This window comes from Variovorax jilinensis (assembly GCF_030316885.1).
Classification (GTDB): Bacteria; Pseudomonadota; Gammaproteobacteria; order Burkholderiales; family Burkholderiaceae_C; genus Variovorax; species Variovorax jilinensis.
The window spans coordinates 1-56,058 of sequence record NZ_JASZYQ010000003.1; the positions used below are offsets into that span (position 1 = coordinate 1).

50 protein-coding genes and 1 riboswitch (1 of these 51 only partly in view) are annotated in these 56,058 nt (G+C 69.6%); of the genes, 29 read left to right on the forward strand and 21 right to left on the reverse strand.

What is annotated here, in order from left to right; all coding sequences use genetic code 11:
* Positions 1-1,573: YadA family autotransporter adhesin (locus QTH87_RS11535; protein WP_286609076.1), on the forward strand; the 1,573-nt coding region annotated here is incomplete at its 5' end.
* 111 nt (positions 1,574-1,684) lie between these two features.
* Here QTH87_RS11535 and QTH87_RS11540 read toward each other — a convergent pair.
* From QTH87_RS11540 to proV, 6 genes are all read right to left on the reverse strand, one after another.
* On the reverse strand, positions 1,685-2,476 hold the full coding sequence (locus tag QTH87_RS11540) for a PA3715 family protein (RefSeq protein WP_286609078.1): 792 nt from the start codon (positions 2,474-2,476) through the stop codon (positions 1,685-1,687).
* A complete protein-coding gene (gene murI / locus QTH87_RS11545) occupies positions 2,476-3,327 on the reverse strand; it encodes a glutamate racemase (RefSeq protein ID WP_286609080.1) in 852 nt (283 codons plus the stop codon). Before murI ends, QTH87_RS11540 begins: the two co-directional genes overlap by 1 nt.
* A complete protein-coding gene (locus QTH87_RS11550) occupies positions 3,324-4,877 on the reverse strand; it encodes a fumarate hydratase (protein WP_286609081.1) in 1,554 nt (517 codons plus the stop codon). Before QTH87_RS11550 ends, murI begins: the two co-directional genes overlap by 4 nt.
* Positions 4,878-4,918: 41 nt before the next feature.
* The gene (proX, locus tag QTH87_RS11555; RefSeq protein ID WP_286610355.1) at positions 4,919-5,932 is read right to left on the reverse strand and encodes a glycine betaine/L-proline ABC transporter substrate-binding protein ProX; all 1,014 of its coding nucleotides are present in this window, start codon (positions 5,930-5,932) and stop codon (positions 4,919-4,921) included.
* Between the two features lie 76 nt (positions 5,933-6,008).
* Entirely contained in the window at positions 6,009-7,226 is a 1,218-nt protein-coding gene (gene proW, locus QTH87_RS11560) for a glycine betaine/L-proline ABC transporter permease ProW (protein WP_444812781.1), read from the reverse strand.
* 16 nt (positions 7,227-7,242) lie between these two features.
* Positions 7,243-8,541, reverse strand: a complete 1,299-nt coding sequence (proV, locus tag QTH87_RS11565; protein ID WP_286609083.1) for a glycine betaine/L-proline ABC transporter ATP-binding protein ProV — start codon at positions 8,539-8,541, stop codon at positions 7,243-7,245.
* Positions 8,542-8,971: 430 nt separating this feature from the next.
* Between proV and fumC the strand changes: the two genes are divergently transcribed.
* Positions 8,972-10,369 (forward strand): class II fumarate hydratase, encoded by a 1,398-nt coding sequence (gene fumC / locus QTH87_RS11570; protein WP_286609085.1) that lies wholly within the window; start codon positions 8,972-8,974, stop codon positions 10,367-10,369.
* A gap of 30 nt (positions 10,370-10,399) precedes the next feature.
* Here the strand turns inward: fumC and QTH87_RS11575 are convergent, their stop codons facing one another.
* Positions 10,400-11,971 (reverse strand): TerC family protein, encoded by a 1,572-nt coding sequence (locus QTH87_RS11575; protein ID WP_286610359.1) that lies wholly within the window; start codon positions 11,969-11,971, stop codon positions 10,400-10,402.
* A gap of 191 nt (positions 11,972-12,162) precedes the next feature.
* A complete protein-coding gene (locus QTH87_RS11580; RefSeq protein WP_286609087.1) occupies positions 12,163-12,777 on the reverse strand; it encodes a YqhA family protein in 615 nt (204 codons plus the stop codon).
* A 163-nt stretch (positions 12,778-12,940) separates the two neighbouring features.
* Between QTH87_RS11580 and acs the strand changes: the two genes are divergently transcribed.
* Positions 12,941-14,938 carry an acetate--CoA ligase gene (acs, locus tag QTH87_RS11585; protein ID WP_286609088.1) on the forward strand — a complete coding sequence of 666 codons (1,998 nt, stop codon included), beginning with the start codon at positions 12,941-12,943 and terminating at the stop codon, positions 14,936-14,938.
* Positions 14,939-14,991: 53 nt separating this feature from the next.
* Positions 14,992-15,528 (forward strand): LapA family protein, encoded by a 537-nt coding sequence (locus QTH87_RS11590; RefSeq protein WP_286609090.1) that lies wholly within the window; start codon positions 14,992-14,994, stop codon positions 15,526-15,528.
* 39 nt (positions 15,529-15,567) lie between these two features.
* On the opposite strand, the gene QTH87_RS11595 is transcribed toward QTH87_RS11590, so the two are convergent.
* The gene (locus tag QTH87_RS11595) at positions 15,568-15,873 is read right to left on the reverse strand and encodes a c-type cytochrome (protein WP_286609091.1); all 306 of its coding nucleotides are present in this window, start codon (positions 15,871-15,873) and stop codon (positions 15,568-15,570) included.
* A 105-nt stretch (positions 15,874-15,978) separates the two neighbouring features.
* On the opposite strand from QTH87_RS11595, the gene QTH87_RS11600 reads away from it, so the two are divergent.
* On the forward strand, positions 15,979-16,227 hold the full coding sequence (locus tag QTH87_RS11600) for a TIGR04438 family Trp-rich protein (RefSeq protein ID WP_286609093.1): 249 nt from the start codon (positions 15,979-15,981) through the stop codon (positions 16,225-16,227).
* A 152-nt stretch (positions 16,228-16,379) separates the two neighbouring features.
* Here QTH87_RS11600 and ilvD read toward each other — a convergent pair whose 3' ends face one another.
* Positions 16,380-18,074 (reverse strand): dihydroxy-acid dehydratase, encoded by a 1,695-nt coding sequence (gene ilvD / locus QTH87_RS11605; RefSeq protein ID WP_286609095.1) that lies wholly within the window; start codon positions 18,072-18,074, stop codon positions 16,380-16,382.
* A 98-nt stretch (positions 18,075-18,172) separates the two neighbouring features.
* Between ilvD and QTH87_RS11610 the strand changes: the two genes are divergently transcribed.
* The gene (locus QTH87_RS11610) at positions 18,173-19,132 is read left to right on the forward strand and encodes a LysR family transcriptional regulator (RefSeq protein ID WP_286609097.1); all 960 of its coding nucleotides are present in this window, start codon (positions 18,173-18,175) and stop codon (positions 19,130-19,132) included.
* 15 nt (positions 19,133-19,147) lie between these two features.
* Here QTH87_RS11610 and bfr read toward each other — a convergent pair whose 3' ends face one another.
* On the reverse strand, positions 19,148-19,615 hold the full coding sequence (gene bfr, locus QTH87_RS11615) for a bacterioferritin (RefSeq protein ID WP_286609098.1): 468 nt from the start codon (positions 19,613-19,615) through the stop codon (positions 19,148-19,150).
* Between the two features lie 139 nt (positions 19,616-19,754).
* Between bfr and lgt the strand changes: the two genes are divergently transcribed.
* The 6 genes from lgt (at position 19,755) to QTH87_RS11645 (ending at position 26,314) form a co-directional block, all read left to right on the forward strand.
* The gene (gene lgt / locus QTH87_RS11620; RefSeq protein WP_286609099.1) at positions 19,755-20,582 is read left to right on the forward strand and encodes a prolipoprotein diacylglyceryl transferase; all 828 of its coding nucleotides are present in this window, start codon (positions 19,755-19,757) and stop codon (positions 20,580-20,582) included.
* A gap of 203 nt (positions 20,583-20,785) precedes the next feature.
* Positions 20,786-21,454, forward strand: a complete 669-nt coding sequence (locus QTH87_RS11625) for a GntR family transcriptional regulator (RefSeq protein WP_286609101.1) — start codon at positions 20,786-20,788, stop codon at positions 21,452-21,454.
* A complete protein-coding gene (locus QTH87_RS11630; RefSeq protein ID WP_286609103.1) occupies positions 21,451-22,914 on the forward strand; it encodes a malonyl-CoA decarboxylase in 1,464 nt (487 codons plus the stop codon). The genes QTH87_RS11625 and QTH87_RS11630 overlap by 4 nt, the downstream gene beginning before the upstream one ends.
* A gap of 76 nt (positions 22,915-22,990) precedes the next feature.
* On the forward strand, positions 22,991-23,977 hold the full coding sequence (locus QTH87_RS11635) for a Bug family tripartite tricarboxylate transporter substrate binding protein (protein WP_286609105.1): 987 nt from the start codon (positions 22,991-22,993) through the stop codon (positions 23,975-23,977).
* Positions 23,974-24,750, forward strand: a complete 777-nt coding sequence (locus QTH87_RS11640; protein ID WP_286609107.1) for an enoyl-CoA hydratase/isomerase family protein — start codon at positions 23,974-23,976, stop codon at positions 24,748-24,750. The genes QTH87_RS11635 and QTH87_RS11640 overlap by 4 nt, the downstream gene beginning before the upstream one ends.
* 7 nt (positions 24,751-24,757) lie before the next feature.
* Entirely contained in the window at positions 24,758-26,314 is a 1,557-nt protein-coding gene (locus QTH87_RS11645; RefSeq protein ID WP_286609108.1) for a malonate--CoA ligase, read from the forward strand.
* A 22-nt stretch (positions 26,315-26,336) separates the two neighbouring features.
* Here QTH87_RS11645 and QTH87_RS11650 read toward each other — a convergent pair whose 3' ends face one another.
* The 4 genes from QTH87_RS11650 to QTH87_RS11665 all read right to left on the reverse strand — a co-directional run bounded on the left by QTH87_RS11650 (position 26,337) and on the right by QTH87_RS11665 (position 28,191).
* Positions 26,337-26,762 carry a universal stress protein gene (locus QTH87_RS11650; protein ID WP_286609109.1) on the reverse strand — a complete coding sequence of 142 codons (426 nt, stop codon included), beginning with the start codon at positions 26,760-26,762 and terminating at the stop codon, positions 26,337-26,339.
* Between the two features lie 73 nt (positions 26,763-26,835).
* Positions 26,836-27,279, reverse strand: a complete 444-nt coding sequence (locus tag QTH87_RS11655) for a universal stress protein (RefSeq protein ID WP_286609110.1) — start codon at positions 27,277-27,279, stop codon at positions 26,836-26,838.
* Between the two features lie 355 nt (positions 27,280-27,634).
* Positions 27,635-27,967 (reverse strand): cell division protein ZapA, encoded by a 333-nt coding sequence (locus tag QTH87_RS11660; RefSeq protein WP_286609111.1) that lies wholly within the window; start codon positions 27,965-27,967, stop codon positions 27,635-27,637.
* Entirely contained in the window at positions 27,967-28,191 is a 225-nt protein-coding gene (locus QTH87_RS11665; RefSeq protein WP_286609113.1) for a DUF904 domain-containing protein, read from the reverse strand. Before QTH87_RS11665 ends, QTH87_RS11660 begins: the two co-directional genes overlap by 1 nt.
* A gap of 69 nt (positions 28,192-28,260) precedes the next feature.
* Positions 28,261-28,497: riboswitch (cobalamin riboswitch) on the forward strand.
* A gap of 97 nt (positions 28,498-28,594) precedes the next feature.
* Between QTH87_RS11665 and QTH87_RS11670 the strand changes: the two genes are divergently transcribed.
* The 7 genes from QTH87_RS11670 to QTH87_RS11700 are packed head-to-tail and all read left to right on the forward strand — an operon-like array spanning position 28,595 to position 35,699.
* The gene (locus QTH87_RS11670; RefSeq protein ID WP_286609114.1) at positions 28,595-30,481 is read left to right on the forward strand and encodes a TonB-dependent receptor domain-containing protein; all 1,887 of its coding nucleotides are present in this window, start codon (positions 28,595-28,597) and stop codon (positions 30,479-30,481) included.
* A 2-nt stretch (positions 30,482-30,483) separates the two neighbouring features.
* Complete coding sequence (locus QTH87_RS11675) at positions 30,484-31,044, forward strand: bifunctional adenosylcobinamide kinase/adenosylcobinamide-phosphate guanylyltransferase (protein ID WP_286609115.1); 561 nt, start codon at positions 30,484-30,486, stop codon at positions 31,042-31,044.
* Positions 31,041-31,928, forward strand: a complete 888-nt coding sequence (locus tag QTH87_RS11680; RefSeq protein WP_286609117.1) for an ABC transporter substrate-binding protein — start codon at positions 31,041-31,043, stop codon at positions 31,926-31,928. Before QTH87_RS11675 ends, QTH87_RS11680 begins: the two co-directional genes overlap by 4 nt.
* A 41-nt stretch (positions 31,929-31,969) precedes the next feature.
* Positions 31,970-32,929 (forward strand): FecCD family ABC transporter permease, encoded by a 960-nt coding sequence (locus tag QTH87_RS11685; RefSeq protein ID WP_286610361.1) that lies wholly within the window; start codon positions 31,970-31,972, stop codon positions 32,927-32,929.
* On the forward strand, positions 32,926-33,702 hold the full coding sequence (locus tag QTH87_RS11690; RefSeq protein WP_286609119.1) for an ABC transporter ATP-binding protein: 777 nt from the start codon (positions 32,926-32,928) through the stop codon (positions 33,700-33,702). Before QTH87_RS11685 ends, QTH87_RS11690 begins: the two co-directional genes overlap by 4 nt.
* Before the next feature lie 42 nt (positions 33,703-33,744).
* Positions 33,745-34,707 (forward strand): adenosylcobinamide-phosphate synthase CbiB, encoded by a 963-nt coding sequence (gene cbiB, locus QTH87_RS11695; RefSeq protein WP_286610363.1) that lies wholly within the window; start codon positions 33,745-33,747, stop codon positions 34,705-34,707.
* Positions 34,704-35,699: an aminotransferase class I/II-fold pyridoxal phosphate-dependent enzyme gene (locus tag QTH87_RS11700; RefSeq protein ID WP_286609121.1), complete on the forward strand. Its 996-nt coding sequence runs from the start codon at positions 34,704-34,706 to the stop codon at positions 35,697-35,699. The genes cbiB and QTH87_RS11700 overlap by 4 nt, the downstream gene beginning before the upstream one ends.
* 37 nt (positions 35,700-35,736) lie before the next feature.
* Here the strand turns inward: QTH87_RS11700 and QTH87_RS11705 are convergent, their stop codons facing one another.
* Complete coding sequence (locus tag QTH87_RS11705) at positions 35,737-36,651, reverse strand: LysR family transcriptional regulator (protein ID WP_286609123.1); 915 nt, start codon at positions 36,649-36,651, stop codon at positions 35,737-35,739.
* A 165-nt stretch (positions 36,652-36,816) separates the two neighbouring features.
* Between QTH87_RS11705 and QTH87_RS11710 the strand changes: the two genes are divergently transcribed.
* The 4 genes from QTH87_RS11710 to QTH87_RS11725 all read left to right on the forward strand — a co-directional run bounded on the left by QTH87_RS11710 (position 36,817) and on the right by QTH87_RS11725 (position 43,979).
* The gene (locus QTH87_RS11710) at positions 36,817-37,680 is read left to right on the forward strand and encodes an alpha/beta hydrolase (protein WP_286609125.1); all 864 of its coding nucleotides are present in this window, start codon (positions 36,817-36,819) and stop codon (positions 37,678-37,680) included.
* Between the two features lie 209 nt (positions 37,681-37,889).
* Positions 37,890-39,137, forward strand: a complete 1,248-nt coding sequence (locus QTH87_RS11715) for an efflux RND transporter periplasmic adaptor subunit (RefSeq protein ID WP_286609127.1) — start codon at positions 37,890-37,892, stop codon at positions 39,135-39,137.
* 28 nt (positions 39,138-39,165) lie between these two features.
* Positions 39,166-42,441: an efflux RND transporter permease subunit gene (locus QTH87_RS11720; RefSeq protein ID WP_286609128.1), complete on the forward strand. Its 3,276-nt coding sequence runs from the start codon at positions 39,166-39,168 to the stop codon at positions 42,439-42,441.
* 32 nt (positions 42,442-42,473) lie between these two features.
* Entirely contained in the window at positions 42,474-43,979 is a 1,506-nt protein-coding gene (locus QTH87_RS11725; RefSeq protein WP_286609130.1) for an efflux transporter outer membrane subunit, read from the forward strand.
* Positions 43,980-43,984: 5 nt separating this feature from the next.
* Here the strand turns inward: QTH87_RS11725 and QTH87_RS11730 are convergent, their stop codons facing one another.
* Entirely contained in the window at positions 43,985-44,206 is a 222-nt protein-coding gene (locus QTH87_RS11730) for a hypothetical protein (RefSeq protein WP_286609132.1), read from the reverse strand.
* Between the two features lie 126 nt (positions 44,207-44,332).
* Here QTH87_RS11730 and QTH87_RS11735 point away from each other — a divergent pair, with 126 nt between their 5' ends.
* From QTH87_RS11735 to QTH87_RS11750, 4 genes are read left to right on the forward strand one after another with little or no spacing between them, the layout of a single operon-like run.
* Positions 44,333-45,802: a cobyric acid synthase gene (locus QTH87_RS11735; protein WP_286609134.1), complete on the forward strand. Its 1,470-nt coding sequence runs from the start codon at positions 44,333-44,335 to the stop codon at positions 45,800-45,802.
* Complete coding sequence (gene cobT, locus QTH87_RS11740) at positions 45,799-46,851, forward strand: nicotinate-nucleotide--dimethylbenzimidazole phosphoribosyltransferase (RefSeq protein WP_286609135.1); 1,053 nt, start codon at positions 45,799-45,801, stop codon at positions 46,849-46,851. The genes QTH87_RS11735 and cobT overlap by 4 nt, the downstream gene beginning before the upstream one ends.
* Positions 46,848-47,654: an adenosylcobinamide-GDP ribazoletransferase gene (gene cobS, locus QTH87_RS11745; RefSeq protein WP_286609136.1), complete on the forward strand. Its 807-nt coding sequence runs from the start codon at positions 46,848-46,850 to the stop codon at positions 47,652-47,654. The genes cobT and cobS overlap by 4 nt, the downstream gene beginning before the upstream one ends.
* Entirely contained in the window at positions 47,651-48,247 is a 597-nt protein-coding gene (locus QTH87_RS11750) for a histidine phosphatase family protein (protein ID WP_286609137.1), read from the forward strand. The genes cobS and QTH87_RS11750 overlap by 4 nt, the downstream gene beginning before the upstream one ends.
* Here the strand turns inward: QTH87_RS11750 and nth are convergent.
* Complete coding sequence (gene nth / locus QTH87_RS11755; protein WP_286609138.1) at positions 48,220-48,858, reverse strand: endonuclease III; 639 nt, start codon at positions 48,856-48,858, stop codon at positions 48,220-48,222. The genes QTH87_RS11750 and nth overlap by 28 nt on opposite strands.
* A gap of 66 nt (positions 48,859-48,924) precedes the next feature.
* On the opposite strand from nth, the gene QTH87_RS11760 reads away from it, so the two are divergent.
* Entirely contained in the window at positions 48,925-50,112 is a 1,188-nt protein-coding gene (locus QTH87_RS11760; protein ID WP_286609140.1) for an aminotransferase-like domain-containing protein, read from the forward strand.
* Positions 50,113-50,242: 130 nt separating this feature from the next.
* Entirely contained in the window at positions 50,243-52,501 is a 2,259-nt protein-coding gene (locus QTH87_RS11765; RefSeq protein ID WP_286609142.1) for a PhoX family protein, read from the forward strand.
* Between the two features lie 63 nt (positions 52,502-52,564).
* Here QTH87_RS11765 and QTH87_RS11770 read toward each other — a convergent pair whose 3' ends face one another.
* The 3 genes in view from QTH87_RS11770 to mfd are tightly spaced (at most 5 nt apart) and all read right to left on the reverse strand, a layout consistent with a single transcriptional unit that may run on beyond the window.
* On the reverse strand, positions 52,565-53,818 hold the full coding sequence (locus QTH87_RS11770; RefSeq protein ID WP_286609143.1) for a cystathionine gamma-synthase family protein: 1,254 nt from the start codon (positions 53,816-53,818) through the stop codon (positions 52,565-52,567).
* 5 nt (positions 53,819-53,823) lie between these two features.
* Positions 53,824-54,543 carry a phosphoserine phosphatase SerB gene (serB, locus tag QTH87_RS11775; protein WP_286609144.1) on the reverse strand — a complete coding sequence of 240 codons (720 nt, stop codon included), beginning with the start codon at positions 54,541-54,543 and terminating at the stop codon, positions 53,824-53,826.
* Positions 54,540-56,058, reverse strand: partial view of a transcription-repair coupling factor gene (gene mfd, locus QTH87_RS11780; protein WP_286609146.1) — the end only. It continues 1,967 nt past the right edge of the window; 1,519 of the gene's 3,486 nt are visible here — the last part of the coding sequence; its start codon lies beyond the right edge, outside the window; the stop codon is at positions 54,540-54,542. Before mfd ends, serB begins: the two co-directional genes overlap by 4 nt.

A 56,058-nucleotide genomic window follows, 5' to 3' on the forward strand; every position in this document is an offset into this window, starting at 1 on the left:
CGGCACGGCCGGTGCCCGCAAGCTGGTGGGCGTGGCCGAAGGCGCCCTGGCTGCCGACAGCCAGGAGGCGGTGAACGGCTCGCAGCTGTTCGCAACCAACGAGAACGTGGCTAAGAACACGACCGACATCGCTGGCAACAAGACCGCCATCGATGGTCTGGACGGCCGCGTCGGCACCGCCGAAGGCAACATCACGACCATCCAGGGCGATGTCAGCACGATCAACACCAACATCGGCGCGATCCAGGGCGACATCACGAACATCGATGGCCGCGTGACGAACGTCGAAGGCAGCGTGACCAACCTGACCAACAACCTCGACAACGGTTCGGTGGGCATGGTGAAGCAGGCTGCGGCTGGCGCAAACCTCACGGTGGGCGCGAACACCGACGGCGTGGCGGTGGACTTCGCCGACAAGAACGGCAACACCCGTACGCTCAAGAACGTGACGGCCGGCAAGGACAAGTTCGACGCGGTCAACGTCGGCCAGCTGATGCAGGCCGGTGTGATCGACGAGAACGGCCAAGTGCAGGAGATGCTCGCGTACGACGCCGGTTCGAACAAGGGCACGATCACGCTCGGCGGTGCCGGCGGCACCCAGATCAAGAACGTGGCCGACGGCACCGACGATCACGACGCAGTCAACCTGCGCCAGCTCAAGAAGACCGGCCTGATCGGCGAAGACGGCAAGACGCTCGACGCGGTCACCTACGACGCGGGCAGCGATCGCAGCAAGGTCACTTTCGGCGACCCGAGCGCGGGTGCGGTGCTGCTCTCGAACGTGGCGGCCGGTCGGGCGGACACCGATGCAGCCAACGTCGGACAGCTGCGTGGCGTGGCCAATGCGCTGGGCGGTGGTGCCGCGGTCAACCCGGATGGCAGCGTCACTGGGCCGACTTTCGTCTTGAACAACGAGAAGTACACCAATATCGGCGACGCGCTGACGGGCCTGGCGGGCGATATCGGCAAGACGGGTGATCGCATCACCGTGATCGAGAAAGTCACGAGCACGACCCAGAACAAGGGCGACATCGCGATTTCGAACAGCGGCGGACCCGAGGCGGTTGCCACGGGCAAGGACTCGGTTGCCATCGGTCCCGGAGCGACGGCTTCTTCCGACAACAGCGTGGCGCTGGGCGCCGGCTCGACCACCGGCAACCGCGACAACACCGTGTCGGTCGGTTCGGCGGGCAACGAACGGGCGATCGCCAACGTGGCCGATGCCGTGATGGGCACGGATGCCGTGAACAAGCGGCAGCTCGACTCTGTCGCCGACAGCAACCGCGCCTACACCGACATTCGTGCCAACCAGCTCGAAGCGTCGATGGACAAGGTCAAGCGCGATTCCAACGCAGCCGCTGCATCCGCGATGGCGGTGGCGACGCTGCCCCAGTCGATCATTCCGGGCCGTGGCATGGCGTCGGCGGCGCTGAGCAACATGGCGGGTGAATCCGCCCTGGCGGTCGGCGTGTCGAAGGTGGACGAGAGCGGACGCTGGGTGACCAAGGTGTCCGGCACCGTCAATACGCGCGGCAACGCCGGTGTCAGCGCCGGTATCGGCTTCCACTGGTAAGCCCTGCGCCGACTGGCAACCAGCCGGCAATGGAAAGCAAAAGGCGCCTCGTCGATCGAGGTGCCTTTTTTTTGGTTGTTCGATCTGCCGGCGAGGGAGATCGCGCGGCGATCAGTCCGCGGGCGCAGCCGCCTTGCTCGGCCGATAGCGCGAGCCGTCGAAGCGCAGCACGCGCGACTTGTAGGTCTGCGGCTGCTGCTGCGTGATGCATTCGTCGCCGAGCGGGCTCGACCGGCTGTCGGAACGGGTCTGGCGCAGCAGCAGGTCGGCCCAGCCGTCCGTGCTCGCTCGCGCCACCGACAAGGTGCCGCGCACGGTCTCGAAGCTGCCGGTGCAGTTGGTGTCCCATTCGCCCTGATCGAGCGCGATCTCGAGGCCTTCGAGTACCTGTGCGAGCTTCGGGCCCTGCGGCACGTAGAGGCTCAGGGTTTCGCTCGCGTAGGGGTTGGCGCGCGACGAGCCCTGGCGCAGCACGCGCAGGCCGAAGGCGCGCGCGTCGGGGCCCAGCAGATAGCGCGCGGTGTCGACCTTGATCTCGGCGATGCGGACCGCGTCCTCGGACAGGGCCGAATCCTCGAACGAACGGCTCACGACCCTGGCGCGTTCGGTGTTGCCGTTGTCGGCCTGCTGCACCACGAGCACGTCGAGGTCGAAGTCGGCCTGGCCGGGCTCGGAGCCTGGACGCGGCAGCGGCAGCACGACGATGAAACGCCCAGGTACGCCGCGCCAGGGCTCGCAGACTGCGCGCTCGTGGTCGAGCGTCCTGTTGGCATGCAGCTTGGCATGCATGCGTTCCGCGAGGCCGGTGTCGCAGGCGGCCCGGGCGCTGCCGGCACAGCCCGCCAGCACGAGGCCACCCAGCAGGACGCGGACGAGCAGGGTGCGGGGCGGGGCGCTGCGCATCAGGCGAGCGTCCCGTGGGCCTGCACCGCAACGGGCGGCGCGGCGCTCAACCACCGCGCGGCCGCCGCATCGAGCACGCCGCGCTCGCCGCTGGAGAGCAACTGCAGGTCGCCGACGCCATCGCCGCCGCGCAAGGCGCCGGCCTGCTCGAGCAGGCGCCGGGTCTGCAGCGCCACCGGCGCGCCGGTATCGAGGAAACGGACGGCCTCGCCCGTGTGGCGGCGCAGCCGATCGGCGATGAAGGGATAGTGGGTGCAGCCCAGCACCAGCGTGTCGAGCTCGCCGTCGCGGCTGCCGAAACGGCCTGCGGTCGCGAGGTAGCGCTCGCAGAGCGCGTCGATGCGTTCGTCGTCGGCGCGCTCGATCGCGCCGGCGAGGCCGTCGCAGGGCACGATGCTGAATTGGGCGCGGTCCGCGAGCGAGTCGTGAAGTGCCCGGAACTTGCGGCTCTCGAGCGTGAGGCGGGTGGCCAGCACCGCGATGCGGCCGGTGCGGCTGGCGGCCACCGCGGGCTTGAGGGCCGGCTCGACGCCGACCACGGGCAATGCGGGGTGCTCGGCGCGAAGCCTGTCGATCGCCGCCGCGGTGGCCGTGTTGCAGGCCACGACCAGCGCCTTGATGCCGTGCGCATCGCGCAACTCGCGCGCGACCGCGCTGCTGCGCGCGGCCACGAAGTCGTCTCCGCGCTCGCCATAGGGCGCATGGCCGGTGTCGGCGAAATAGACGAAGCGCTCGCGCGGCAACGCGGTGCGCAGCGCCTCGAGCACGCTCAGCCCGCCCAGGCCACTGTCGAAGACGCCGATCGGCGCGTCGGCGTCCGGAACCGGGGTGCCGACGCGCGCGAGGCTCAAGCTGCTTCCATCATGATGGTCTTGAACTCGCCGCTCGCAATGCGCTTCTGCCATTCGGCAGGGCCCGTAATGTGGGCGCTGGTGCCGCCGGCGTCGACCGCCACGGTCACGGGCATGTCGACCACGTCGAATTCGTAGATGGCTTCCATGCCGAGGTCGGCGAAGCCCACCACCTTCGCGGTCTTGATCGCCTTGCTCACGAGGTAGGCCGCGCCGCCGACCGCCATCAGGTAGGCGCTCTGGTGCTTCTTGATGGCCTCGATCGCGACCGGGCCGCGCTCCGCCTTGCCGATCATCGCGATCAGCCCGGTCTGGGCCAGCATCATCTCGGTGAAGCCGTCCATGCGGGTCGCGGTGGTCGGGCCGGCCGGACCGACCGCTTCATTGCCGACCGGATCGACCGGGCCGACGTAGTAGATGACCCGGTTCGTGAAGTCCACCGGCAGCTTTTCGCCCTTGGCCAGCATGTCGGCGATGCGCTTGTGGGCCGCGTCGCGGCCCGTGAGCATCCTGCCGTTGAGCAGCAGCGTCTCGCCGGGCTTCCAGCTGGCCACTTCGGCCGGCGTGAGCTGGTCGAGGTCCACGCGCCTGCTCTTGTTGTAGTCGGGCGCCCATTCGATCTTGGGCCAGAGGTCGAGCGAGGGCGCCTCGAGGTAGACCGGGCCCGAGCCGTCGAGCACGAAGTGCGCATGGCGCGTGGCGGCGCAGTTCGGGATCATCGCCACCGGCTTGCTGGCCGCGTGCGTGGGATACATCTGGATCTTGACGTCGAGCACCGTGGCCAGGCCGCCCAGGCCCTGGGCGCCGATGCCGAGCGCATTGACCTTCTCGTACAGCTCGATGCGCAGCGCCTCGACCTTCGAGAGCTCGGCGCCCGAGGCCTTCTTCGCCTGCAGTTCGTGCATGTCGAGGTCGCCCATGAGGCTTTCCTTGGCCATCAGCGCGGCCTTCTCGGCCGTGCCGCCGATGCCGATGCCGAGCATGCCGGGCGGGCACCAGCCCGCGCCCATGGTCGGCACGGTCTTGAGCACCCAGTCGACGATGCTGTCGCCGGGATTCAGCATCGCGAGCTTGCTCTTGTTCTCGCTGCCGCCGCCCTTGGCCGCCACCGTGACCTCGACCGTGTCGCCGGGAACGATCTCGGTGAAGATCACGGCCGGCGTGTTGTCCCTGGTGTTCTTGCGGTCGAACTGCGGATCGGCCACGACCGATGCGCGCAGCGTGTTGTCGGGGTGGTTGTAGCCGCGGCGCACGCCTTCGTTGATGGCGTCGTCGAGGCCGCCCGTGAACCCGCCCCAGCGCACGTCCATGCCGACCTTCAGGAACACGTTGACGATGCCGGTGTCCTGGCAGATCGGCCGGTGGCCGGTGGCGCTCATCTTGCTGTTGGTCAGGATCTGCGCCATCGCATCCTTGGCCGCCGGACTCTGCTCGCGCTCGTAGGCCTTTGCCAGGTGAGCGATGTAGTCGGCCGGGTGGTAGTAGCTGATGTACTGCAGCGCGGCGGCGACCGATTCGATCAGGTCGGCCTGCTGGATGGTGGTGGTCATGTGGGGGATGCTCTTGGAGTGGGAAACGCCCCCCGATTATCTCAGCCGCCAATGCCCCGGGGTGTCGCGGCCAGCGCCTCGCCGATCCAGCCGTCGAACAGCGCCTGGTGGGCCCGGATCCAGCCGTCGACATGGCGCTCCACGTCGGCCTGCGTGTGGGCGCCCTGGCTCATGCGCAGGTTCTGGGCGTTGATGTCGGCGATCGGCAACGCCATGACCTCGAAGAGCCTGCCGGCGGCGGGGTTCTGCTCGACGAACGCGCGGTTGGCGACGATCTGCTCGCGGTCGGCGCGAAAGCCGTAGTCGCGGCCGTTGGGCAAGCGCGTGACGCTGCCCTTGTCGGCCCCGCCCTCGGCGCTGGACGGCACCTGCAGCCAGACGACGTCGGCGCCCGGGCGCAGCACGGCGCTGACCCAGTAGGGCGTCCAGGTGTAGTAGAGGACCGGCTTGCCCTCCCGGAAGCGTGCGATGGTGTCGGCCATCAGCGCCGGGTAGCTGCCCTGTCGATGGGTGACGCTGCCCCGCAGCTGCAGGTCGCCCAGGTGCTTCTCGATCGCGAGCTCGCAGCCCCAGCCCGGGTTGCAGCCTGTCAGGTCGGCCTTGCCGTCGCCGTCGGTGTCGAACAGCTTCGCGATCTCGGGATCCCGGAGCTGCGCGATGCTGGTGATGTGGTGGCTCTCGGCCGTCTTCCGGTCGATCAGGAAGCCTTGCACCGCGCCCTCCGAATAGACGCCCTTGCGCACCAGGCGCTCATCGCCGCCGCTGTTGCGGTAGAAGTCCGCGTGCAACTGGTTCCAGTGGCTGGCCATGAAGGTGGCGTCGCCATTGGCGATCGCGAGGTGCTCGGTGGCAGGCTCGAGGTCCTTCATCGGCTGCACCGTGTAGCCCAGGCGCTCGAGGGCGCGCGACACCAGCAAGGTCTGGAAGGCCTCCTCGGCGAGCGAACTCTTGAGGGGCTGGACCGTGATGCCGCGGCCGGGGAGAGCATCGGCGGCGGTGGGCGCCTGCCCGGCCGTGGCCGCGAGGCCGCCGAGCAGCAGCAGACCGGCGGTCATCAGGCGGCGCGCGCGGAGGCGAAAGCTTGTCGTCATGTGTCGGGGTCCTTCTTCGGGGTCGAGGGGTGCGGGCCGGTCAATGGGCCTGCGCCGGCAGCGCAATGGGCGCATGGCGATCGCCGGCCATGGGCCGCGCGGTGCCGAGCAGCCGCTCCAGCAGTCGCAGCGCGAAGCCTGCCGGGCCGGTGTGCCACCAGTGGCGTCCGCCGCTGCGGCGCGAACGGCCCATGGCCTGCGTCAGGCGGTCGAGCGTGATGGCCAGCAGCACGATGCCGAGGCCGCCCACGGTGGCCAGGCCCATGTCGAGCCGGCCGATGCCGCGCAGCACCATCTGGCCCAGGCCGCCGACCGCGATCATCGAGGCGATCACCACCATCGACAGCGACAGCATCAGGGCCTGGTTGATGCCGGCCATGATCGACGGCATGGCCAGCGGCAGCTGCACCTTGACCAGCATCTGCCAGGGCGAAGCGCCGTAGGCGCGCGCGGCCTCGATCAGGTCGGGCCGCACCTGGCGAAGGCCCAGGGTGGTCAGGCGCACCAGCGGTGCGAGCGCGAAGACAATGGTCACGATCACGCCCGGCACGTTGCCGATGCCGAACAGCATCACGACCGGCACCAGGTAGACGAAGGCCGGCGTGGTCTGCATCGCATCGAGCAGCGGCCGCATGACGCGCTGCGCGCGGTCGCTGCTCGCCAGCAGCACGCCGAGAGGCAGGCCGATCACCATGCAGAAGACCAGCGAGGTCAGCACCAGCGACAGCGTGACCATGGCTTCCGGCCAGATGCCGAGCAGCGCCACCAGCAGCAGCGCCAGCGTGGTGCCGACGGCCAGCGCCCGGCCCGCGAACTGCCACGCCAGCAGGCCGATCAGCGCGATCATCGGCAACGCCGGCAGGGCGGTGAGGAAGCCCTCGACCGAGCCCAGCGTGGCATCGATCGGCAGCCGCACGGTCTGGAAGAAGGGGCGGAAATGCGTCACGACCCAGCCCAGGCCCTGGTTGATCCAGGCCTCGATCGGCAGCGAGCCGTCCATGAGCCGATGCAGCAGCGCGAGGCCGTTGTTCGCGGGCTCGGCCACGCTGCCCGCGGGTGCGTCGAGCCAGGCACTGGCGGCCGAGGGATCGGGCGCGCTTGACATGGCGGCCCATGGGTCGATCGGTGCGGTCGTTGCGGGAGCGGCGGCCGCCGATGCAGCGACGTCGGGCATGGCGGGCAGAGCGGGCGGGGCGGACGGCGGGGTCCCGGCGCTGTTCAGGTCGGCGAGTTCGGGGGGCAGTGCGGTGTCGTTCATGGCGGGTCCTGCGGTATCAGTGGATTTCGGCAACGGCAACGGCAGCGGCGTCGACCAGGAGGGCGCCGGTTGCGGCGGGGGCGGTCGGGCCGGCCGCTGCCAGGGGTGCTTCCAGCGGCGGCGTGTCGCGGTCGAGGAAGCGCAGCAGCGTGGTCTTGCTGATCGCGCCGCAGAAGCGGCCATCGGACGCCACCACCGGCACCGCGCAGGGCGCCTGCGCCACCTGGCCGAACAGCCCGGCGACCGCGGCGTCGGCCGCAATCGGCGCCAGCCCCTCGAGAAACGCGGGCTGCAGCCCCAGCGGGCCGATGCGGCCCTCGAGCGCGGTGCGCAGCGTGTCGGCCGATACCGTGCCGAGGTAGCGCCGGGCCGGACTCACGACGTAGGCGTGATCGCGGTCCTGGTCCTCCAGCATCTGGAGCGCGGCGCGGGCGCCGCGGTCGCCGTGCTCGGAGACCACCGTCAGCGACTTGCGCGCGATGTCGGCGGCCTTGAACACGGCGGCGGCATCGACGCCGCGCACGAAGCTGCGCACGTAGTCGTCGGCCGGGCTGCGCAGGATCTCGTCGGGCGTACCGACCTGGATCACCTGGCCGTCCTTCATGATCGCGATCCGGTCGCCGATTCGCATCGCTTCGTCGAGGTCGTGCGAGATGAAGACGATGGTTCGGCGCTGTGCCTGCTGCAGGCGCAGAAGTTCGGACTGCATCTCGCTGCGGATGATCGGATCGAGCGCCGAGAAGGCCTCGTCCATCAGCAGGATCGACGGGTCGGAGGCCAGCGCCCGCGCCAGTCCCACGCGCTGCTGCATGCCGCCCGAGAGCTCGTCCGGGTAGCTGTCGCCCCAGCCGGCCAGTCCGACCTGCGCCAGCGCGAGCTCGGCCTGGGCCAGGCGTTCCTTCTTGCTCGTGCCGGAAAGCTCGAGGCCGAAGGCGGTGTTCTCGCGCACCGTCATGTGCGGCATCAGCGCGAAGGACTGGAACACCATGCTGATGTCCTTGCGGCGCAGCGCGCGCAGGCGGGCGTCCGAATGGCCGTTGATGTCGGCGCCGTCGATCACGATGCGGCCCGCGGTCGGCTCGATCAGGCGGTTCAGCAGCCGCACCAGGGTCGACTTGCCGGAGCCCGAGAGGCCCATGATGACGAAGATCTCGCCGGCCTGGATCTCGAAGCTGGCGTCGAAGACACCGATGGACTGGCCCGTGCGGGCCAGGATCTCCTTCTTGCTGAATCCCTGGCGGACCAGCGCGAGCGCTTCCTCGGGCGCGTCGCCGAAGACCTTGAAGACGTGGTCGATGAGAATTCCTTTGGCCATTGCCGGGCTCCCTGGATGAAGGTTGGACGGTGGCCGCCCCGGAGGGCGACGGCGGTACGCCGGCAGCAGAACGATCGGGCCCGTGGGGCGCCGTCCGGCAAACGCGTGGCGTGGCGATGGAACCTGGAAATGCCGACCGGAAGGCCGGGCCGAGCCCATCGGAAGAACCTGGCACCGCGACGGGATTCGAGGATCCGCGAGTAGTGCAGGCCGATCGACATGACTTGTCGATCGAATTGAGGGGTAGGATTATAACTTTTGAGTCTGAGCCGGTCAAGCCGCGGGACCGAAAGGGGGAGCCTGCAGCCAGTGTTCGGTCGCCCAAATGCGAGCCATTCTCGATTGCGACGATACTCGGCGCTGCGTGCGCAGGCTGCGCCGGCGGCGCACACTCCCATCTTCCACCCCCGAAACCGGAGCCCGTTTCCAGATGACCACCACCCCCAAGACCCGCGTCGAGCGCGACACCTTCGGCCCCATCGAGGTGCCGGCCGACAAGCTCTGGGGCGCCCAGACGCAGCGCTCGCTGCAGAACTTCGACATCTCGGGCGAGCGGCAGCCCACCGAGATCATCCGCGCGCTCGCGCAGGTCAAGCGCGCGTCGGCCGTGGTCAACCATGCGCTGGGCCTGCAGGACGAGACGAAGACAGGTGCCATCGTCGCCGCCGCCGACGAGGTGGTCGCCGGCCGGCATCCGGACGAATTCCCGCTGGTGGTCTGGCAGACCGGCTCGGGCACCCAGACCAACATGAACGTCAACGAGGTGCTGGCCAATCGCGCGAGCGAACTGCTGGGCGGCGAGCGCGGCGAAGGCCGCCTGGTGCATCCGAACGACGACGTCAACCGCAGCCAGTCCTCGAACGACGTCTTCCCGACCGCGATGCACGTGGCGGCGGTCGAGTCCATCACGCACCGGCTGCTGCCGGCGATCGGAAAGCTGCGCGCCACGCTGGAACAGAAGTCGAAGGACTTCGCCGACATCGTGAAGATCGGCCGCACCCACCTGCAGGACGCCACGCCGCTCACGCTCGGCCAGGAGTTCTCGGGCTACGTGGCGCAGCTAGCCCATGGCGAGGCCCATGTACGCGCTGCGCTGCCGCACCTGTGCGAGCTGGCGCTCGGCGGCACCGCGGTCGGCACCGGCCTCAATGCGCCCAAGGGCTATGCCGAGCAGGTCGCGGCCGAACTGGCGAAGCTCACGGGCCTGCCGTTCGTGACCGCGCCGAACAAGTTCGAGGCCATGGCCAGCGTCGATGCGCTGGTGCATGCGCACGGCGCCCTCAAGACGCTGGCCGCCAGCATGATGAAGATCGCCAACGACGTGCGCTGGCTCGCGAGCGGCCCGCGCAGCGGCATCGGCGAACTGAGCATTCCCGAGAACGAGCCCGGCTCGTCGATCATGCCCGGCAAGGTCAACCCGACCCAGAGCGAGGCCGTGACGATGCTCGCGGCCCAGGTGTTCGGCAACGACGTCGCGATCAACATCGGCGGCGCCTCGGGCAACTTCGAGCTCAACGTGTTCCGACCCATGGTGGCCCACAACTTCCTGCAGAGCGTGCGCCTGCTGGCCGACGGCATGGTGAGCTTCAACGACCACTGCGCGGTCGGCATCGAGCCGAATCGCGAACGCATCACCGAACTGGTCCAGCGCTCGCTGATGCTGGTGACTGCGCTCAACACCCACATCGGCTACGACAAGGCGGCCTTCATCGCCAAGAAGGCGCACAAGGAAGGCAGCAGTCTGCGCGAGGCAGCGATCGGCTCGGGCCACCTGACGGCCGAGCAGTTCGACGTCTGGGTCGTGCCGGAGAACATGACCGGCGCCTGACCGGTGCCTGAGGCGCCGGCCTCGCCGCCCTCAGCCCCGGTGCCCGGAATCAGCCGCGGGGCGCATCCTGCGCACCGCGACGGTCCGGATGCGCTGTTCGTCGGCGTCCGTGATCTCGAACGTCAGGTCGCCATGCGACCAGCGCTCGCCGCGCGCGGGCTGGTGCCCGAGCCTGGCCTGCAGCAGGCCACCCATCGAGATGCAGCTGTCGTCCTCGCTCACCAGGTCGTCGACCTGCAGCGCCTGCTCGAGCAGCCGCAGGTCGGCGGTTCCGGCGACGGTCCAGCGGTCCGGCCCGGTGGCCTGGATCTCGAGCGTCTCGTCCTCGTCGGGAAACTCGCCGGCGATCGCCTCGAGCAGGTCGATCGGCGTGACCAGCCCGCGGAGCGCGCCGTGCTCGTCGTGGACCAGCACCAGCTGGCCGCGCGCCTTGCGCAGCACGTCGATGGTGCGGATGGCGGTCGCCGATTCGGAGACGTAGAGCGGCGGTCGCAGGCGGTCGGGATCGATCCTGCCGTGGCGCATCAGCTCGGCCAGCAGGTCCTTGGCGCGCGCCGTGCCCACGACCTCGTCGAGGGAGCCGCGGCAGACCGGGAAGATGCCGTGCGGCGTGTCCAGCAGCTGCGCCTGGATGTCGGCCGGCGCGTCGCCGAGGTCGACCCACGAGATGTCCGATCGCAGGGTCATGATCGAGCGCACGTTGCGTTCGGCCAGCGTGAGCACGCCGCTCACCATGTTGCGTTCCTCGGTCGCGAAGACCGGCGCCTGCGCGTCCGCACCGCCGGCCGCGTCGGTGGCCGCCAGCTGGCCATCGACGCTGCGCCCGCCGAGCAGGCGCATGACGGATTCGGCCGTGCGTTCGCGCAGCGGGCGGCGCGCCTGCGCCCGCAGGTCGTTGCGGTGGGCCCACTGGTTGAACGCCTCGATCAGGCTCGAGAAGGCGATCGCCGCGTAGAGATAGCCCTTCGGCAGATGGAAGCCCAGGCCTTCGGCGACCAGGCTCAATCCGATCATGAGCAGGAAGCTCAGGCACAGCACCACCACGGTCGGATGCGCGTTGACGAAGCGCGTCAGCGGCTTCGAGGCCAGCAGCATGACGCCGATGGAGATCACGACCGCGGCCATCATCACAGGCAGGTGCTGAACCATGCCGACGGCCGTGATGACCGCGTCGAGCGAGAAGACCGCGTCGAGCACCACGATCTGCGTCACCACCACCGAGAAGCTCGCGTAGGCCGCGTTCGCCGGCCGTCCGCTGGCCTGCACGCCGCCCTCGAGGCGCTCGTGCAGTTCCGTGGTGGCCTTGAAGAGCAGGAACAGGCCGCCGGCCAGCAGGATCAGGTCGCGGCCCGAGAACGAGAAGGTACCGAAGCCGAACAGCGGCGTCTTCAGCGTCACGATCCACGAAATCACCGACAGCAGCGCGAGGCGCATGAAGAGCGCGAGGCTGAGCCCGAGCACTCGGGCCTTGTCGCGCTGGTGCGGCGGCAGCTTGTCGGCCAGGATGGCGATGAAGATCAGGTTGTCGATGCCGAGGACGATCTCGAGCACGACCAGCGTCATCAGTCCCACCCATGCGGTGGGATCGGAAAGGAGTTCGATCATGGGGTGGAACGCGCGGGCCGCGGGGGCCCCGGGAAGCTGGCGCAGGCCAGCGGCGGAGCGGGAGGCTCGGAGGAGGTGGTCACCTGCACGAGTCTACGCAATGGCGCGGGGTACCCCTCGAATTGGCCTTCGCCCGGGGGTGGAACCTGCCGGGCCTGCGGCTGCAGCCGCGGCCGGTCGGTCCAGGCTCAATGCCCGTTGGCCGACTGCGACATCAGCCTGTCGGTGTAGGCGATCGCCATGGCCGACAGCAGGAAGGTGATGTGAATGCCGGTCTGCGCGATCAGCACGCGGTCGGTGTAGTTGTCGGCATTGATGAAGGTCTTGAGCAGGTGGATCGAGCTGATGCCGATGATGGCGGTCGCCAGCTTGACCTTCAGCACCGAGGCATTGACGTGGCTCAGCCATTCGGGCTGGTCGCGGTGGCCCTCGAGGTTCATGCGGCTCACGAAGGTCTCGTAGCCGCCGACGATCACCATGATCAGCAGGTTCGAGATCATCACGACGTCGATCAGCGCCAGCACCACCAGCATGATCACGGTCTCGTTGAGCGTGGTGACCGGTGCGGTCGTCTTGTAGCCGATGCTCGTGATCAGCGATTCCAGCGCCGGCTTGCTGCCGAAGGCGGCCTCGACCAGGTGCGTGAGCTCGACCAGGAAGTGCACCACGTACACGGCCTGCGCCACGATCAGGCCGAGGTACAGCGGCAGCTGCAGCCAGCGGCTGGCGAAGATCAGGTTGGGCAAGGGCCGAAGCGGGGAGACTTTGCCGGGGCGCGGAAGTTGGGGGTCGTCGTTGGACATCGTGAGCGATTCTGCAATTGCGAACAACTGTGAAATGGCGATTCTAGGGGGCGCCAACTGGGCAAAGGCCGTCAATTCACTCGTTAACATGGCCCGTCAGTCGGCCGTAAGTGCCAAACCCGACATTACCGCCGACATCCCGATTGGCACAGGAGACAACACAATGAGCAGCCCATCCACCATCGAATCCGTCCTGGTCGAGAACCGCGTCTTTCCGCCCGACGAGCGCGCCAGCCACGGCGCCCGCATCTCGAGCATGGCCGCGTACGACGCGCTCTGCAAGGAAGCCGCGGACGATTTCCAGGGCTTCTGGGCCCGCCAGGCGAAGGCCAACGTGGTGTGGACCAAGCCCTTCACCCGCACGCTCGACGAATCGAACGCTCCGTTCTACAAGTGGTTCGAGGACGGCGAGCTCAACGTCTCCGCCAACTGCCTCGATCGCCACATCGGCACGCCGGTCGAGAACAAGACCGCGATCATCTTCGAGGCCGATGACGGCACTGTGACGCCGATCACCTACAAGGAACTGCTCGCGCGCGTCTCGCAGTTCGCCAATGCGCTCAAGGCTGAGGGCATCAAGAAGGGCGACCGCGTCATCGTCTACATGCCGATGACCATCGAGGGCGTGGTCGCGATGCAGGCCTGCGCGCGCATCGGCGCCACCCACAGCGTGGTCTTCGGCGGCTTCTCGGCCAAGGCGCTGCAAGAGCGCATCATCGACGCCGGCGCCGTGGCCGTCATCACGGCCAACTACCAGTTGCGCGGCGGCAAGGAACTGCCGCTCAAGGCGATCGTCGACGACGGCATCGCGCTCGGCGGCTGCGAATCGATCAGGAGCGTGCTGGTCTACCAGCGCACCGCCACTGCCTGCAACATGGTGGCCGGCCGTGACAAGACCTTCGGCGAAGCGCTGCAGGGCCAGAGCACCGACTGCCCGCCGGTGCCGGTCGGCGCCGAGCATCCGCTCTTCATCCTCTACACCTCGGGCTCGACCGGCAAGCCCAAGGGCGTGCAGCATTCCACCGGCGGCTACCTGCTGTGGGCCCGGCTCACGATGGACTGGACCTTCGACCTGCGCCCCGACGACGTCTTCTGGTGCACCGCCGACATCGGCTGGATCACCGGCCACACCTACGTGGCCTACGGCCCGCTGGCCGCCGGTGCCACGCAGGTGGTGTTCGAGGGCATTCCGACCTTCCCGCACGCCGGGCGCTTCTGGCAGATGATCGAGAAGCACAAGGTGTCGATCTTCTACACCGCCCCGACTGCGATCCGCTCGCTGATCAAGGCGGCGGACAGCGACGAGAAGGTGCACCCGAAGAACTGGGACCTGTCCTCGCTGCGCATCCTCGGCACCGTGGGCGAGCCGATCAATCCAGAGGCCTGGATGTGGTACCACCGGAACATCGGCCACGAAAAGTGCCCGATCGTCGACACCTTCTGGCAGACCGAGACCGGCGGCCACGTGATCACGCCGCTGCCGGGCGCGACACCGCTGGTGCCTGGCTCCTGCACCCTGCCGCTGCCGGGCATCATGGCCGCGATCGTCGACGAGACAGGCAAGGACATCCCGAACGGCGCCGGCGGCATGCTGGTCATCAAGCGGCCCTGGCCTTCGATGATCCGCACCATCTGGAACGATCCCGAGCGATTCAAGAAGAGCTATTTCCCCGAGGAAATGGGCGGCACCATCTACCTGGCCGGCGACGGCGCGGTGCGCAGCGTGGACCGCGGCTACTTCCGCATCACGGGCCGCATCGACGACGTGCTCAACGTCTCGGGCCACCGCCTGGGCACGATGGAGATCGAATCCGCGCTGGTCGCCAAGACCGATCTCGTGGCCGAGGCCGCGGTGGTGGGGCGGCCCGACGACGTGACTGGCGAGGCGGTCTGCGCCTTCGTGGTGCTCAAGCGCGGCCGGCCGACCAGCGACGAGGAAGCGCGCAAGATCGCCACCGAACTGCGCAACTGGGTGGCCAAGGAGATCGGCCCGATCGCGAAGCCCAAAGACATCCGCTTCGGGGAGAATCTGCCGAAGACCCGCAGCGGTAAGATCATGCGCCGCCTGCTGCGCAGCCTCGCCAAGGGCGAAGCCATCACCCAGGACACGTCCACGCTCGAGAATCCCGCCATCCTCGAACAGCTGGGCCAGGCCTACTGAGGCCCGGCGTCCCGGTTGCGCGGCGGCTTACCAACCAACCACAGGGATAAAAAATGGGATTGAGAACTGCCGTCTTGCTCGTCGTCGTGCTGCTGATCGCGGCACTGGCCGCGCTGAACTGGGGCCTGCTCGCCACGCCGACCGTGATGTCGATCGGCTTCATGCAGGTCACGGCCCCCTTCGGCCTGATCATGCTCGGACTGACGGCGTTGCTGGGCATCTTCTTCGTCGCCTACGTGGTCTACCTGCAAAGCTCGATCCTGCTCGAGACCCGTCGCCATACCAAGGAGATGCAGGCCCAGCGCGACCTGGCCGACAAGGCCGAGGCCTCGCGCTTCACCGAACTGCGTACCTTCCTCGAGACGCAGGAAAACACCCACATGGCGCGCAATGCCGAGCGCCACGCAGCGCTGCTGGCGCGCATCGAGCAACTGGAAACGTCGGCGCGCGCGCGGGCCGAGCAGACCGACAACTCGATCGCCGCCCACATGGGCCAGCTGGAAGACCGCTTCGAGCGCCGGGCCGCGATCGTGGCCGCGCCGGTGGTCGAGACGCAGCCGCCGGCGGTGGGCTTCCCGCCCGCCGTCTGAGCGCCGCCTGCCTGCGCCGCTTCGACGTCCTCCGGCCCGCTACTTGGTCGACAGCACCCAGGCCGCGAGCTTCTTGGCGTCGGCTTCGCTGACCTGGTTGTTGGCAGGCATCGGGACCGGGCCCCACACGCCCGAGCCACCCTTCATGATCTTGGTCGCCATCAGGTCGACCGCATTCTTGTCGTCCTTGTACTTGGCAGCCACGTCCTTGAACGACGGCCCGAGGACCTTGCGGTCGACCGCATGGCAGCTCATGCAGTTCTTGGAGGTGGCGAGCGCCAGGTCGGCCATCGCGGGCGTGGCGCCGATGAGACTGACGGCGACGAGGAAGAGCGCTTTTTTCATGGAGTCCGGGGGCGTGGGGCGTTAAAGTCGATCCGACGCGATTGTAGGCAGGGGCGACTTACCGCCTTGCCGGCCGCGCACCTCACTCAAACGGAGAAGTTCGCGATGTGGTTTCTGCTGCTGGGCCTGCTCGGTGTCGCCCTCAAGTACCTCGAGATCGGCTTCGTCGCCAACTTGAGCTGGTGGATCGTGCTGATCCCCTTCGCGCTCGCGATCGCCTGGTGGTCCTGGGCCGATTCCTCGGGCTACACCAAGCGCAAGGTGGTCGAGAAGGAAGACCGGCGACGCCAGGACCGCATCGATCGCCAGCGCAGCAACCTTGGGATGCTGAACAGCCGCTCGCGGAGGAAGTAGGCTCGCCCCCCAGGTTGGCTCACTGCGTGTAGCCGCCCACCCCCCTGACCGGGGGGCAATCCCTATGGCCCGGCAAAGCCGGTTCCATGGGATTTCTCGAAGGGGCCTGCCTTCGGCGGCCGCGCGGCATGCGCAGGCTTGTCGCTTTGCGATCAGTAGTTGTCCAGCACCGCGCCCGAGCTCGCGCTCGAGGCGTTGAACGCGAACTTGGCCTGCACGCCGCGCGTGTAGCGTGGGGCGGGGGCCTTCCAGCCTTCGCGGCGCCTGGCCAGTTCCGCTTCGGGCACGTTCAGTTCGAGCTTCAGCTCGTGCGCGTCGATGGTGATCGAGTCGCCCTCATTGACGAAGGCGATCGTGCCACCGGCTGCCGCCTCGGGTGCCACGTGGCCGACCACCATGCCCCAGGTTCCGCCTGAGAAGCGGCCGTCCGTGATGAGGCCCACCGATTCGCCGAGGCCGGCGCCGATCAGCGCGCCCGTGGGCGCCAGCATTTCGGGCATGCCGGGGCCGCCCTTGGGACCCAGGTAGCGCAGCACCATCACGTCGCCGGCCACGATCTTGCCGGCCAGGATGGCCTGCAGCGCCGACTGCTCGTCGTCGAAAACCCGCGCCGGGCCGGTGATGACCGGGTTCTTGAGGCCCGTGATCTTTGCCACCGCGCCCTCGGGCGACAGGTTGCCCTTGAGGATCGCGAGGTGGCCCTCGGCGTACATCGGCTTGTCGATCGGGCGGATCACGTCCTGGTCGGCGCGCGGCACGTCGGGCACGTCGGCGAGCACCTCGGCGATGGTCTGGCCGGTGATCGTGATGCAGTCGCCGTGCAGCAGGCCGGCCTTGAGCAGCACCTTCATGACCTGCGGAACGCCGCCGGCCTGATGCAGGTCGACCGCCAGATACTTGCCGCTCGGCTTCAGGTCGCACAGCACCGGGACCTTCTTGCGCATGCGCTCGAAGTCGTCGATCGACCAGTCCACGCCGGCCGCATGGGCGATCGCCAGGAAGTGCAGCACCGCATTGGTCGAGCCGCCGGTGGCCATGATCACCGCCACCGCGTTCTCGATCGCCTTCTTGGTCACGATGTCGCGCGGCTTCAGGTCTTTCTTGATCGCCTCGATCAGCACCTTGGCCGATTCCCTGGCCGAGTTCTGCTTCTCGTCATGCGGATTGGCCATGGTGGACGAGTAGGGCAGCGACATGCCGAGGGCCTCGAAGGCGCTCGACATGGTGTTGGCGGTGTACATGCCGCCGCAGGAGCCGGTGCCGGGAATGGCGCGCATCTCGATCTCGCGCAGGTCCTCGTCGCTCAGGTTGCCGGCCGCGTTCTGGCCGACCGCCTCGAAGACGCTCACGATGTTCAGGTCCTGCCCCTTGTAGCGGCCCGGCAGGATGGTGCCGCCGTAGACGTAGATGGCCGGCACGTTGGCGCGCAGCATGCCCATCATGCCGCCCGGCATGTTCTTGTCGCAGCCGCCGACCACCAGCACGCCGTCCATCCACTGGCCGCCGACGCAGGTTTCGATGCAGTCGGAGATCACCTCGCGGCTGACCAGCGAGTACTTCATGCCCTCGGTGCCCATCGCCATGCCGTCGGAGATGGTGGGCGTGCCGAACACCTGCGCGTTGCCGCCGGCTTCCTCGATGCCTGCGATGGCCGCGTCGGCCAGCTTCTGCAGGCCCGAATTGCAGGGCGTGATGGTGCTGTGCCCGTTGGCGACGCCGACCATCGGCTTCTTGAAGTCGCCTTCCTCGTAGCCCATGGCGTAGAACATCGAGCGGTTCGGCGCGCGGCTCTTGCCTTCGACGATGTTGGCGCTGCGGCGGTTGATCTGGATCGTTTTGGTGTCCATCGTGCTTCTCGTGTTCTGGATTCGGGGGACGCCAAGTATCCGACGATTGATTGATTGGTTCCAATCCATTTTTCATGCCTGATTGATATGCTCGGCATATGAAAGAACCCTTGATCGACCTGCGAGCCTGGCGCCAGTTCGTGGCCGTCGCCGAGGAATTGCACTTCGGCCGGGCGGCGCTGCGGCTGCACATGACGCAGCCGCCGGTCACGCAGGCGATCGCCCTGCTCGAGAAGACCCTCGGCGTGCAGCTGTTCGACCGGACGCAGCGCCGGGTCGCGCTGACGCCGGCCGGCGAGGCGCTGCTGCCCGAGGTGCGCGAACTTCTGGTGCGCGCCCAGGCGCTGCCGGCGCGGGCCCGGGCCGCGGCCGCGGGCGAGGAGGGCAGGGTGCGCCTGGCCTTCGTCTCGACCATCGGCTTCGAGCAGCTCCCGAGCTGGGTGCGGGCCTTTCGCGCGCAGAGCCCGAAGGTGGTGCTGGAACTGGTCGAGGCCACCGGCGACGTGCAGCTGCGCGAACTGGAGCGCGGCGCCATCGATGCCGGCCTGATGCTGCATTCGCCGGGCTTCGCTCCGCCCGGCCTGCGGCATCTGCGCGTTGCGGTCGAACCGATGGTGCTGGCGCTGCCGGCGCACCATCCGCTCGCGGACGTCCCCGCCGGAGCCGGCGCGGCGGCGTGGGACTGGGATGCGGTGCTCGACGAGCCGCTGGTGATCTTTCCGCGCCGCATCGCACCTTCGCTGCACGACGCGGTGTTCGGGCTCTACCACGCGGCCGGCAAGCTGCCTCAGGTGGCGCAGGAGGCGATCCAGATGCAGACCATCGTCAACCTGGTGTCGGCCGGACTGGGCCTGGCCTGGGTGCCCGAGAGCGTGATGCAGTTCCGGCGGCCCGGCGTGGTCTACCGGATGCCCGAAGGGCGCGCGGGTCGCGCTGCCCGCGGCAGGAAGGGGCCTGCGGTGCCCGTGTGCGAGACCAGCCTGGTCTGGCGCGACGCCGACCAGCATCCGGCGCTCGATCGCTTCGTGGCCTTCGTCAGCGAGGGCATGGCCGGCTGACGCAGGGCCCTGCGATCAGGAGGCCTGCGCCTGCAGGTAGTTCTGGAGGCCCATCAGGTCGATCAGGCCGATCTGCTTCTCCAGCCAGTAGGCGTGGTCTTCCTCGGTGTCGCGCAACTGGGCCAGCAACATGTCGCGGCTCACGTAGTCGCTCGCGCTTTCGCACAGCGCGATGCCTTGCTGCAGGGCCGCGCGCACCTCGTACTCGGTCGCCAGGTCCTTGCGCAGCATCTCGGGCACGGTGAGGCCGGGCGTGAAGTCGTTCGGGCGCATGTCGGGCACGCCGCCGAGCATCAGGATGCGGCGGATCAGCGCGTCGGCGTGTTGCGTCTCTTCCTGCATCTCGTGGTCGAGGCGGGTGTAGAGCTTCACGAAGCCCTGGTCCTCGTAGAGGCGCGAATGGATGAAGTACTGGTCGCGCGCGGCCAGTTCACCGCGCACCAGTTGCTTGAGATAGTCGACGACTTGGGGGTTTCCCTGCATGAGCAGCCTGCGTTCTTGTTGTAGGAGGCCGCAATTGTCGCGGCGAAAGGCGGTGGCGGGGGGCATGCCCCCATGTCGCCGGTCTGGATGGGCCTGGGACTCAGAAGCGTTCGCATTCGGGGGCGGCACAATCGCTGCCATGCTCATGTATCCGCAGATCAATCCCGTCGCGCTGCAGCTCGGACCGGTCGCCATCCACTGGTATGGCCTGACCTACCTGGCCGCCTTCGCGCTGTTCTATTTCCTCGGCACGCGCCGGCTTCGCCACGAGCCCTTCCGCTCGATCACCGGGCCCGGCGCATGGACGCGCAAGGACGTGGAGGACATCCTGTTCCTCGGCGTGATGGGCGTCATCGTCGGCGGCCGGCTCGGCTACTGCCTGTTCTACAAGCCGGGCCACTACCTCACGCATCCGCTCGAGATCTTCTTCATCTGGCAGGGCGGCATGAGCTTCCATGGCGGGCTGCTCGGCGTGATCGCCTCGATGGTGTGGTTCTCGCGCTCGCGCGGGCGGCCGTTCTGGCAGGTGATGGACTTCGTCGCGCCGTGCGTGCCCACGGGGCTGGCGGCGGGCCGGGTCGGCAACTTCATCAACGGCGAACTGTGGGGCCGCTTCAGCAGCCCCGAACTGCCCTGGGGCATGGTGTTCCCGCAGAGCGGCTCGATGCTGGCCCGCCATGCGTCGCAGGTCTACCAGTTCCTGCTCGAGGGTCTGCTGCTGTTCGTCGTGCTGTGGCTCTACGCGCGCCGCGACCGCGGCGAGCGCCGCGTGTCGGCGGTGTTCCTGATCGGCTACGGCCTGATGCGCTTCATCGCCGAATACTTCCGCGAGCCCGACGATTTCCTGGGGCTGCTGGCGCTCAACATGAGCATGGGCCAGTGGCTGTGCGTGCCGATGATCGCGTTCGGCATCTGGCTCTATGCGAGCGCGCGGCCGGCACGTGCAGGGGTGCCGGCGCGCGGGTGATGCACAGCGCCGCGGGAGGCGCCGGCAGAGGATCGACGGGTTCGTGCGTCGGGTTGCAACGCCGTTTTCCGTCGGCAGGGTTTCGGCATGGATTTGCCGCGCGAGGTTGCGGCGCCCTGCAGGGTATGTCCGGACGCCCGCAGCCATTGCGCCCGGGCGCCTCCTGCTTTCATAATTACGCGTAATTACGAACGTAGCCGCCCATGCGCCTGGTCCAGAACTCCCTGCACGACGAAGTCTCGGCGACGCTGCGCGAGCAGATCTTCAGCGGCCAGCTGGCGCCCGGCAGTTTCCTGGACGAGGCGGCCCTCTGCGAGCGGCTCGAAATCTCGCGCACGCCCTTGCGCGAGGCGCTCAAGGTGCTCACGGCCGAAGGGCTGCTGCGCCACGAGCCGCGGCGCGGCTGCTTCGTGGCCGAGGTGACGCAACGCGACCTCGACGAGATCTTTCCCGTGATCGCGCTGCTCGAGGGGCGCTGCGCCTGGGAGGCCGCGCGCAACGCGAGCGATGCCGACCTCGAGGCACTCGATGCGCTGCACGACCGGCTCGCGAAGCACGCGCGTGCGCGCCGCATCAACGACTACTACGCGACCAACTTCGCCATCCACGAGGCGATCATCATGCTGGCCGACAACCGCTGGCTGGCCCAGGTGATCGGCGACCTGCGCAAGATCCTCAAGCTCGCGCGGCTGCAGCAGCTGCATGCGCCCGGGCGCCTCGACCAGAGCCTGTCCGAGCACCTCGCGGTGTTCGCCGCGCTCAAGGCGCGCGACAGCGACGGCGCCGAGGCTGCCATGCGCACCCACTTGAACCGCCAGCGCGAGGCCCTGCGGGCGGTCGCGCTGCAACAGAAGGCCAAGCTCATCTCATGAATGCGAGCGACTGGATCACGCGCGGCGTCTCGCTGCTACGCCCCGGCAACGCCCCCCCGGCGGGCGAAAGGCCGGCCACCGATGCGGGCAAGACGAAGAAGCCCGGTGTCGGCCCGCGGCCTCTGGCCGAACGCCTCGAGGCCACGCTGCGCCGGCCCGGCGAGGCGCTGGCGCCGCGCGCCTTGCGCCGGGCGCTGCTCGAGCTGCAGTCGGTGGTCGATCCGCGGGTCAGCGAGGTCGAGGCCGGCCGGCGCGCGCATGCGGTGGTGCAGTGGTATTCGGCGCGCGAGCTCGACGAGCGGCGCGACATCTGGCTGCTCATGAGCGAGCGCTTCGCGCCCGACGTGCAGCAGCTCAGCAGCGCGCGCGACCAGCACGAGGCCGCGGTCGGCACGCCCGACGAGGGCCAGGCCGAGGTGCGGCTGCGGCGCGCCCTGGCCTCGCCGCGCGCGCGCCTGTTGCAGCGTTTCGCCATCGATGCCGACGGCATGCGCTTCCTGGTCGACCTGCGGGCCGAATTGCTGCCGCATCTCAAGAGCGACCGCCGGCTGCTGCCGCTCGATGCCGAGCTCGAGCATCTGTTCTCGACCTGGTTCGACATGGCCTTCCTCGACCTGCGTCGCATCAGCTGGGATTCACCGGCCTCGCTGATCGAGAAGCTGATCCAGTACGAGGCGGTGCACGACATCAAGAGCTGGGCCGACGTCAAGAACCGCCTCGACAGCGACCGCCGCTGCTATGGGTTCTTTCACCCGAAGCTGCCCAACACGCCGCTGATCTTCGTCGAGGTGGCGCTGGTCGACCACATCAGCGACGGCATCGTGCCGCTGCTCGACGAGGCGGCTGCGCTGGTGCGGCCGGACCGGGCAACGACCGCGATCTTCTATTCGATCAGCAACACCCAGACCGGGCTGCGCGGCGTGAGCTTCGGCGATTCGCTGATCAAGCGCGTGGTCGAGACGCTGCAGCAGGAACTGCCGCGGCTCAAGACCTTCGCGACGCTGTCGCCGATCCCGGGCCTGCGCACCTGGCTCGCGCGCAACGCGACCGAACTGCTGGCGCGGCTCGACGACAAGCCGGCGGCCGAACTGGGGCGCGTGATCGGTTCGCTGCCGCCGACTGCCGAACGCTTCCTGGCTGCGGCCGACGAGGCCGCGGCGCTCGATACGCGATCGCCGGTGCGCCAGATGCTCCTGAGCGCAGCAGCCGAATACCTGGGGCGTGCCACGGCCGATGGCAAGCCGGTCGATCCGGTGGCGCGCTTTCACCTGGGCAACGGCGCGCGCGTGGAAAGGCTCAACTGGGCCGGCGACCCTTCGGCCAAGGGGCACAAGCAGGCCTATGGCCTGATGGTCAACTACCTCTACGACCTGAAGCGCATCGACAAGCATCGGGCGCTGCTGGCGCAGGGCAAGATCGCGGTCTCGGGCAGCATCGACGACCTGTTCCTCAAGAGTTGAAGAAGGCGGGCCATTCCATCGGCGCGCCCCGGCCCCGGCGCGGCATCGGATTTCCAACAAAGACAGGAGACAAGCAATGAACCCAGGCTTCCAACGGCGCGACGTGTTGCGCCTCGCTGCGGCGGGCGCAGCGGCCCTCGCGGCCGGCGCGCATGCCCAATCGAACTGGCCGACCCGTCCCGTGACGCTGATCGTGCCGTTCCCGGCCGGCGGCGGCACCGATGCCTTCGCACGGCCGTTGTCGGCGCAGTTCTCGAGGATCACGGGCCAGACGCTCGTGATCGACAACCGCGGCGGCGCCGGCGGCACCGTGGGCGCCAGCATCGCCGCCAAGGCAGCGCCCGACGGCTACACGCTGTTCATGGGCGCCGTGCACCACGCGATCGCGCCCGCGATCTACCCCAAGCTCGACTACGACATCGAGAAGGACTTCGTGCCGTTGCTGCTGCTGGCCAACGTGCCGCAGGTGGTGGTGGTGAACCCCAAGCGCGTCACCGAGACGACGCTGCAGGCCTTCGTCGCCAACGCCAAGAAGAACCCGGGCAAGCTCAACTACGCCTCGGCCGGTGCAGGCACCTCGCACCATCTCGCGGGCGAGCTGTTCAAGCTCCAGACCGGCACCTACATCACCCACATCCCGTACCGGGGCGCGGGGCCGGCGCTGCAGGACCTGATCGCCGGCAACGTCGACGTGATGTTCGACGGCCTCGGCTCCTCGGCCCAGCACATCAAGGCAGGTCGCATCAAGGCGCTGATGGTGGCGGGCAGCAAGCGCAACCCGGCCTTCCCCGATGTGCCGTGCGCCGCCGAGGTGGGACTGCCCGACTACACGGTCACGACCTGGTACGGCCTCTGGGCGCCCAAGGGCACGCCCGCCGACGTGCAGGCGAAGATCATCGAGGACATGAAGAAGGCGCTCGCGAGCGACGAGCTCAAGGCCATCTGGGCCAGCAACGGATCGGAGATCCCGAACATCTCGGCCGCCGCCTACGGCAGCTTCGTGAACGCCGAGATCCGGCGCTGGGCAGCGGTGGTCAAGGACTCGGGGGCCAAGCTCGAATGACGGCAGCCATCGGCCTGCGCATCGAAGGCCCGCTGGCCTTCGTGACGCTCGCGAACCCGGCGCGGCTCAATGCAATGACGCGCGAGATGTGGCGCGCGCTGCGCCGTACCTTCGACGGGATCGCGGGCGAGCGGGGGCTGCGCTGCGTGGTCGTCGCGGGGGAGGGCGGCGCCTTCTGCGCCGGAGGTGACATCTCCGAATACCCGTCCTTCCGCTTCGAGGCCGAGCGGCTGCGCGAATTCCACGAGGACGAAGTCTGGGCCGCACTGGCCGCGATGCTGGCCTGCCCGCTGCCGCTGGTGGCGCGCATCGAGGGCGCCTGCATGGGCGCGGGACTCGAGATCGCGAGCTGCTGCGACATCCGCCTCGCCGCCGCCTCGGCGCGTTTCGGCGCACCGATCGCGAAGCTCGGCTTTCCGATGGCACCGCGCGAAGCCGCGCTGGTGCAGGGTGCGATAGGCGACGTGCTCGCGCGCGACATGCTGCTGGCCGCGGGCGTGCACGACGCCGCGCGCCTGTACGAAGCCGGCTTCCTGCTGCAGGTGCTGCCCGACGACGAACTCGCTCCGGCCGTGCTCGCGCACGCCGGACGCATCGCCGCGCTGGCGCCCGAAGCCGCGCGCCTCAACAAGGCCACCTTCGCCGCGCTGCGCGACAGTCGCGCGCAGCGTGCAATCGAGCCGCTGCTCGCGGCGGCCTACGACTACGCCGATTCCCCCGAACACCGCGAAGGCGTCGCGGCCTTCCTGGCCAAGCGCCCCCCCATCTTCTGACATCGCCATGACCTCTACCGACGACGCCAACGCCAATCTCTTCGCCGTGCTGCGCGCGGCCTTCCCGAGCAACCTCGACGCCATCGCGGTCGAGACCGACGACGGCCTCTTCTACTCGTGGCGCGACCTCGACCGCGCGAGCGCGATGATCGCCAACCTGCTTGACGCGCTGGACCTCGAGCCCGGAGCGCGAATCGCGGTGCAGGTCGAGAAGTCGGTCGAGGCCATGGTGCTGTACCTCGCGACCCTGCGCGCCGGCTATGTCTTTCTGCCGCTCAACACCGCCTATCGCGGCGCCGAGATCGACTACTTCATCGGCAACGCCGAACCGGCCGTGGTGGTCTGCAGCAGTGCCAATGCCGCCTGGGTGGCGCCGATCGCCACCGCAGCCGGCACGCGTCACGTGTTCACGCTCGACGACGACCGCACGGGCACGCTGCTCGAGGTGGCGGCACAGTGCAGCGACCGGCACACGGTCGCGGCACGCAAGGACGACGACCTGGCGGCGATCCTCTACACCAGCGGCACCACCGGCCGCAGCAAGGGCGCGATGCTCACGCACCGCAACCTGTCCTCCAACGCCGAGGTGCTCAAGGACTACTGGGGCTGGCGCAGTGTTGCCGAGGGCGGCGACGTGCTGATCCATGCGCTGCCGATCTTCCACGTGCACGGCCTGTTCGTCGCCATCCACGGCGCGCTGATCAACGGCAGCCGCATGATCTGGCTCAACCGCTTCGATCCCGCGCGGGTGGTCGCCCGCCTGCCCGAGGCCACGGTGTTCATGGGCGTGCCCACGCTCTACGTGCGCATGCTGGCCGAGCGCAGCCTCACGAAGAAGGCCTGCCGCAACATGCGGCTCTTCATCTCGGGTTCTGCGCCTCTGCTGATCGAGACCTTCAACGAATGGCGCTCGCGCACCGGCCACACCATCCTCGAGCGCTACGGCATGAGCGAGACCGCGATGCTGACCTCCAACCCCTACAGCCCGGTGCAGGGCGCGCGGCGCGGCGGCACGGTGGGCTTTCCGCTGCCCGGCGTCCAGCTGCGCGTGCGCGACGACGAGGGCGAGCCCTGTCCGGGCGACGAGATCGGCCACATCCAGGTCGACGGACCCAACGTGTTCGCGGGCTACTGGCGCATGCCTGAAAAGACCCGCGAGGAGTTCACGGCCGACGGCTACTTCAAGACCGGCGACGTCGGCAAGATCGACGGCCTGGGCTACGTCACGATCGTCGGGCGCAGCAAGGACCTCATCATCAGCGGCGGCTACAACGTCTATCCGGCCGAGATCGAGGGCTACATCAACGACCTGCCCGGCGTCGCCGAGAGCGCGATCGTCGGCGTGCCGCACGGCGACTTCGGCGAGGTGGGGGTGGCGATCGTGACGGCACGGGCGGGCGCCACGCTCGACGGCGAGGTGATCCTCGCCGAACTCAAGGGCCGGCTCGCCAACTTCAAGATTCCGAAGCGCTGCTTCGTGGTGGCGGAATTGCCACGAAACGCCATGGGCAAGGTGCAGAAGGCGCTGCTGCGCGAGCAGCACCAGGGGCTGTTCAAGCGCTGATCGGCGCTTCTGGCGCCTGCTGCTACTGCACCAGCAGGACCGAGATGTCGGTCGAGGCCACCACCTTGGTGGCGACCGAGCCCATCAGCGCGCGGCCGAAGATGCCGTGGCCGTGCGTGCCCATGACGATCATTTCGGCGCCCACTGCGAGCGCCGACTTGAGGATCTCCTCGGCCGCGTGGCCGTGGCGCGAGTCGATCGCGTAGCCCGTGATGCCGAGCTTCGCGAGCATGGCCTCAACGGGTTCGATCACCTTGGCAATTTCCTCGGCGTAGTACTCGGCCACCAGGCCCTTGCTGAGGTGGCGCGTGACGTGTCCGGGCACGCCCACGCACACGTGGACCAGCACCAGTTCGTTGCCCTCGACGAACATGCTGCGGTGCCTGGCCAGGTAGTCGAGTGCCTTCTGGGTGTGGGCGCTGCCGTCGATGGCGATCAGGATCTTCATGGGTGGCCTCTCGTGTGTTTGGGGAAAAGGGGCGGCACGCGATGTCTGCCGCGTGCCTGGTTATAAACCTGACTCAGCGCAGCACCAAGACGGGCAGCTCGGAGTGCGTGAGCACATGCTGGGTCTCGCTGCCGAGCAACAGGCGCTTGAGTCCCTGGCGGCCGTGCGAGGCCATCACGATGAGGTCGCTCGCGTGCTTCTTGGCGGCCGCAATGATGGCTTCGGCGACCAGGTCGGAACCGACCGTGGCCGTGGTGACCTTGATGCCGTGGGTCTTTGCTTCGGCAGCCACTGCGTCGAGCGAGGCCTGTGCCGCGTCGGCCCACTGCTTTTCGATGCGGCCGATGTCTTCTGGCGTGAAGACCGCGGCGCCGTCGAAATAGTTGGTCGGGTAGCGCGGCACGACGGTCAGAGCGACCAGTTCGGCGCCGTTCTGGGCTGCCAATGCAATCGCGCTGGCGACGGCCTTCTTCGACAGCGGCGAGCCATCGGTGGCGACGAGGATGCGCTTGAACATGAGGGTTCCTTCATGGCTTCGACCGGCAAAGCTTAAGCCAGCGCCGCACGCGGCTGCGTTGATCTCGGTCAATGCGTGGGGAAAAGCCGGTGGCCCAGGCAAAAAAAGCCACGGCGGCGAAGAACGCGGCCGGGGCTGGGTGATAGGTGTCTGCGAGTGTGGGCCGAACCCGCATCCTGAACCAGGGTTCAGGTGGGCGAGGTCAGCAAGACTTCGGGTTCATCTGACGCGAGATGATCACACCTGCCAAGCGATATTCCAAGCCCTGCTCCAAAGAGCATTGGTACAAGGAAATATAGAGCCCGACCTCGCACCGCAGACGATGCGTATTTTACGCCTGCTGCGCGCGCGGCGCCTAAAGCAGGTGGCCGTCGCCCGCGAGCGCGTGATCCAGGCGCTGGATGAGCTGCGCGGCCTGCGCATCGTCGTCGCCTGCAGCGTCGGCGGCGGCGGGCACTGCAGCACTGGACGCTGCATCGGCCGCGGCTTCGCGCTGCACCAGGTCGAAGGCCAGGTTGAGCGAGGCCAGCACCGCGATGCGGTCGCGCGCCTTCACCTTGCCGGCGTCGCGAATCTTGCACATGGCGCTATCGACTCTTTCGACCGCGTCGCGCAATTGGGCCTCGCCACCTTCGGGGCAGCCGAGCAGGTAGCTCTGGCCCATGATCTGGACTTCGACTTGTTTCATCAGGAGGAGCTGGCGTCGTGAGTGGGATCGGCCGGGAGCTGATCGAGAAGGGCGTCGAGCCGGGTGCGGGCGGCACCGAGCCGGGAGCGGAGCGTGTCGCGTTCACGCGTGAGCGCGTCGACCTGGTCCTGCAGCAACGCGTTGGTGCGCTGTATTTCTTCGTGGCGCACGAGCAGGCGCTCGACGCGCTCGGCGATCTGGTCGATACGGCTGGATGCGGGCATGGAGGGCGATTGTAGATTCGGCCGCCGCCGCGTTGGCGTGCCGACGTCGCGGGTCGATGCCGACAAACCCTACAATTCCGCGCGTTGGTGCTCGCGCCGCGGTTCACGCGTCGCAGTTCAACGGGAAGCAGGAGACGAGGCCCATCGGGCCGGACCCGCCTGCGCTGCCCCCGCAACGGTCAAGCAGCCGGCACCCTCGGGTGCCACCTTCGTCAATCAGCCACTGGGCGCCCTGAAACAGGTGCCTGGGAAGGCGGCGAGGGACGCGCTGCCAGCCCGGATACCGGCCAACGAGGCGGCCGCCGCATGCCCGCAAGGCATGCAGCAGCCATGACGTCCAAGCGCCGGCGGGGAAGCCGGCGAGGGACCTTGATCTTCTGTCGCTCCCATGAAAATCTGCGCTTTGTCCACGCCCACCGTCCGGTGCGCCTCGTCGCGGCCGTTGCCGCGCGCTCCCTTTGTCCCGTCCGCGCTCGGTGCGCCCCTTGCCGTGCTGGCCGGTCTCGCGGCCCTGCCTGCCGTCTCGTCAGCCCAGCAGGCGGCGACCGCGCTGCCCGAGATGGTTGTCACGGCCACCCGCGTGGCAACCCGCGCCGACCAGCTGGTGTCGGACACGGTCGTGATCGACCGAGCCCAGATCGAGCAGCAGGCCAGTCGCACGCTGCCCGAGATCCTGGCCCGGATGGCAGGCGTCCAGATCTCTGCCAACGGCGGCGCCGGCAAGGCCAGCAGCGTCTTCATCCGCGGCGCCGAGGCGCGCCACACGATCTTCCTGATCGACGGCGTGCGCTACGAATCGGCCACGCTGGGCACCCCGGTGTGGGACAACATCCCGGTCGAGATGATCGACCGCATCGAGGTCGTGAAGGGCCCGGCCTCGGCGCTCTACGGCAGCGACGGCGTCGGTGGCGTGGTGCAGATCTTCACGCGCAAGGCGGCGTCGGGCGACGCGGTCTTCATGCCGCGCGCATCGACCACCATCGGCAGCGAGGGCTACAAGCAGATCACCGGCGGCTTCAGCGGCGCCGCGGGCGCGGCCACCTACTCGCTCGACGTCGCGCGCACCCTCAACGAGGGCTTCTCGGCCACCAACCCGAACGTGCCCTTCGGCCAATACAACGCCGACCGCGATCCCTTCAACCAGACCGCGGTCAATGCATCCTTCGGCTACCAGCTCACGAACGACTGGAAGTTCGATGCCGGCATGCTGTATGCGGACGGCGTCAACCACTACGACGACGGCCCGGACCGCGACACCCGCGGCACGCTGCGCACCCAGACCGGCTTCGTCGGCGTGCGCGGCCTCGTGACCTCGGACTGGACCACGCAGCTGCGCTACTCGCGCAGCGAGGACTACACGCGTGCGATCGTGGCCGACTTCTACAGCCTGCCGGGCCTGTTCGAGACCGTGCAGAACCAGTACCTGTGGCAGAACGACGTGGTGACGCCGATCGGTACCGCGGTGGTCGGCTTCGAGCGGCGCGAGCAGGACGTCAAGAGCGACACCCAGTACACGGTGACCGACCGCACCATCGACTCCGGCTTCGTGGGCCTCAACGGCAACCACGGGCCGCACAGCTGGCAGCTCGATGCCCGCCACGACAGCAACTCGCAGTTCGGCGACAGCAACACCTGGTTCGCCGGCTATGCCTACCGCATCACGCAGAACTGGCGCGTCAACATCTCGCAGGGCACCAGCTTCGCGGCGCCGTCCTTCAACCAGCTCTACTACCCGGGCTTCGGCAATCCCGCGCTGCAGCCCGAGGAAGGCAAGAACACGGACATCGGCATCGCCTGGACCGAGGGCGCCCACACGGTGAAGCTGGCCGCCTACGACAACAAGATCACGGGCTTCATCACCAACACCACGCTGCCGCAGAACGTGCCGCGTGCGCGCATCGAGGGCGGCACGCTGAGCTACGACGGCCAGTTCGGCGCCATCGGCGTGCATGCGAGCTACGATTCGCTCGATCCGCGCAACGAGATCACCGGCCGCCAGCTGGCGCGCCGCGCGAAGAACCAGGCCGCGCTCGCGATCGACTACACGACCGGCCCCTGGAAGTTCGGCGGCTCGGCGCTCAACGTCGGCAGCCGCTATGACGATTCGGCCAACACGCGCACACTGGACAGCTACACCACCGTCGACCTGTACGTGGACTACCGCTTCGCCAAGGACTGGTCGGTGCAGGCGCGGGTCACCAACCTGACCGACGAAAGCTATGAGACCGCCTATGGCTACAACCAGCAGGGCCGCGCGGGCTACCTCACGCTGCGCTGGCAGCCGCGCTGAGCATGGCTGAGCGCGCGCTGATCCTGGGCGGCCAGAAGAGCGGCAAGTCGCGTCGCGGCGAGACGCTCGCGGCGGACTGGCTCGCGCGTTCGCCGGTGCATCGCGCGGTGCTGGTCGCGACCGCGCGCGCGCACGACGACGAGATGCGCGCGCGCATCGCGCGCCATCGCGCGGACCGAGCCGCACGCGTGCCGGGAATTCGAACGGTCGAGGAGCCGGTGGCGCTCGGGCAGGCGATCCGCGAACACGGCGACGCCCGCACGCTGGTGGTGGTCGACTGCCTCACGCTGTGGCTCACCAACCTGATGGCGCCCGTCGGCGCCGTGCCGGCGCCCGGCGTGGCGCATCGCGCAATCGACGATCTGCTCGACGCGGTCGACTCGACGCCGGCACCGCTGCTGTTGATCGGCAACGAGATCGGCCTCGGCGTGATCCCGATGGGCGCCGAGGTACGGGCCTTCGTCGACGCCCTTGGCAGCCTGAACCAGCGCGTGGCCGCCGCGTGCGACCGCGTGACGCTGATGGTTGCGGGCCTGCCCCTGCATCTCAAGGCGCCCGGATGAAGCCGATCGCCCGACGCTTCCTGCACGCGTGGTGCGCGGCCCTGGCGCTGGCGACGCTGGCGTTGACGGCATCCCCGGCCCGCTCGGCGGTGGTGACCGACGAGCGCGGCGTGGCGGTCGACCTGCCACGACCGCCCATGCGCATCGTGAGCGTCCTGCCTTCGCTGACCGAATCGGTGTGCACCCTCGGCGCCTGCGACCGGCTGGTCGGGGTCGACCGCTATTCCAACTGGCCGGCGTCGGTGCGCGCGCTGCCGCAGGTCGGCGGCGGGATCGATCCGAACGTGGAGGCGATCGTCGCCCTCAAGCCCGACCTGGTGCTGGTGTCGAATTCGTCGCGCGTGACCGATCGGCTGGTGGCGCTGGGCCTGCCGGTGCTGGTGCTCGAACCGAAGAACCACGCCGACGTGCGGCGGGTTCTCGACGTGCTGGGCCGCGCGCTCGGCGTCGACGACGCGCAGGCCGTGTGGCGCGCGATCGACGCCAGCGTGACGTCAGCAGCGCAGTCGCTGCCGCCCTCGGTGGCACGCACGCGCGTCTATTTCGAGGTCAACAACGGGCCCTATGCGGCCGGCGAGTCTTCCTTCATCGGCGAGACGCTGGCGCGGCTCGGCGTGAAGAACATCGTGCCGGCGGCGCTCGGACCCTTTCCGAAGCTCAATCCCGAGTTCGTGGTGCGTGCCGATCCGGACCTGATCATGGTCGGCGAACGCAGCGGCCAGGGCCTGGAGCAGCGCCCGGGCTGGAGCCGTATCCGGGCGGTGCGCGAAGGGCGGGTCTGCCGCTTCGGCGCCGACCAGTCCGACGTGCTGGTGCGTCCGGGGCCGCGCATGGGCGAGGCCGCGCAGCTGATGGCCCGCTGCCTGCAGGAGAAGGCGGGTTGAAGGGCCAGCATCGCCGCGCGCTGGCGCTCGGCGCCGGCCTGATGGTGGCCAGCCTGCTGCTGCTGATGCTCGGCGCCGCGGTCGGCAGCACGCGCTTCGACGACCTGTTCGCGCTGCGGCACGACCCGGTGGCGCTGCAGATCGTGGCCGACATCCGCCTGCCGCGCACGCTCGGTGCCTGGCTCGCGGGTGCCTTGCTCGGCCTTGCAGGCGCGGTGGCTCAGGGCCTGTTCCGCAATCCGCTCGCCGATCCCTACCTCCTCGGCAGCGCATCGGGCGCATCGCTCGGCGTGGCGCTGGTGCTGACCGTGTTCGGGCTGTCGCCGACCAGCACCCAGTGGGCGGTGCGGCTCGGGATCACGGGCGCGGCCTTCGTGGGTGCGGTGCTGGCGGTGCTGCTCACGCTGGTGCTGGCGCGCGGTGTCGCGCAGACGCTGCGGCTGCTGCTGGCCGGCGTGATCGTCGGCGTGGTGCTGGGCGCCGCCAAGGACCTGCTCACCATCGCTTCGGCCGACATCATGCAGGCCATCCAGGGTTTCATGCTGGGCAGCACCGGGCTGGTCGGCTGGGGCGGCTGCGCCGTGATGGCCGGCCTCGGCGCGCTGTGCGTGCTGCTGGCCTGGGCGCTGGCGCCGGTGCTCGACGGGCTCGCGCTCGGCGAGGCCACGGCCGCCAGCCTGGGCCTGCCGCTGGGTGCGATGCGCGCGGCACTGGTCGTGGTGCTGGCACTGGCCACCGGCACCGCGGTGGCGCAGACCGGCCTGATTGCCTTCGTCGGGCTGGCGGCGCCGCACCTGGTGCGCTCCGTGGTCAAGACCACGCATGCGCGCCTGCTGTTGCTGTCGACCGCGATGGGCGGGCTGCTGCTGATGGCGGCCGACCTGCTCGCGCGATGGCTGATCGCGCCGCAGGAACTTCCGGTGGGCGTGCTGACCGCGGTGCTGGGCGGCAGCTACCTGCTGTGGCTGATGCATCGGCGCGCGGCGCGGGGCGAGCGATGACGGGCGGCGCCGCCTTCGAGGCGCGCGGCGTGTCGGCCCGGCTCGGTGGCATCGAGGTGCTGCACGGCATCGACCTGGCGCTCGCGGCGGGCCGCTGGACCAGCATCGTGGGACCGAACGGCGCCGGCAAGTCGACGCTGCTGAAGGTGCTCGCGGGCCTGCTCGCCCACACCGGCGAGGTGCGCCTGCTCGACCGGCCGCTGAGCGCCTGGAGCGGCCGCGCGCGGGCCCGGCGGCTCTCGTGGCTCGGCCAGGGCGTGGCCGGCGAGGGCAGTGCGGACGACCTGCTGGTGCACGACGTCGCGATGCTCGGCCGCCTGCCGCACCAGCGCTGGCTGGCCGCGCCGAGCGAGGCCGACCTGGCCGCGGTCGAGCGCGCTCTGCGCTGCACGCAGGCCTGGGACTGGCGCACGCGTCCGCTGGGCCAGCTCTCGGGTGGCGAGCGCCAACGCGTGCTGCTGGCGCGCGCCCTGGCGGTCGAGGCCGAGGTGCTGCTGATGGACGAGCCGCTCGCCAACCTCGATCCGCCGCACCAGGCCGACTGGATGCAGACCGTGCGCGCGCAGATCGCGGCGCGCTGCACCGTGGTCAGCGTGCTGCACGAGCTCAGTGCGGCCCTCAGCGCCGATTCGATGGTCGTGATGGCGGCCGGACGGGTGCTGCATCACGGGCCTTGCGACGACCCGGCGACGCACGCGGCACTCGAGGCGGTGTTCGACCGGCGCGTCGCGGTGCATCGCGTGGCTGGCCACTGGCTGGCCGTGCCGCGCTGACGCAGGGACGGACCCGTGGAGGTCGCGCCGTGGGTGATCTCGATGGCGGCGCTCTGGCTGGCGCTGGCCATCGACCTGTGCTTCGGCGAGCCGCCGGCGCGCTGGCATGTCGTGGTCTGGATGGGGCGCTACCTGGCGGCCGCGGGTCGGCTCGTCGCTCCGGCCGCCGATGACGCATCGCAGCGCCACGGGTGGCATTTCGCTGCCGGTGCCCTGGCCTGGTGCCTCGGTGCCGCGATCGTCGTGATGGCGGCCGCGGTGATCGCGACGCTCGCCGCGCGACTGCCTGCGGTGGCGGCGGCGCTGCTGACCGGGCTCGCGCTCAAGCCGCTGCTGTCCTGGCGCATGCTGCGCGACGAGGTGCTGGCCGTCGAGTCGGCGCTCGGGCGCTCGCTCGACGAAGGCCGGGCGCAGCTGGCCCGGCTCGTGAGTCGCGACGTGGCATCGCTCGACGCCGCCGAGGTCCGCGAAAGCGCGATCGAATCGCTGGCCGAGAACCTCAGCGATTCGCTCGTGGCACCGCTCTTCTGGTTCGTGCTGCTGGGCCTGCCGGGTGCCGCGCTCTACCGCTTCGCGAACACGGCCGATGCGATGTGGGGCTATCGCGGCACCCGCGAGGGCCGGCAATGGACGTGGGCGGGCAAGTGGGCCGCGCGCGCGGACGACCTGCTGTCCTGGCTGCCGGCGCGGCTCACGGCCTGCCTCCTGCTGGCAGGTGCTGCAGGCCGCAGCGACCACGGCCACTGCGGCTTCGTCGCCATCCGCCGTGAGGCGCGCCGCACGCCATCGCCCAACAGCGGCTGGCCGATGGCCGCGATGGCGCTGAGGCTGGGCGTGCGGCTCGCCAAGCCCGGCGTCTACGTGCTGAACGCCGCGGGCCGGGTGCCGCAGGCCGCCGACACGCTGCAGGCGGCCCGACGCGCAGGGCGCGCGGTGCTGCTCGCTGCGCTGGCCGGCACCGTGGTGCTGGGCGGGCGCGCGGCCTGGATGCTGGCGCGGCCATGAACGCCGGGTCCGTGGCGCCGGTGCACGGCGGTCCCGACGCGCTGGGTGCCGTGGCGCACGACTTCTCGACCAACGCCAACGGCTGCGGCCCCTGTCCCGCGGCGCTCGACGCGCTGCAGGCGGCCGATGCAAGCCGCTATCCCGATCCGGCCTACGCCGCGCTGCGCGAGCGCCTCGCGTGCTTCCACGGCGTCGAGGCCGGCCGCATCGTGCCTGCCGCAAGCGCGAGCGAGTTCATCTTCCGGATCACGGCCGCCGTGGCACGCACGGGCGGGCGTCGGCTGCTGCTGCCTCGATACGCCTACGGCGACTGCGTCCGCGCCGCGCGCACCTGGGCCTTCGAGGCCGCGGCAGGTCCGCACGATGCCGACCTGGCCTGGTGCTGCGATCCCTCCAGCCCGCTGGGCCAGCCCACGGTCGCGCCGGCCGACCTCGTGCGCGCGTTGCGGGCCGATGCCACCTGCGTGCTCGACCTGGCCTACGAGCCGTTGCGCCTCGAAGGCGAATCGGGCTGGCCGGCCGCCTTGCGCAATAGGGTGTGGCAGCTCTGGACACCCAACAAGGCGCTCGGCCTGACCGGCATCCGCGCCGCCTATGCGATCGCGCCGCTGGCAAGTCAGCTGCCCTCGCTCGTGGCAGCCATGGCGCCCTCCTGGCCCGTCGGCGCCCACGGTGTCGCGTTGCTCGAAGCCTGGACCGGCACTGCCGCCCAGCACTGGCTGTCGCGCAGCCGGGTCGTGCTTGCGGACTGGAAGGCGCAGCAAGGGGCGATCTGCAGCGCGCTCGGGTGGCAATGTCTGCCCGGCGTCGCCAACTTCTTCTGCGCCCGTCCCGACCGCCCGCTGACGCCCGACCGCGTGGCGGCCCTGCGCGCCGTGGGCGTGCAGCTGCGCGACACGGCCTCGTTCGGCCTCGAAGGCCATGTCCGCCTCGGCGTGCTGGCGCCGGCCAGCCAGCAGGCGCTGGCCGATGGCTGGCGCGCGGTGGCCTAGAAGGCCCGGATCGCGGCGGGCGCGGCGCCTCGCGTGCCTAAAGCCGCTGCAGTTGCGGATGCTTCGAGAACAGCTCGGCCGCCCAGTCGACGAAGGCCCGCACCTTGGCGCTCAGGTGGCGGTTCGGCGGGTAGACCACGTGCACCGGCAGCGGCGGGCGCATCCAGTCGGTCAGGATCGGCACCAGTTCGCCGCTGGCGATGTAGGGCTCGGCCATGTAGGTGATCACCTGCGACAGCCCGAAGCCGCCCAGCACCGCAGTCAGGTGCGCATTGCTGTCGTTCACCGCCACGCGGTAGGGGCCGGCGATCTCGAGCTGCTCGTCGCCGCGGTGGAACTCGTGCGGATACACGCGGCGCGTGCTGCCCGAGAAGAAGCCCACCACCTGGTGGCGCTTCTCGATGTCGCTCGGGTGCTGCGGCGCGCCGTAGCGCTTGATGTAGGCCGGCGAGGCCACAGTCATCCACGGCAGGTTGCCGATGCGGCGCGCCACCAGCGACTGGTCGGCGAGTTCGCCGCCGCGGATCACGCAGTCGACGTTGTCGGTGATCAGGTCCACGGTGCGGTCGCTGACGCCCAGGTCGACCTGAATGTCGGGGTAGCGGTCGCAGAAGGTGGCGAGCGCCGGCAGGATCACGAGCCTCGCCATCGAGGAGCCGACGTCGATGCGCAGCCGCCCGGTCGGGTTGGCCTGGGCATTGGTCATGCTCGACTCGATGTCGTCGAAGTCGTTGAGCAGGCGCGCGGTGCGCTCGTAGTAGGCGGCGCCGTCGGGCGTCACGGTGACGCGGCGCGTCGTGCGGTTCAGGAGCTTGACGTGCAGGCGCGATTCCAGCGCCTGGATCTGCTTGGTGACCGTGCCCTTGGGCAGGCCCAGTGAATCGGCGGCACGCGTGAAAGTGCCGGCTTCGACGACGCGGACGAAGATCCGCATGCCCTGGATCTGATCCATCTATGCTGCTCCTGGGGTGGCCTTGAAGGCCGGGGGGAGCGGAATTCTGGCATGCGCTCCTACCCCCATTGTTGGCCGATTGGAAACAGAGTGGGGGTTCGGACGCGGTTGCAGCGCCCGGGCACCGCCTTATATTTGACCTACTGTCCAACACGAGACCGCCCCATGTCCATCAGTCCGAGCCTGCCAACCGCCGACGCCGCCGCACCGGCTGCCGCCTGCGGCGCGGAAACCGACATCCGCATCGAACTGCCCGAGCGGGAACCGGTGCTGGCGCGCATCTACGGCGAGCGGCCGCGCGGCGCCACGGTGCCGCTGGTGCTGCATTTCCATGGCGGCACCTTCGTCTGCGGCGATCTCGACAACGGCCGCAGCGTGGCGCGTCTTCTGGCAGGGGCCGGGGCGCTGGTGGTCTCGCTCGACTACCCGCTGGCGCCCAAGGCGCCGTTCCCGGAGCCGATCGAGGTCGGCTTCGCAGCGCTCGAGTGGGTCTACAAGCAGCGGGTCAAGCTGGGCGGCAAGGGCGCCGAGGTGTTCCTGGCCGGTGAAGAGGCCGGCGGCAATCTGGCCGCGGCCGTCGCCATGATGGCGCGCGACCGGGCGCACCCGCCGCTGGCCGGTCAGATTCTGCTGTCGCCGATGCTCGACCCATGCGCCGGCACCGCATCGCTGCGCCAGGCCACGGGCGACGCCACCCAATGCAAGTGGGCCTCGGGCTGGCAGGAGTTCCTGAGCCGGCCTGTCAATGCCACGCATCCCTATGCCGTGCCGGGTGCCTCGCTGCGGCTGGCCCACATGGCGCGCACGCTGGTGCTCGTAGGCCACGACGACCCGATGCGCGACGAGGCCCTGAATTTTGCGCGCCGGCTCGGCGAGGCCGGAATCGCAGTCACCAGCAGCGTGCTGCCGGGCGCCGCGAACTGGCCCGAGGCCCTCTACCAGCCCGAAGGCTCGGGCTGCAAGGCCTGCGAGGCGGTGGTGCAGAAGCACTTCCGCGACTTCTTCAGCGCGGCCCCCCCGCCGCACTGAGCGACAGCGCACGCCTGGCCGTGCGCTGAATCGAGAGGCTCCGGTCGCCCCGGGGCCCGTCCCCCGAAGCCGAGGCAGCACCTCGAAAAACGCATGGCGATCCCCGCCGGGGAGCCGTGCGCCCTGCAACAACCCGTTTCCCCGCCGTCCTGCGCCATCCGCGCGGGAGGGCGTCGTGTTCCCGAGCGTCACCAAAAGGACCTTTCATCATGTCGCATGCACAACCACCCAAGACCTCCCCGGTCCGCCGCGGCCTCTGGCCCGCGCTGACCGGCGCCACCGCGCTGATCGCGATCGCCTCGGCAGCCCTCGGCTTCCATGCCATGGACGCCGAGGCCAACGACGCCCCCGCGGTCGCGGCGCCGCGCGCCACGCCGGTCGGCGTCGCCACCGTGAACGCCACCGAAGTCAACACCTGGGACGAGTTCTCGGGCCGGCTCGAGGCGGTGGAGCGCGTCGACGTGCGTTCGCGCGTCGCCGGCGCCGTGCAGGCCGTCCACTTCCGCGAAGGTGCGCTCGTCAAGCAGGGCGAGCTGCTGATCACGATCGACCCGGCGCCCTATGCGGCCGAGGTCGACCGCGCCGAGGCCCAGGTCGCGGCCGCCCAGGCCCGCGTCTCGTTCACGCGCAGCGAACTCGAACGTGCGCGCCGGCTCTGGGACGAGAAGGCGATCGCGCAGCGCGAACTCGACGAGCGCAGCAATGCCGGCCGCGAGGCCGAGGCCAGCCTGCGCGCGGCCCAGGCCTCGCTCCAGAGCGCGCGCCTGAACCTCGGCTACACCCAGGTGCGGGCCTCGGTGTCGGGTCGCACCGGACGCCTCGAGGTCACGGCCGGCAACCTGGTCGCGGCCGGTCCCGGCGCACCGGTGCTGACCACCCTGGTTTCCGTCAGCCCGATCTATGCGAGCTTCGAGGCCGACGAGCGGATCGTGGTCAAGGCGCTCAGGGACCTGCCGGGCGGCGCCAGCGCGCGCAGCCGCATCGAGGGCATTCCGGTGCAGATGGGCACGGCGGACAGCGACGGCACGCCCTACGAGGGCCGGCTGCAGCTGATCGACAACCAGGTCGATGCGAAGAGCGGCACGGTGCGCGTGCGCGCGGCCTTCGACAACAAGGACGGCGCGCTGATCCCGGGCCAGTTCGCGCGCATCCGCATGGGCCAGGCGCGCAGCGACACCGCGCTGCTGGTCAACGAGCGCGCGGTCGGCACCGACCAGAACAAGAAGTTCGTGCTCGTGGTCGGCGCCGACAACAAGGCCGAATACCGCGAGGTAACGCTCGGCGCACCGGTCAACGGCCTGCGTGTCGTGACGCGCGGCCTGGCCGCCGGCGAGCGCGTGGTGGTCAACGGGCTGCAGCACGTGCGTCCTGGCGCGCTGGTGGCGCCGCAGGCCACGACCATGGACGCCAAGGCCGAGGTGCCCGCCACCGTGCAGAAGGTCGCGGCGAAGTCCTGAGAACCCGCTCCAGAGGGAGGAAACGAAAATGAATCTGTCCAAGTTCTTCATCGACCGGCCGATCTTTGCCGGCGTGCTGTCGGTGCTGATGCTGATCGCCGGCCTGATCGCGCTCAAGGGCCTGCCGATCTCCGAATACCCCGAGGTGGTCCCGCCTTCGATCGTGGTGCGGGCCAACTATCCGGGCGCGAATCCGAAGGTGATCGCCGAGACCGTGGCGACGCCGCTCGAGGAATCGATCAACGGCGTCGAGGGCATGCTCTACATGGGCAGCCAGGCGACCACCGACGGCCTGCTCACGCTGACCGTGACCTTCAAGCTCGGCACCGACCCGGACAAGGCCCAGCAGCTGGTGCAGAACCGCGTCTCGCAAGCCGAGCCGCGGCTGCCCGAGGAAGTGCGCCGGCTCGGCATCTCGACCATCAAGAGCTCGCCCGACCTCACGATGGTGGTGCACCTGCTGTCGCCCAACGGCCGCTACGACATGACCTACCTGCGCAACTACGCGGTGCTCAACGTCAAGGACCGGCTGGCGCGCGTGCAGGGCGTGGGCGACGTCCAGCTGTTCGGCTCGGGCGACTACTCGATGCGCGTGTGGCTCGATCCGCAGAAGGTGGCGCAGCGCGGCCTCTCTGCCAGCGACGTGGTGCGTGCGATCCGCGAGCAGAACGTGCAGGCGGCGGCCGGCGTGGTCGGCGCCTCGCCGGGTCTGGCCGGCGTCGACATGCAGATCTCGATCAATGCCCAGGGCCGGCTGCAGACCGAGGAGGAATTCGGCGACATCATCGTCAAGAGCGGCGCCGACGGTGCCGTGACGCGGCTGCGCGACGTGGCGCGGCTCGAGCTGGGTGCGTCCAGCTACGCGCTGCGCTCGCTGCTCGACAACAAGGACGCGGTGGCGGTGCCGATCTTCGCGGCACCGGGCTCGAATGCGATCCAGATCTCGAACGAGGTGCGCGCCACCATGGCCGAGCTCAAGAAGGGCATGCCCGACGGCGTCGACTACAGCATCGTCTACGACCCGACACAGTTCGTTCGGGCCTCGATCGAATCGGTGATCCACACGCTGCTGGAAGCCATCGCGCTGGTGGTGCTGGTCGTGATCCTGTTCCTGCAGACCTGGCGCGCCTCGATCATCCCGCTGCTCGCGGTGCCGATCTCGGTGGTCGGCACCTTCGCGGTGATGCATCTCTTCGGCTTCTCGATCAATGCGCTGAGCCTGTTCGGGCTGGTGCTCGCGATCGGCATCGTGGTGGACGACGCGATCGTGGTGGTCGAGAACGTCGAGCGCAACATCGAGGCCGGACTGACCCCCCGCGAAGCGACCTACCGTGCGATGCGCGAGGTCTCGGGGCCGATCATCGCGATCGCGCTGGTGCTGGTCGCGGTGTTCGTGCCGCTGGCCTTCATCAGCGGCCTCACGGGCCAGTTCTACAAGCAGTTCGCACTGACGATCGCGATCTCGACCGTGATCTCGGCAATCAACTCGCTCACGTTGTCTCCCGCGCTCGCGGCACTGCTGCTGCGCAGCCACGATGCGCCCAAGGATGCGCTCACGCGTGGCATGGACCGGGTCTTCGGTCGCTTCTTCGGCGCATTCAACCGCCTGTTCCATCGCGGCTCGGAGGGCTACAGCCGCGGCGTGAAGGGCGCGATCTCGCGCAAGGCGCTGATGATGGTCGTGTACCTCGCGCTGGTGGCCGTGACCTTCGGTCTCTTCAAGGCGGTGCCGGGCGGCTTCGTGCCGGCGCAGGACAAGCAGTACCTGATCGGCTTCGCGCAACTGCCCGACGGCGCCACGCTGGACCGCACCGAGGAAGTGACCCGGCGCATGAACGACATCGTGCTGAAGCAGCCCGGCGTCGAGCATGCCATCACCTTTCCGGGGCTTTCGATCAACGGCTTCACCAACAGCTCCAACTCGGGCATCGTGTTCGTGAGCCTGAAGGACTTCGACCAGCGCAAGACGGCCGAACTGAGCGCCGGCGCGATCGCGGGCCAGCTCAACCAGCAGTTCGCGGGCATCCAGGACGCCTTCATCGCGATCTTCCCGCCGCCGCCGGTGCAGGGCCTCGGCACCACGGGCGGCTTCAAGCTGCAACTGGAGGACCGTGGCTCGCTGGGCTACGCCGCGATGGACGGCGCGGTGAAGGCCTTCATGGCCAAGGCCCAGCAGGCGCCCGAGCTGGCGGGCATGTTCACGAGTTGGCAGGTCAACGTGCCGCAGCTCTATGCCGACATCGACCGCACGCGGGCGCGGCAGCTCGGGGTCTCGGTGACGGACGTGTTCGACACCATGCAGATCTACCTCGGCAGCCTCTATGCCAACGACTTCAACCGCTTCGGCCGCACCTACAGCGTGCGCGTGCAGGCCGATGCGCCTTATCGCGCGCGGGCCGAGGACGTGGGCCTGCTCAAGGTGCGCTCGGCCAGCGGCGAGATGGTGCCGTTGTCGGCGCTCATGAACATCCAGCCCAGCTACGGGCCGGAGCGCGCGATGCGCTACAACGGCTTCCTTGCCGCCGACATCAACGGCGGGCCGGCTCCGGGCTTCTCCTCGGGCCAGGCGCAGGACGCGATCGAACGCATCGCGGCCGAGACGCTGCCGCCGGGCATCGGCTTCGAGTGGACCGAGCTGACCTACCAGGAGATCCTCGCGGGCAACTCGGCGCTGTGGGTGTTTCCGCTGGCGATCCTGCTGGTGTTCCTGGTGCTCGCGGCGCAGTACGAGAGCCTCACGCTGCCGGTGGCGATCATCCTGATCGTGCCGATGGGCCTGCTGGCCGCCATGACCGGTGTCTGGCTCACGAACGGCGACAACAACGTCTTCACCCAGATCGGGCTGATGGTGCTGGTGGGGCTGTCGGCCAAGAACGCGATCCTGATCGTGGAGTTCGCGCGTGAACTGGAGTTCGCCGGCCGCACCCCGGTGCAGGCCGCGATCGAGGCCAGCCGGCTGCGGCTGCGGCCGATCCTCATGACATCGATGGCCTTCGTCATGGGTGTGCTGCCGCTGGTCCTGTCGACCGGCGCCGGCGCCGAGATGCGGCGTGCCATGGGCGTTGCGGTGTTCTCGGGAATGATCGGCGTGACCGCCTTCGGCCTGTTCCTCACGCCGGTCTTCTACGTGCTGCTGCGCCGCCTCACGGGCAACCGGCCGCTCAAGCTGCATGGCGAGGTGCCGCACCTCGATGGCTTCGTTGCGGCCGCTCCGGCGCCGACTTCCGCCGCGGCTGCGCACGGAGGTGCCGCCGGCGGGCCGCTGCGGCCATCGCCTGCGGCACCGCTGGCGCATCTCGAATGAATCCCCGGCCAAGACCTTCTCGAAAGTCAGACATGAGTTCCACATCTTCTTCATTGCACCGGCCGTGGCGCGCCGCATGGCTGCCGCTGCTGGCGGCCCTGGTGCTGGCCGGGTGCGCGACCGCGCCGGCCGAACTGCCGAGCTTCGACATGCCCGCGCAGTTCAGGGAGCAGGCCGGCGCGCAGCCGGCGGATGCGCCCCCGGGCCACTGGACCCGCTCCGCACCGGCCGAGTCCCAGCCGCGCGGCGAATGGTGGCGCGCCTTCGGCGATCCGCTGCTCGACCAGTTGGTGGAGCGGGCGGTCGCGCGCAACACCGACATCGAGGCTGCGGCCGCGAGGCTTTCGGAAGCGCGCGCGCTGGCACGCAGCACCGACGCCGACCGCGCACCGCAGATCGGCCTCGCGGCCGGCGGGGTGCGCAGCGCGGGGCTCGACCGCAACCTGAGTCCGCGGCCTTCCACGCTGGTCACGGCCGGCGTCGACTTTTCGTACGAGCTCGACCTGTTCGGCAAGCTCTCGCGCGCCAGCGAGGCAGCGAAGCTCGATGCCGATTCGCGTGCCGGCCTGCTGCAGAGCACGCGCCTGCTGGTCGAGGCCGAGACGGCGCAGACCTACCTGGCGCTGCGTGCGGTCGACGCCGAGCGCGCCCTGGTGCGCGACACGGTCGAGGCCTATCGCGACACCCTGCGGCTCACGCAGAGCCGCGAGCGCGCCGGCGACGTGGCGGAACTCGACGTGGCGCGGGTCGAGACCGAGGTGGCCTCCACCGAGTCCGAAGGCCTCACGCTCGACCGGCGCCGGGCCGAACTCGAGCATGCGCTCGCGGTGCTGGTCGGCGACCTGGCTTCCGACTTCGCGCTCGCGAGCGGGGATTGGGGCAGTGCCTTGCCGACCATACCGCCGGGCGTGCCGGCCACGGTGCTCACGCGCCGGCCCGACATCTCGGCGGCGCAGAAGTCGGTCTTCGCGGCGCAGGCCCGCGTGGGCGTCGCACAGGCCGCCTGGTTCCCGGACATCGCGCTCACGGGTGGCGGCGGCTACGCCTCGGCCGACATCGGCGACCTGCTGAAGTGGTCGGCGCGTTCCTGGGGCATCGGCGCGCTGCTGGCGTTGCCGGTGTTCGATGGGGGCCGCCGCGAGGCCGGCGTGCAGGGCGCCGCGGCGCGGCTCGATGGCGCGCTCGCCAGCTACCGCGCGCAGGTGCTGGTCGCCTTCAGGGAAGTGGAAGACCAGTTGTCTTCATTGCGCATCCTCGAGCAGCAGTCGGGCGTGCAGGGCAAGGCGGTGGCCTCGGCCACGCGCGCCACCGCGCTGTCCGATTCGCGCTATCGCAACGGCATGGTGAGCCAGCTCGACCTGCTCGATGCGCGGCGCAGCGAACTGCACAACCGGCGGCAGGCGCTGCAGGTGAAGTCGGCGCAATACCAGGCGACGGTGGCGCTGATCCGCGCGCTGGGCGGCAGCTGGGACACGCTCCCGGTGGCCGCCGCCGGTGCGGAGCGCACGCCTGTCGCGAAGCTGGCAGCGGCGCGCTGAGCGCGCTAGAAGCGGGTCTCGTGTTCGGGGCCCGCCAGCTTGCGCAAGGCGGCGGCACCCATGGCGAGCGCGCTCGCATAGCTGGGCTGCGGTGTCGCGGCATCGAAGATCCGGGCGTAGTGGATGGCCTCGGCGGCGTCGCTGTCGAGGGCTTCGAGGATGACCCAGAAGAATTGATGTTCGTTGCGCTCCTCGACCGTGAGCGCGATGTCGCGTAAGGCTGGCATTCGCCGGGGGACTTTCTCTAGCTCGGAAAGGCTCGACCCTAAGCGCGAAACACACGGCCCTTTTCCACCCGATTCAAGCGCATGCCGCTTTGCGTGACGGAGTTCACGTAACGGACAATCGCCGCCATGAATTCATCCGTTCGGGGCAATCGCGCGCGCTGCGTCATGGTGCTGGGCACCACCAGCGGCGCCGGCAAGAGCTGGCTCGCGACCGCGCTGTGCCGCTGGTATGCCCGGCTGGGCCTGCGCGTGGCGCCGTTCAAGGCGCAGAACATGAGCAACAACGCGCGCGTGGTCGAGGGCGGCGAGATCGGAAGCGCCCAGTACTTCCAGGCGCTTGCGGCGCGCGCCGCGCCCGAGGTGCGCATGAACCCGCTGCTGCTCAAGCCCGAGCGCGACACCCACAGCCAGGTCGTGCTGATGGGGCAGGTGAGCGCCGAGCTCTCGCAGCTGCCGTGGCGCGGCCGCAGCGAGCGCGTGTGGCCGCAGATCGCGCAGGCACTCGACGAACTACGTGCCGCCCATGACGTGGTCGTGATCGAGGGCGCCGGATCGCCCGCCGAGATCAACCTGATGGCCAGCGACATCGTGAACCTGCGCGTGGCACGCCATGCGGGGGCACGCTGCCTGCTCGTGACCGACATCGATCGCGGCGGCGCCTTTGCCCACCTCTATGGCACCTGGGCGCTGCTGCACGAAGCCGACCGGCGCCTGCTGGCCGGCTTCGTGCTCAACAAGTTCCGCGGCGATGCGGCGCTGCTGGCGCCCGGGCCGGCGCAGCTCGAGGCGCTGACCGGCGTGCCGACCGTCGCGACCCTGCCGATGTGGTGGCAGCACGGCCTGCCCGAGGAGGACGGCATCTTCGACGACCGCAGCACGGCGGCGGGCGAGGTCACGCGCACCATCGCGGTGATCGCCTGTCCGCGCATCAGCAACCTCGACGAATTCCAGCCGCTGCGGAACATCGCGGGCGTGCGCCTGCGCTGGGCCCGCAGCCCGGCGGAGCTGGCCGATGCCGACTGGATCGTGCTGCCCGGCTCGAAGCACACCAGCAGCGACCTGGCCTGGATGCGTGCCCAGGGCCTCGACCGTGCGGTGGCCGCGCATGCGGCGCGCGGCGGCGCGGTGCTCGGCATCTGCGGCGGACTGCAGATGCTCGGCGAGGCGCTCATCGATCCGCACGGCGTCGACGGCAACGGTCCGGGCCTGGGCCTGCTGCCCGTGGTGACGGTGTTCGAGCCCGACAAGACCGTGCGCCACCGCGAAGCCCGCTTCGGCACGCTGGGCGGGCCCTGGGCGGCGCTGTCGGGCGTCGCCGTGCGCGGCTACGAGATCCACCATGGCCGCACCGCCGAGCACAGCGCCATGGCCGCGGCGGGCGAGCGGGCCCATGCCGTGATGCCCGACGAACTGGCCTGGCAGAACGGCGCCGGCAACGTGCTGGGCCTCTATCTGCACGGCCTGTTCGAGGACCCGGCCGTGCTGCAGGCGCTGTTCGGCATCGCCGCGCGCACGCTCGATGCGGTCTTCGACGGCCTGGCCGACCACATCGATTCCCACTTTGAGCCGGGCGTGCTGCGCTCGCTGATCGAATGACCGCGACCTTGACGCTGCCCCCGGTTCCCGACATCCACGATGCGGCGCTGGCCGTGCGCCTGCAGCAGCGGCTCGACGGCAAGACCAAGCCGCTCGGCGCGCTGGGCCTGCTCGAGTCGCTGGCGCTGCGCATCGGCAGCATCCTCGGCAGCGAGACGCCGGTCTTCTCGGCGCCGCAGATGCTGGTCTGCGCGGCCGACCATGGCCTCGCGGCGCGCGGCATCTCGGCCTATCCGAGCGATGTCACCTGGCAGATGGTGCAGAACTTCCTCGCCGGCGGCGCCGCGGTCAGCGTGCTCGCGCGCCAGCACGGCCTGGCGCTGACCGTGGTCGATTGCGGCGTCAGGCATGAGTTCGCGCCCAGTGCGGGACTGTTGGTTCGCAAGTTCGCGGCCGGCACCGCCGATGCGTCGCTGGGCCCGGCCATGAGCGCGGCGCAGTGCGCGCAGGCGATCGCCAACGGCGTCGAGATCGTGCGCGGGCTGCCCGGCAACGCACTGCTGCTCGGCGAGATGGGCATCGGCAACTCGTCGGCCGCCGCCATGCTGCTCGCGCGGCTCGCGGGCCTGGACATCGATGCCTGCATCGGTGCCGGCACCGGCCTCGACGCGGCCGGCATGGCGCGCAAGCGAGCGCTGCTGCGCGCCGTGCTCGATCGACACGCAGAGGCGACCACGCCGCTGGCGGCGCTGGGCGCCTTCGGCGGCTTCGAGATCGCAACCCTGGTCGGCGCCGTGCTGCAGGCCGCCGAGCAGCGGCGCGTGATCGTGCTCGACGGCTTCATCGCGAGCGCCGCGGTGCTGGTGGCGGCGGCCCTGCGGCCGATGGTGGTGCAGCGCTGCGTGGCCGCGCACGAATCGGCCGAGCCCGGCCATCGGCTGCTGCTCGCGCGCCTCGGCCTTGCGCCGTTGCTGCGGATGGACCTGCGCCTGGGCGAAGGCTCGGGCGCGGCACTGGCCTGGCCGCTGCTCGACTCGGCCAGCCGCGTCCTCGCGCAGATGGCGAGCTTCGAATCGGCGGGCGTATCGCAGCGCGGTGAAGCCCGATGAACGGGGTGCGTCATTTCCTGCTCGCGCTGCAGTTCTTCACGCGCGTGCCCGTGACCGGCGGCCTGGCCGGATGGGTCGGCTACAGCCCTGCGATGCTGCGCGCGAGCGCGGCCCATTTTCCCGGCGTCGGCTGGCTCGTCGGTGCGGTCGGGGCCGGCGTGTTCGTGATCGCGCAGCTCGGCCTGCCGGGGTGGGCGGGAGCCCTTGTCGCGGCGCTGCTGTCGACCATCGCCACCGTCTGGATGACCGGCGCCTTCCACGAGGACGGACTGGCCGACCTGGCCGACGGTCTCGGCGGCTCGGCCGATCGCGAGCGCGCGCTGGCGATCATGAAGGACTCGCGCATCGGTGCCTTCGGCGCGATCGCGCTGGTGCTGGCGCTGGCACTCAAGGTGGCGCTGCTGGCCGTGCTCGCGGGGCAGGGCGCGCTCGCGGTGGCCGCGGCGCTGGTGGCGGCCCACGTGCTGTCGCGGCTCGCGCCGCTGTTCCTGATCCGCTGGCTGCCCTACGTGGGCGGCGAGGGCGGAGAGGGTGGTGCCAGCAAGGCCAAGCCGCTGGCCGATGCCATTGGCGGCAGCGCGCTGCTGGCCGGCATCGCGTGGTCGCTGCCTGCGCTCGGGCTGCTGGTGGCGACGCATGACACGGCGCATGGCCTCGCGGCGCTGGCGCTGTGCGCGGTCGCGGCGCTGGGGGTGGGCCGGCTGCTGCGGCGACGGCTGCAGGGCTTCACGGGCGATGGGCTCGGCGCGACCCAGCAGGTGGCGGAGATCGCGATCTACCTCGCGCTGGCCTGGCAGGCATGAAGCTGACACTGATCCGTCATCCGCGCACCCTGGCCGAGGAGGGCCTGTGCTACGGGCGCACCGACGTCCCGGTGGCGGCCGAGCTCACGCGCGAGGTGGCCGAGCGGGTGGCGCCTGCACTGCCGCGCGATGTCTCGATGGCCTGCTCGCCGCTGGTGCGGTGCAGCGGGCTCGCGGCCGCCATCACCGAGTTGCGGCCCGATCTGCGGGCGCGGCCCGACCCGCGCCTGGCGGAAATGGATCTCGGGCAATGGGAAGAGGGGATGTGGTCCGCGATCGAGCGCAGCGCCTTCGATGCCTGGATGCGCGACTTCGCCGATACGCGCGCGGGCGTCGACGGCGAGAGCACGCGCCAGTTCATGCAACGGGTCGGCGCGGCCTTCGACGACTGGAAGGCCGGCGGGCGCGATGCGATCTGGGTCACGCACGCGGGTGTGATCCGCGCGGTGCGGCTGCTGCACGCGGGGCTGCGAAGCGTCGAGCGCTCCGACCAGTGGCCGGCCGAGCCGATCGCCTTCGGCGAGGTGGTGGTCTTCGACGTCGCGGAGGGCCAGGGCGCGAGCCCTCAGGGTGCCGGCGTCTTGGGCTTGTAGTCGCAGTACGTCGACACCGCGCAGCGCCAGCACTGCGGCTTGCGCGCGATGCAGACGTAGCGTCCGTGCAGGATCAGCCAGTGATGCGCGTGAAGCCGGTAGGCCGGCGGCACGCGCTTCTCGAGCTTGAGCTCGACCTCGAGCGGCGTCCTGCCCGGTGCCAGCCCGGTGCGGTTGCCGACCCGGAAGATATGGGTGTCGACCGCCATGGTCGGCTCTCCGAAGGCGACGTTGAGCACCACGTTGGCGGTCTTGCGGCCGACGCCCGGCAGCGCCTCGAGTTCGGCGCGGGTACGCGGCACCTCGCCGCCGTGCTGCTCGACCAGCATGCGGCAGGCCTCGATCAGGTGCTTCGCCTTGCTGCGGTAGAGGCCGATGGTCTTGATGTAGCCCTCCAGGCCCTCGACGCCGAGATCGAGGATGGCCTGTGGCGTGCTGGCGACCGGGAACAGCCGGCGCGTGGCCTTGTTGACGCCGACGTCGGTGGCTTGCGCCGACAGCAGCACCGCGGCCAGCAGTTCGAAGGGCGTGTCGTACTCGAGCTCGGTCTCGGGGTTCGGATTGGCCGCCTGCAGCGTGGCGAAGAACGGCTCGATTTCTGATTTCTTCATCGTGTCGGCAAGTTTAGGACCGCTGCGACAATGGGGGTCGCGCAAACTCGATCCCAGAAGGCCACCATGCAATTCGCCTCCCGACTCGACAACGTCGAGACCTCCGCCATCCGCGAACTCTTCAAGCTGCTCGGCACGCCCGGCATCATCAGCTTCGCGGGCGGCTTTCCCGACAGCGCGATGTTCGACGTCGACGGCATTCGCGAAGCGAGCAACCGCGCACTGGACGAGGAGCCCGGCGGCGCGCTGCAGTACGGCGCCACCGAAGGCTACGAGCCGCTTCGCCGCCAGCTGGCCGACTTCATGGGCACCAAGGGCGTCGAGGTCGAGCCCGCCGGCCTGATCGTCACCACCGGGAGCCAGCAGGCGCTCGACCTGCTCGGCAAGACGCTGATCTCGCCTGGCGACAAGGTGATCGTCGAAGGGCCGACCTTCCTGGCCACCATCCAGTGCTTCCGGCTCTACGGCGCGCAGCTCATCAGCGCGCCGGTCGACGCCGACGGCGTCAAGACCGACGAGCTCGAGCGCCTGATCGCCGAGCACAAGCCGAAGTTCGTCTACCTGATCCCCACCTTCGGCAACCCGAGCGGCGCGATGCTGAGCCTCGAGCGCCGCCGCAAGGTGCTCGACATGGCGGTCAAGTACCAGACGCTGATCGTCGAGGACGATCCCTACGGCGACCTGTACTTCGACCAGGCGCCGCCGCCTTCGATCATGTCGCTCACGAAGGAGGTGCCGGGCAGCCGCGAACTGGTCGCGCATTGCGGCAGTCTCAGCAAGGTGCTCAGCCCGGGCCTGCGCGTGGGCTGGATGATCGGTCCGGCCGAACTGCTCGCCAAGGCCACCATGTGCAAGCAGTTCAGCGATGCCCACACCAGCACCTTCGCGCAGGCCACTGCCGCGCAGTACCTCAAGAGCGGCCGCATGCCGGGCACGCTGGCGCGCGTGCGCGAGGTCTATGCCGAACGTGCGCAGGCCATGGGTGCGGCGCTCAGGAGCGAACTCGGCGACGCCATCACCTTCGAGCAACCCGGTGGCGGCCTGTTCTTCTGGGCCCGCCTGACGGGCGCCGGCGGCAAGGTGGCGGATGCCAACGTGTTCGCCAAGCGCGCGATCGAGAAGCTCGTGGCCTTCGTGCCCGGCGCGCCCTTCTTTGCCGAGAAGCCCGACGTCGCGACGCTGCGCCTGAGCTTCGCGACCGCCAACGTCGAGAAGATCCGCGAAGGCATCGCGCGGCTCGGCTCGGCGCTCTAGCCGACGTCCCGCGCGCGTCGGGGCGCGCGCCGCGCAGCCACGCGACTGACACATCGCTGTCGTCGCGGCGTCATCGGCCTCGCCTAACTTCGTGGGTTGAGTTTTTTCAACCCACGAAAGAAGCAACCGAATGAGCGCGAACCCACCGCAGATCCCCGCTGTCGACCCCGATGACATCGGCTACAACAAGACTTCGAATCCCTCCTTCAGCCAACTGATCGAAGGCCGTCTGAGCCGTCGCAACCTGTTCGGCCTGGGCGTCGGCAGTGCCAGCGTTGCGCTGCTGCAGGCCTGCGGCGGCGGCGGCAGCAACGGCTTCGTGCCGATCGCACCGGCACCGGCACCGAACCCAGCGCCCGCACCGGCCCCAGGACCGGCGCCCGCGCCCGCCCCTGCGGCCGCCAAGCTCGGCTTCAACGCCGTGCCCAAGAGCCTCGCCGACGTGGTCACGGTGCCGGCGGGCTACACCGCCACCGTGCTCTACCGCCTCGGCGACCCGATTGCCTCGGGCGTGCCGGCCTATCTCAACGACGGCACCGACGCACCCGAGACCTTCGACCGCCGTGCCGGTGACCACCACGACGGCATGACCTTCTTCGGCATCGATGCGTCGAACAAGTGGGCGCCCCAGGCCGCCGACCGCGGCCTGCTGGTGATGAACCACGAGGCCATCACGCCGCTGTTCCTGCACCCCGCGGGACAGACCATCGTCGGCACCGGCAATGCCGCCGTGCGCAGCGTCGCCGGAGAAGTGCAGCGCGAATTCTTCGTGCATGGCGTGAGCGTGATCGACGTGGCCAAGGAAGGCAGCACCTGGAGCTACAAGCCGGGCTCGAGCCTCAACCGCCGCGTCCACACGCTGACCGAGATGGCGTTCTCGGGTCCGGCCGCCAAGACCGACTACCTGAAGACCAAGTACTCGAGCGACGGCAGCAAGACGCGCGGCACGGTGAACAACTGCGCCAACGGCACCACGCCCTGGGGCACCTACCTGGCCTGCGAGGAGAACTGGGCCGGCTACTTCCGTCGCATTGCAGCGAACGACAACCCGAACCGGAGCGCCAAGGAGATTGCCGCCTTCACCCGCTACGGCGTCGCGGGCACCGGCCGCGAACTGTGGGCCACGGTCACGCCCGACACGGCCGACAACCAGTACGGCCGCTGGAACTGCGAGCTCGTCACCAGCGCCGCCGATGCGACCGCGGACTACCGCAATGGCGCCAACACCTACGGCTGGGTGGTCGAGATCGACCCCTTCGCGCCGGCCAGCACGCCGAAGAAGCGCACCGCGCTGGGCCGCTTCGGCCATGAGGGCGCCTGCCTCGGGCCGGTGGTGGTCGGCAAGCCGCTGGTCTGGTACATGGGCGACGATGCGCAGAACGAATACCTGTACAAGTTCGTCTCGACCCGCAACTGGGACGCGGCCGATGTCGGCGGCGGGATCGCCTCGGGCGACAAGTACATGGACGACGGCAAGCTCTATGTCGCTCGCTTCAACGCCGATGGCAGCGGCGACTGGCTCGAGCTCGCACTGGGCGTGAACGGCATCACCGCCGCCAACACGGCCTATGCCTTCAACGATGCGGCGGAGGTGCTGATCAACACGCGCCTTGCGGCCGATGCCGCCCGCGCGACCAAGATGGACCGGCCGGAGTGGACGGCGGTGAACCCGAAGAACGGCGAGATCTACCTGACGCTCACCAACAATTCGGCACGCGCAGTGACCGGCACCGATGCCGCCAACCCGCGCTCCTACAACGATCCCAAGGGCGCGGCCCAGACGGCGCAGAAGGGCAATCCGAACGGCCACGTCGTGCGCTTCGCGGACGCCGACGGCAACCCCGCCGCGACGCGCTTCAAGTGGGACGTGTACCTGTTCGGTGCGCGCTCCACGGCAGCAGCCGACGTCAACCTCTCGGGTCTGGTCGCCGACAACGACTTCTCCAGCCCCGACGGCATGTGGTTCAGCTCGGTGACCCCGGGCCTCCTGTGGCTGCAGACCGACGACGGAAAGTACACCGACGTCACCAACTGCATGATGCTCGCGGCGCTGCCGGGCCAGGTCGGCGACGGCGCGGCCAAAACCATCACCAACGTCGACGGCGCCGTCAGCGCCACGCAGGCGACCTTCGTGGGCAAGGCGCCGGGCACCGACGGCCTGCGTCGCTTCCTGGTCGGGCCGAAGGATTGCGAGATCACGGGTATCGCCGAGTCCGGCGACGGCCGTGCGATCTTCGTCAACATCCAGCACCCGGGCGAGACCACGGCCGCAGCCAGCATCACCGATCCGGCCAAGTTCGGCAGCCACTGGCCCGAAGGCGGCACGGCGCGCCCGCGCTCGGCCACGGTGGTGATCACGCGGGACGATGGCGGACTGATCGGGTTGTAGCCGGCGCCGGCGGGGCCCGGGTCGGGCCCCGGTCATGCCCCGGTCATGCCCCGGTCGTGCCGCTCAGGGTCGGGACAGCGCCTGCGCGAAGTCGTCGATCAGCTCGTCGGCCGGCTCCAGGCCCACCGAGACCCGCACCAGGCCGTCGGCGATGCCCATCTCGGCGCGCACGGCGGCGCCGGCTTCCCAGTAGATCGTGGGCGCGACCGGAATCACCAGCGTGCGGTTGTCGCCCATGCCGGTGGCCTTGATGGCCAGCTGCAGGCCGTCGAGGACAGCCGGCATGCGGGCGCTGTCGCGCAGCTCGAAGGCCAGCAGCCACGAGCCGGCCTTGAAGTGGCGCAGCGCGAGCGCATGCTGCGGGTGCGATTCGAGCATCGGGTAGTGCACGCGCTCGACCGCGGCGTGCGATTCGAGGAAGCGGGCCAGCGCGAGCGCCGAGGCGCTGGTCTGCGCCACGCGCAGCGACAGCGTCTCGGCGCCCAGCGCGATGCGGTGCGCCTGCTCGGGCGCGAGCGTGCCGCCCATGTCGCGCAGCGCCTTCTTGCGCAGTTGCTGCAGGCCCCACTGGCGCGGGTCCAGGCCGCGGTAGCTGTCGGCGATGTTCGGGTAGCCGCGCCAGTCGAAGAGGCCGGTGTCGGTGACCGCGCCGCCGAGCGCGGCGCCGTGGCCCGCAATGGTCTTGGTCAGCGAATTCACCACCAGCCCGGCGCCCACCGTGGCCGGCCGGAACAGCGCCGCCGAGGTGATCGTGTTGTCCACCACGTAGAGCAGGCCGTGCTCGCGGCACAGTGCGCCGATGGCGTCGAGGTCCGGCACCTGGGTGCCCGGATTGGCGATCGTCTCGACGAACACCATGCGGGTCTCGGGCCTGAGCGCCGCGCGCACTGCATCTACCGACGCCGCGTCGACCTTGTCGATCGCGACGCCGAGGCCGCCCAGCGTGCCGAACAGGCTGTTGGTGTTGCCGAAGACGTAGCGGCTCGAGACCAGGTGGTCGCCGGCCTTGAGCAGGGTCAGGAAGACCGCCGACAGCGCCGCCATGCCGCTCGCAAAGCAGATGCTGCCCAGGCCCTGCTCCAGCCCGGTGATCTTGGCCTCGAGCGCAGCCGTGGTCGGCGCGCCTTGCCGCGCGTAGTTGAAGCCGCCCTTGCGCGTGCCCTGGAAGACGCCGATCAGGTCCTCGGTGCGCTCGAAGCCGTACTGCACCGAGGTGTGGATCGGCTTGTGGATCGCGCCGTGCTCGACGCCGCCGCGGCGGTCGCCGTGGACGATGCCGGAGGGGCTGTCCGGCGGTGGTGGCTCGTGGTCGGCCATGACGCTCACCGGAACACTTCGAGCAGCCGGTCGAGTCCGCCTTCGTCGATCGCCACCATCGCCTGCTCTCGCACCCTGGGCTTGGCATGGAAGGCGACCGACAGGCCGGCCTCGGCCATCATCGGCAGGTCGTTCGCGCCGTCGCCGACCGCGATCGTCTCGGCGGTGGAGATGCCCAGCAGCGAGGCCACCTCGAGCAGCGTGCGGCGCTTCTCGGCGCCGTCGCAGATGTCGCCCCAGGCCTGCTGCACGACCCGACCCGTGAGCCGGCCGCCGGCCTCGTCGAGCAGGTTGGAGCGCGCGAAGTCGATGCCCAGGCGCTCCTTCACGCGGTTGGCGAAGAAGGTGAAGCCGCCCGACACCAGCAGCACCTTGAGGCCCGCCGCCTTGCAGGCGGAAACCAGCGCGTCGGCGCCCGGGTTGAGCTTCAGGCGCTGGTCGTAGACCTCCTGCAGCGCGCCCACCGGCACGCCCTGCAGCAGCGCCACGCGGCGCCGCAGGCTTTCCTTGAAGTCCTTGATCTCGCCGCGCATCGTGGCCTCGGTGATGGCAGCGACCTCGGCCTTCTTGCCGACCGCGTCGGCGATCTCGTCGATGCACTCGATGTTGATCAGCGTCGAATCCATGTCGAAGGCGATCAGCTTGAAGTCGGCCAGCGCCAGCGGCGGCGTGAAGCGCTGCACGACGAGTCCGGGCAGTGGTGGCAGGGAGGGCTGGGCGGTCATGCGGGCGTGGCTTCCTGTGTCTTGGGCTGGCCCAGGCTGCGCAGGACATCGCGCACCATCTGGGCCCGATCCTTGGGCTCCTTGAGTTCGCGCTCGATGCGCAGCTTCTCGTTGCCCGCGAGCTTGATGTGCTTGTTCTTCTGGATCAGGTGGAGGATGTTCATCGAATCGACCGGCGGGTCCTTCCTGAAGGTGATGTGGATCACGCCCGGCGCGGCGTCGACCTTGATGACGCCGTAGGGGCGCGCCAGCACGCGCAGGCGGTGGACGTCGATCAGCGTCTGGCCCTGCGGCGGCAGCTTGCCGAAGCGGTCGACGATCTCCTCGAGCAGGTGGTCGATCTGGTCGGGTGTCTTGGCGGTCGCCAGCTTCTTGTAGAACGACAGCCGCAGGTGCACGTCGCCGCAGTAGTCGTCGGGCAGCAGGGCCGGCGCATGCAGGTTGATCTCGGTCGTGACCGATAGCGGCGCGAGCAGGTCGGGTTCCTGCCCGGCCTTGAGCGAGCGCACCGCCTCGGCCAGCATCTCGTTGTAGAGCTGGAAGCCGATCTCCATCATGTTGCCGCTCTGGTTCTCGCCCAGCACCTCGCCGGCGCCGCGGATCTCCAGGTCGTGCATCGCGAGGTAGAAGCCCGAGCCCAGCTCTTCCATCTGCTGGATGGCGTCGAGGCGCTGCGCCGCCTGCTTGGTCAGCCCCTCGATGTCGGGCACCATGAGGTAGGCATAGGCCTGGTGGTGGCTGCGACCGACCCGCCCGCGCAGCTGATGCAGCTGCGCCAGGCCGAACTTGTCGGCGCGGCTCATCACGATGGTGTTGGCGCTCGGCACGTCGATGCCGGTCTCGATGATGGTCGAGCACAGCAGCAGGTTGTAGCGCTGGGCCACGAAGTCGCGCATCACGCGCTCCAGCTCGCGCTCGGGCATCTGGCCATGGGCCACCGCGATGCGGGCCTCGGGCAGTATCTCCTCGAGCTTCTGGCGCCGGTTCTCGATGGTCTCGACCTCGTTGTGCAGGAAGTAGACCTGGCCGCCGCGCTTGAGCTCGCGCAGCACCGCTTCGCGGATCACGCCGGTGCCCTCGTTGCGGACGAAGGTCTTGATCGCCAGCCGGCGCTGCGGCGCGGTTGCGATCACGCTCAGGTCGCGCAGGCCCTCGAGCGCCATGCCCAGCGTGCGCGGGATCGGCGTCGCGGTCAGCGTCAGCACGTCGACCTCGGCGCGCATGGCCTTCATCGCTTCCTTGTGGCGCACGCCGAAGCGATGCTCCTCGTCGATGATCAGCAGGCCCAGGTTCTTGAACTTGACCGATTGCGAGAGCAGCTTGTGGGTGCCGATCACGATGTCGACGCTGCCGTCGGCCAGGCCCTTGGCGGCGGCGGTGATCTCCTTCGCGGAGCGGAAGCGGCTCATCTCCGCCACCTTGACCGGCCACTTGGCGAAGCGATCGACCAGCGTCTGGAAGTGCTGCTCGGCCAGCAGCGTGGTGGGCGCCAGGAAGGCCACCTGCTTGCCGCCC

Excerpts from the sequence above, each read along its gene's own strand:
- QTH87_RS11540 (WP_286609078.1), bottom strand. The coding sequence starts at position 2,476 with ATGCGCAGCGCCCCGCCCCGCACCCTGCTCGTCCGCGTCCTGCTGGGT.
- QTH87_RS11550 (WP_286609081.1), bottom strand. The coding sequence starts at position 4,877 with ATGACCACCACCATCCAGCAGGCCGACCTGATCGAATCGGTCGCCGCC.
- proX (WP_286610355.1), bottom strand. The coding sequence starts at position 5,932 with ATGACCGCCGGTCTGCTGCTGCTCGGCGGCCTCGCGGCCACGGCCGGG.
- proW (WP_444812781.1), bottom strand. The coding sequence starts at position 7,226 with ATGAACGACACCGCACTGCCCCCCGAACTCGCCGACCTGAACAGCGCC.
- proV (WP_286609083.1), bottom strand. The coding sequence starts at position 8,541 with ATGGCCAAAGGAATTCTCATCGACCACGTCTTCAAGGTCTTCGGCGAC.
- fumC (WP_286609085.1), top strand. The coding sequence starts at position 8,972 with ATGACCACCACCCCCAAGACCCGCGTCGAGCGCGACACCTTCGGCCCC.
- QTH87_RS11580 (WP_286609087.1), bottom strand. The coding sequence starts at position 12,777 with ATGTCCAACGACGACCCCCAACTTCCGCGCCCCGGCAAAGTCTCCCCG.
- acs (WP_286609088.1), top strand. The coding sequence starts at position 12,941 with ATGAGCAGCCCATCCACCATCGAATCCGTCCTGGTCGAGAACCGCGTC.
- QTH87_RS11590 (WP_286609090.1), top strand. The coding sequence starts at position 14,992 with ATGGGATTGAGAACTGCCGTCTTGCTCGTCGTCGTGCTGCTGATCGCG.
- QTH87_RS11595 (WP_286609091.1), bottom strand. The coding sequence starts at position 15,873 with ATGAAAAAAGCGCTCTTCCTCGTCGCCGTCAGTCTCATCGGCGCCACG.
- QTH87_RS11600 (WP_286609093.1), top strand. The coding sequence starts at position 15,979 with ATGTGGTTTCTGCTGCTGGGCCTGCTCGGTGTCGCCCTCAAGTACCTC.
- ilvD (WP_286609095.1), bottom strand. The coding sequence starts at position 18,074 with ATGGACACCAAAACGATCCAGATCAACCGCCGCAGCGCCAACATCGTC.
- QTH87_RS11610 (WP_286609097.1), top strand. The coding sequence starts at position 18,173 with ATGAAAGAACCCTTGATCGACCTGCGAGCCTGGCGCCAGTTCGTGGCC.
- bfr (WP_286609098.1), bottom strand. The coding sequence starts at position 19,615 with ATGCAGGGAAACCCCCAAGTCGTCGACTATCTCAAGCAACTGGTGCGC.
- lgt (WP_286609099.1), top strand. The coding sequence starts at position 19,755 with ATGCTCATGTATCCGCAGATCAATCCCGTCGCGCTGCAGCTCGGACCG.
- QTH87_RS11625 (WP_286609101.1), top strand. The coding sequence starts at position 20,786 with ATGCGCCTGGTCCAGAACTCCCTGCACGACGAAGTCTCGGCGACGCTG.
- QTH87_RS11630 (WP_286609103.1), top strand. The coding sequence starts at position 21,451 with ATGAATGCGAGCGACTGGATCACGCGCGGCGTCTCGCTGCTACGCCCC.
- QTH87_RS11635 (WP_286609105.1), top strand. The coding sequence starts at position 22,991 with ATGAACCCAGGCTTCCAACGGCGCGACGTGTTGCGCCTCGCTGCGGCG.
- QTH87_RS11640 (WP_286609107.1), top strand. The coding sequence starts at position 23,974 with ATGACGGCAGCCATCGGCCTGCGCATCGAAGGCCCGCTGGCCTTCGTG.
- QTH87_RS11645 (WP_286609108.1), top strand. The coding sequence starts at position 24,758 with ATGACCTCTACCGACGACGCCAACGCCAATCTCTTCGCCGTGCTGCGC.
- QTH87_RS11650 (WP_286609109.1), bottom strand. The coding sequence starts at position 26,762 with ATGAAGATCCTGATCGCCATCGACGGCAGCGCCCACACCCAGAAGGCA.
- QTH87_RS11655 (WP_286609110.1), bottom strand. The coding sequence starts at position 27,279 with ATGTTCAAGCGCATCCTCGTCGCCACCGATGGCTCGCCGCTGTCGAAG.
- QTH87_RS11660 (WP_286609111.1), bottom strand. The coding sequence starts at position 27,967 with ATGAAACAAGTCGAAGTCCAGATCATGGGCCAGAGCTACCTGCTCGGC.
- QTH87_RS11665 (WP_286609113.1), bottom strand. The coding sequence starts at position 28,191 with ATGCCCGCATCCAGCCGTATCGACCAGATCGCCGAGCGCGTCGAGCGC.
- QTH87_RS11675 (WP_286609115.1), top strand. The coding sequence starts at position 30,484 with ATGGCTGAGCGCGCGCTGATCCTGGGCGGCCAGAAGAGCGGCAAGTCG.
- QTH87_RS11680 (WP_286609117.1), top strand. The coding sequence starts at position 31,041 with ATGAAGCCGATCGCCCGACGCTTCCTGCACGCGTGGTGCGCGGCCCTG.
- QTH87_RS11685 (WP_286610361.1), top strand. The coding sequence starts at position 31,970 with ATGGTGGCCAGCCTGCTGCTGCTGATGCTCGGCGCCGCGGTCGGCAGC.
- QTH87_RS11690 (WP_286609119.1), top strand. The coding sequence starts at position 32,926 with ATGACGGGCGGCGCCGCCTTCGAGGCGCGCGGCGTGTCGGCCCGGCTC.
- cbiB (WP_286610363.1), top strand. The coding sequence starts at position 33,745 with ATGGCGGCGCTCTGGCTGGCGCTGGCCATCGACCTGTGCTTCGGCGAG.
- QTH87_RS11700 (WP_286609121.1), top strand. The coding sequence starts at position 34,704 with ATGAACGCCGGGTCCGTGGCGCCGGTGCACGGCGGTCCCGACGCGCTG.
- QTH87_RS11705 (WP_286609123.1), bottom strand. The coding sequence starts at position 36,651 with ATGGATCAGATCCAGGGCATGCGGATCTTCGTCCGCGTCGTCGAAGCC.
- QTH87_RS11710 (WP_286609125.1), top strand. The coding sequence starts at position 36,817 with ATGTCCATCAGTCCGAGCCTGCCAACCGCCGACGCCGCCGCACCGGCT.
- QTH87_RS11715 (WP_286609127.1), top strand. The coding sequence starts at position 37,890 with ATGTCGCATGCACAACCACCCAAGACCTCCCCGGTCCGCCGCGGCCTC.
- QTH87_RS11720 (WP_286609128.1), top strand. The coding sequence starts at position 39,166 with ATGAATCTGTCCAAGTTCTTCATCGACCGGCCGATCTTTGCCGGCGTG.
- QTH87_RS11725 (WP_286609130.1), top strand. The coding sequence starts at position 42,474 with ATGAGTTCCACATCTTCTTCATTGCACCGGCCGTGGCGCGCCGCATGG.
- QTH87_RS11730 (WP_286609132.1), bottom strand. The coding sequence starts at position 44,206 with ATGCCAGCCTTACGCGACATCGCGCTCACGGTCGAGGAGCGCAACGAA.
- QTH87_RS11735 (WP_286609134.1), top strand. The coding sequence starts at position 44,333 with ATGAATTCATCCGTTCGGGGCAATCGCGCGCGCTGCGTCATGGTGCTG.
- cobT (WP_286609135.1), top strand. The coding sequence starts at position 45,799 with ATGACCGCGACCTTGACGCTGCCCCCGGTTCCCGACATCCACGATGCG.
- cobS (WP_286609136.1), top strand. The coding sequence starts at position 46,848 with ATGAACGGGGTGCGTCATTTCCTGCTCGCGCTGCAGTTCTTCACGCGC.
- QTH87_RS11750 (WP_286609137.1), top strand. The coding sequence starts at position 47,651 with ATGAAGCTGACACTGATCCGTCATCCGCGCACCCTGGCCGAGGAGGGC.
- nth (WP_286609138.1), bottom strand. The coding sequence starts at position 48,858 with ATGAAGAAATCAGAAATCGAGCCGTTCTTCGCCACGCTGCAGGCGGCC.
- QTH87_RS11760 (WP_286609140.1), top strand. The coding sequence starts at position 48,925 with ATGCAATTCGCCTCCCGACTCGACAACGTCGAGACCTCCGCCATCCGC.
- QTH87_RS11765 (WP_286609142.1), top strand. The coding sequence starts at position 50,243 with ATGAGCGCGAACCCACCGCAGATCCCCGCTGTCGACCCCGATGACATC.
- QTH87_RS11770 (WP_286609143.1), bottom strand. The coding sequence starts at position 53,818 with ATGGCCGACCACGAGCCACCACCGCCGGACAGCCCCTCCGGCATCGTC.
- serB (WP_286609144.1), bottom strand. The coding sequence starts at position 54,543 with ATGACCGCCCAGCCCTCCCTGCCACCACTGCCCGGACTCGTCGTGCAG.